The sequence below is a fragment of the Allobosea spartocytisi genome (genome assembly GCF_014764685.1).
Taxonomy (GTDB): Bacteria; Pseudomonadota; Alphaproteobacteria; order Rhizobiales; family Beijerinckiaceae; genus Allobosea; species Allobosea spartocytisi.
Window position 1 is genome coordinate 1 of sequence record NZ_JACXWY010000022.1, and the last position, 53,583, is coordinate 53,583.

The following is a 53,583-nucleotide window of genomic DNA, read 5'->3' on the forward strand; positions in this document are numbered from 1 at the left end:
GGCGGGGCGGGGTTGTCGGCCTTGGCCTCGCCGGCCTCCTTGCGCTCGACCACGTCGGACTGGCGCTCGGCGCGCGGGGTCGGCTTTTCCTCGACCTTCTGCGCGTTGCGCTCGCCGCGGGTGATCTGGTTCAGCGCGTTGGGGTCGACGAGCTCGACGGCGATCGCCTCCTGATGCTCCGGCAGCGGCGCAGGCGACGAGAACGCCAGCAGCCCGACGACGAGCGCCGTCGTGTGGCCAAGCGCCGACACCAGCATGCCAGGTTCGGAGGTCGAAAGCTTCACGCCCTGAGTACCCTTACTTCCATCGTCCTCAGCGGTTCGCCGGTTCCGTCACCAGAGCGACCCGCTTGAAGCCGGCGGCGGTGATGGTCGACATGACCGAAGCGACGCGGCCGTAATCGACCAGCTTGTCGGCGCGCACATAGATGCGCTCGTCGAAACCCTGCTTGGCGAGGCCCTGCAATTTGGTGACGAGGTCGGGCTCGAGCGTCGCCTCGTCCTGCAGGAAGATCTGGCCCTTGCCGTCGATGGCGATCGTGACCGGCTTCTGGTCGACATTGATCGGCTTCGCCCCGGTCTGCGGCAGGTCGAGCGGCACGCCGGTGGCGATCAGCGGCGCCGCGACCATGAAGATGATGAGCAACACCAGCATGACGTCGATGAACGGCGTCATGTTGATCTCGGCGATGGCGCGGTGACGGCGCGAGCGGCGGCCCCGACGGCCCCCGCCCTGTTGCGCTCCGGCTGCGGACATTCCCATCGTTCAGCCCCTCACGCGGCCATGCGCTCGTCGATCTGCCGCGACAGGATCGCGGAGAACTCGTCGGCGAAGGCTTCGAGGCGCCCCTGCGCCTTGGCGACCTCGGATTGCAGCTTGTTGTAGGCCATCAGCGCGGGAATGGCGGCGAAGAGGCCGATGGCGGTGGCGAAGAGCGCCTCCGCGATGCCGGGCGCCACCACGGCGAGCGAGGAGTTCTTGGAGACGGCGATGGCGGTGAAGGAGGTCATGATGCCCCAGACCGTGCCGAACAGGCCGATGAAGGGAGCGGCCGAGGCGATGGTCGAAAGCACGAGCAGCCCCGATTCCAGCCGCTCCGTTTCGCGCTGGATGGTGACGTCGAGCACCTTGTCGATGCGCTGGGGGAGGCTGGCGACCGAGCGCCCGCCATTCTCGAAGGAGCGCTTCCACTCCCGCATCGCCGCGACGAAGACGGCCGCCATGTCGGCGACGGGCTTGCTGGCGAGGTCGCGATAGAGCTCCTCGAGCGAGCGGCCGGACCAGAACACCTCCTCGAAGGCGTCCATATCCTTGCGGGTGCGCCGGTAGAGCAGCGTCTTGTCGATGATGATCGACCAGCACCAGATCGAGGCGCCGAGCAGGCCCATCATGACGAGCTTGACGACGATATGAGCGTGCCAGAACAGCGTCCAGAACGACATGTCGATCTGCGGCGCGGCCTGCGCGACGTCGGCGGGGTTCATCCTGTCATCCTTCCAACCCAGGCGGTGCGACCAGAAGCTTGGCCTAGAGGCTCACGGTCCTGATCCAAACCCCGCCGTTCGCGTCGCGGAAGACCCACGCCGCCGCCCTTTTCACGATCCGGGGAAATGCCGTACCCTGTCTTTCGCGCGCGAATCCGGCGAAAGATGGGCCGAACCGGGGTTTCCCACGAAACGCATGCTCCGGTTCGAGTTAAGCCCCCGGCAAGGTTAATGTCCGGTATACGGACGATGCAGGCTGACGGCCCGCGAGGGACAAGGCAGCAGAAAGCCCGCCCTGGTTGATCAGGGCGGGCTCGTTTCGCGTTCCGATGGTGGTCGTGCCGGGCCTCAGGCCGCGTCGGGCTGGGCCGGGGGATTGGCCGGCGGGTTGTTGCGGCGGTCGTTCATGAACTGATCGAACTCGGCCTTGTCGCGGGCCATGCGCAGGCGGCCCAGGAAATCGTGGAACTCGCGCTGCTCGTCCTCGAGCCGGCGCAGCGTCTCGGCCTTATACTCGTCGAAGGCACGGTTGCCGCTCGAGGGCTCGCGGCCCCAGCCGCCGAAGCCGCCGCCGAAACCGCGGCCCTCACGGCCCGCCATGCGCTCGCGCATCCGGTCCATCTTGCCCTGCAGGCGGCTCATCCGATGTTCGTAACGGTCTCCGGCATATCCGCAACCCATGCGTCCACTCCCAAACAGAAAGGCCAGGGTCGCCAGACCCAGCGGCCACCACACGATGAAGCCGAGCACCGCGAAGGCGATCCAGGCTCCTCTTCCGTATTCGTCAAGCTTCGTGACGATCGGCATCTTTCTCCTCCGCTCATCGACGTGAATGTAAATCACATTCACATAGATGCTTGCGAGGGTCCGGCTTGTCAAGAATGGCCGGCGAAAAATCGTCAGACGGCGGGTGGGGGTGCGGTTTCCGGGCCGATTCCCAGGCCCTGGAGATAGATCAGCATGCCCGCCTCGAGCAGCTCGGCGGCCGACATGGGCAGCGGCCGCCGGCCGCCATCGGCGCGGCCGAACAGGGCGGCGATGCCATGCGACATCGCCCAGATGTGCAGCGCCATCATCAGCGCGGGCGGGCGCTTGTTCTGCGGCAGCCGGGCGATCAAGGCCTCGGCCGCCTGCCGCAGATTGGCGAAGGCGCGGTCGGCGGCGGCCCGCAATTCCGGGCTTGCATCGAGCGACACGCCGGCCTCGAACATGGCGGAATAATAGGCCGGCTCGTCATGGGCGAAAGCCAGATAGGCACGGCCGAGCCGGTGGAAGGCAGATTCGGGGTCGGGACGCCCCTGGTCCCAGGCACGCGACAGCGACGCCTCGAAGGCCTGGAAGCCACGTGCCGCCACATCGGCCAGCAACTCGTCGCGGTCACGGAAATGCCGATAGGGCGCGGCGGGGCTGACGCCGGCCATGCGCGCGGCCTCGGCGAAGGTGAAACCGTTCGGGCCTTTCTCCCCGATCAGCCCCAGCGCGGCCCGCACCAGCTCCTCCTTGAGGTTGCCGTGGTGATAGCCGCGGGGCGTTTCGGGTCTGTCGCGCTTCCAGCTCATGTTAAGAGCGCTAACATGCGGGTGGGCCTTACGTCGATGGTCATGCGCGGCAGCGTCAGTCGTCGAGCATCAGCCGCTTGCGCAAGCCGTCGGGAATGCGCCGTGCCCGGCCGCCGCCGATGCAGGCGACCATGACCTGCGCCGCGATCAGCACCTCCTCGCCGCGCAGCACGCGCTGCTCGAGATCCATGGTGGCGCCACGCGCGGCGGTGCAATGCGTCTCGACCGTCAGCAGGTCGTCCATCACGGCGGGGCGCAGGAAGTCGATCGTCATCTTGCGGACGGCGAAGCCCAGCGCCGTCTCGCCGTCGAAGAGCTCGCGCTGCTCGATGCCGAGCGCGCGGATGAGCTCGGTGCGGCCACGCTCCATGAAGCGCAGATAGGAGGCGTGATAGACCACGCCGGAGAAGTCGGTGTCCTCATAGTAGACGCGGATGTCGAGGCGATGGACCCTGCTCATGGTGCTCCGGAGGGGTATCGAACGGTTGCCGCTGCCATAGACCAATCGATACGGCTTCGGAAAGGCTGGAACTGCTCAGCCGGAGCGGCGTTACCCGTTGCGTGACCCATGGGAGGACAAGTGATGGCGCAATCCAGCAAGGCGACCGCGCGGCTGCTCGACAAGACCGAGCTCGATCTCGTCGCACGCACCCAGCGCGGTGCGATCGGTGCTCTTCCGGACGATGAATTGCGCGATCTCGCCGCCAAGCTGCGCGAGCGCCGCGACAAGGCGCGCGACGGTGCCCGCCGGCAGAAGCGCGAGATGCGCGGCAAGGCCGAGCCCAAAGGCGCGAAGCCGGCGAGCGACAATAGCGGCACCAAGGCCAAGGCCGACGCGCTGACCGCGGCGCTGAAGCGCGTCGGAGCCGAGCGTACGCGCCGGGCCGAGAAGGAAAAGGCTCCGAGCCAGCGCAGCCTCGCCCGCAAGGCGCTGGCACTGAAACAACGCCAGAGCGCGGCGCAACGTCCCGCCAGCCGCACGGCCGGCAAGGGCATGCGGCCGGTCGAAAACCCCAAGGCGGTCAAGTCCGGCGCGCTGAACGATGCCGGCGCCCGCCCGGCGATGATGCGCTCGAAGATCGCGCGTCAGTCGTAGCGGGGTGCCGATTTCCGACGGAGACGTGGCGTCATCCCGGACAAGCTGCGTAGCAGCGCAGATTCGGGATCCATCGTAATCGAGCCCTGCAGACGCTCAGCGCTTGCAGGGCTTGTTCATGAAGGAGCCGCAGTCATAGGGCTGCGAGAGCTGCTCGCGGATCGAATAGTCCTTGCCTTCGAAGTGGTTGACGATGTCGTCGATGCGCCAGCCGCCGTCCTCCCTGATCATCTGGAATTGGACGGTCACGGGCTTGCCGAAGCTGCGGAAATTGGCCAGCACCGTGGCCTTTCCGGCCGCGACCGGGATCGTGTCGAAGTTCAGCTTCTTGATCTCGCCGTCCTGGCCGTTGAGGAACGGGTCGGCGCCGATCTGACCCATATCGCCGCTCTCGTCCTGATAAAGGTCGTCGCGGGCGAAGAGCGCGGCGAGGCTCCTGCTCATCAGCCGGTCGCGATGTGGCGGGCGCCAGGCCGGCGGCCGGGCCTTGCCCTTGGCGGCGAGCATCTTGATCGTGATGGCGTAGCCTTCTTCCACCGGCCCGCGCGGCACGTCGTCACCGGCGCGAGCCGAAACCGCCAGGACGGCGAACAGGCCGGTCAGGGCGAGCGCCAGCGCGACATTCCGGAGGATCTGCCTCACGCCTCGTCCTCGTCGTTTCCAAACAAGCCGAACTGGGCCGTCTCGCGCGAGGGCTCAGGCATGCCGAGATGGCGGAAGGCGTGCGGCGTCAGCAGGCGCCCGCGCGGCGTGCGCTGGATGAAGCCCTGCTGGAGCAGGAAGGGCTCGATGATCTCCTCGATCGCGTCGCGCGGCTCGGAGAGCGAGGCGGCGATGGTCTCGATGCCGACCGGGCCGCCGCCGAAATTGATCGCGACGGTGGTGAGGTAGCGCCGGTCCATCTGGTCGAGGCCGATCGCGTCGACGTCGAGCAGGGAGAGCGCCTTGTCGGCGACCTTGCGGGTGACGATCGGGTCGCCGTCGACGATGGCGAAATCGCGCACACGGCGCAGCAGGCGCCCGGCGATGCGCGGCGTCCCGCGGGAGCGCTTCGCGATCTCGTTGGCGCCATCGTCGGACATCGGTACGCCGAGCACGCGGGCGCCGCGCGAGACGATGCCCTGCAATTCCTCGACCGTGTAGAACTGCAGGCGGATCGGGATGCCGAAGCGGTCGCGCAGCGGCGTGGTCAGCAGGCCGGCGCGGGTGGTGGCGCCGACGAGGGTGAATTTGGGCAGGTCGATCTTGACCGAACGCGCGGCCGGGCCTTCGCCGATGATCAGATCGAGCTGATAGTCCTCCATCGCCGGATAGAGGATTTCCTCGACCGCCGGGTTGAGGCGGTGGATCTCGTCGATGAAGAGCACGTCGCGCTCTTCGAGATTGGTGAGCTGGGCCGCGAGATCGCCGGCCTTGGCGATGACGGGGCCGGAGGTCGAGCGGAAATTGACGCCGAGCTCGCGCGCCACGATCTGCGCCAGCGTCGTCTTGCCGAGGCCGGGCGGGCCGACGAAGAGGACATGGTCGAGCGCGTCGCCACGCGTGCGGGCGGCGTTGATGAAGACCTGGAGATTGGCGCGCGCCGCTGCCTGGCCGGTGAAATCGGACAGCGAAAGCGGCCGCAGCGAGGTCTCGCTGTCGTCCTCGCGGCGTTCGGCCGTCATCAGCCCGGAGCGCTTGGGTTCGCTCACAGTGCGATCTCCAGCTCGATGGCGTCGTGGATCGGAATGTCCTTGTATCCTGTCTTGATGATGGTCGGCACGACGGAGCGATAGGCGTCGATCGCGTCGAGATAAAGCCCGGACAGCCGAAAGCCGCGCCGCTGATAGAAGACGAGGCCCGGCATGTTGTCGTTGGTCAGCATGGCCTTGAGCCGTTTCGCCCCCGCCGCTCTCGCGGCCGCGATCACCGCATCGAGCATCTGGATGGCGACGCCTTCGCCGGGTCTCAGCGAATGCAGGGCGCAGAGATAGGCCGTCTCGCCCCGGATCGTCCAGCTCGCCAGCGCGGCGGTTCGCCCGTTCGGCTCGTAGAGGCCGAGGGCGTCGATCTCGGCCACGTCATAGACGTGGAGGTCGATCATCATGCGGTGCGAGCCCCAGGCCACCATCATGATCTTGAGCAGTTCGCCCTTGTCGGTGACGACGCGCAGTTCGAGATCGTCCGGCTCGCCGGCCGGGCTCACTTCGCCAGCTCCTTCAGGCCGAGCTTGATGAGCTGGGCGGTGCCGGCGCCGTCCCCGGCCTCCTTCGCCGCCGCGGCGATCGCGGCAATGGCCTGAGCCTGCGGGTAGCCGAGATTGGCCAGCGCCGAGACGGCATCGGCCACGGGCTGGGGCAGCTTCCTGTCCTCGAGCGCGCCGGAGAGCTGGGCGAGACTCGGATCGACATGGCCGAAGGCCGGCGCCTTGTCCTTCAGCTCGGCGCAGAGGCGCTGCGCCAGCTTGGGGCCGACGCCCGGCGCGCGGGCGATGGCCGCCTTGTCATTGGTGGCGATGGCGGTGGCGAGGCCGCCGGGGTCGAGCGTCGAGAGGATGGCGAGCGCGACCTTGGCACCGACGCCCTGCACCACCTGCATCAGCCGGAACCAGTCGCGCTCGGCATCGGACATGAAGCCGTAGAGGCGGATCGCATCCTCGCGGACATGGGTCTCGATCGAGAGCACCGCCGCCTCGCCGGGCTTGGGAAGCCGCTGGAGCGTGCGCGAGGAGCATTGCACGACATAGCCGACGCCCTGCACGTCGATGATGACGTGATCTTCGCCATAGGAGTCGATCAGGCCCTTGAGCTTGCCGATCATCGTGTGGATTCCCCGGCCGTCATTCAGCCCGCCGCGCGCATCTGCGCGACCAGGGCCCTCATGCCGCGATGCTGGGCATGGCAGATCGCGACGGCCAGCGCATCCGCCGCGTCGGCGGAGCTGGTCTCGGCCTTGGGCAGCAGCACGCGGATCATCGCCTGGACTTGCTTCTTGTCGGCATGGCCGACGCCGACCACGGTCTTCTTGACGAGATTGGCGGCATATTCCGCCACGCTCAGCCCCGCCAGCGATGGCACCACCAGCGCGATGCCGCGGGCCTGTCCGAGCTTCAGCGCCGATTGCGGGTCGCGGTTGACGAAGGTCTCCTCCACCGCCGCCTCATGCGGCTTGTGGGTCGCGATCACCTTGCCGATGCCTTCGTGAAGCTGCCGCAGCCGGTCGCCGAGCGGCAGCGCGCCATCGCTCTCGATACAGCCGCAGGCGACGAAGGAGAGCTTGCTGCCCTCCGAGATGACGATCCCCCAGCCGGTCTTCCGGAGGCCGGGATCGATGCCGAGGATGCGAATCGGAGGTGCCATGGTGCCTCAAACTAGCGGGTGTTTCGGATTTGTCCCATGTGATGCGCCGGCATGGATGAATTCTCCTCATCGGACACATCAGAAAGGACGATTTCCTTTTCCAGCCGGGGAGGGACATGGTGCAGTTCGTTTCCCTCCTCGCATTTCTCCCGTGATGTCCGGCCTGCAAAACCTGTTCTTTCCGGCTCTCGCTGGCGACGGCGTCGTCGTTCTCCTCGCCGCTACATTGCTGGGGGGGCTGGTGCGCGGCTTCACCGGATTCGGCTTCGCGATGGTGTTCATGCCGCTCGCCTCGGTGGTGTTGGGGCCGGTCGCGGCGCTGGGGCTGATCTGGTTCATCGACCTGCCCGTGGCCCTGCCGGTCGCTGCCCGGAGCGCGAGACATGCCGAATGGCGGGAGATCGTGCCGCTGCTCGTTACCGCGACGCTCGCCTTGCCGGCCGGCGTCTGGCTGCTCACCTGGCTCGATCGCGAAACGATGCGCTGGGTGCTGGCGCTGCTGGTGCTGGCGGCCGTCGGCCTGATGGCCTCGGGCTGGCGCTATCACGGGCGGCCGAGCGTCTCGCTCTCGCTCGGCGTCGGCGCGCTCTCCGGCTTGTGCAACGGCATGGCCTCGATCGGCGGGATGCCGCTCGCCGTGTTCTGGCTTGGCGCGCAGCGCAACGACCGCCACAAGACGCGCGCCAACCTGCAGACCTTTTTCGGGATCTCGACCTTCATCAGCGGCGCGGTGCTGTGGTGGAAGGGCATCCTCACCCTGCAGGCGCTGCTGACGGCGGTGCCGCTTTTCGCCGTCTACGCGATCGGCTTCTGGGGCGGCGTGCATGGCTTCCGCCTCGCCTCGGAGGCGAGCTTCCGGCGCGGCGCCTATCTGGTGATCTTCCTCAGCGCCCTGGTCAGCCTGCCGCTCTGGGATGCGATGATCGGGCGTTGAAGGGCGTCATGCTCGGGCTCGCCCCGAGCATCTCATCGAAAGGGAGGCTCCAGAGCCTCCTTCGGCCCGGGATTCTCGGGTCTGCGCTCCGCTTCGCCCGAGAATGACGCCGTGAAGCGAGCCGGCTCCCCTCAGGCGCTGAGCTTGGCCATGATGTCGTCGGCGATCTCGAAATTGGCGAAGACGTTCTGGACGTCGTCGTCATTGTCGAGCGCTTCCATCAATCGCATCATCGAGGCGGCCTTCTCCTCGTCGAGCGGGGCCGAGGTCGTCGGCCGCCAGACGGGCTTCGCGGAGGCAGGCGCGCCGAGCGCGGCTTCGAGGGCCTTCGAGACCTCGTTCAGGGCGTCGAAGGCGCAGAGAATGGTGTGGCCGTTCTCGTCGGAGATCACGTCGTCGGCGCCGGCCTCGATCGCCGCTTCCATCACTGTGTCGGCGTCGCCGGCCTCCGGCGGATAGCTGATCTCGCCGACGCGGTTGAACATGAAGGAGACGGAGTTGCTTTCGCCGAGCGCGCCGCCCGACTTGGTGAAGTAGGAGCGCACGGCGGAAGCCGTGCGGTTGCGGTTGTCGGTCAGCGCCTCGACGATGACGGCTGCGCCGCCCGGGCCGTAGCCCTCGTAGCGGACCTCGTCATAATTGTCGCCTTCGCCGCCGGCCGCCTTGTTGATGGCGCGCTGGATGTTGTCCTTGGGCATGTTCTCGGCGCGCGCGGCGAGCACGGCCATGCGCAGGCGCGGGTTCATGTTGGGATCCGGCATGCCCATCTTGGCGGCGACGGTGATTTCGCGGGCCAGTTTCGAGAACAGCTTGGAACGCACCGCGTCCTGCTTGCCCTTGCGGTGCATGATGTTCTTGAACTGTGAATGGCCGGCCATGGGCTTCCGTTGCCTTCTGCGATTGATCCGTAACGCGCCTGGTCCGGGCGGCGTTCCAGCCCAGTGATCCAGCAAAGCGGCCTTATAGGCGGCGGATTTGCCCGCAGGCAAGCGGGATGCAGCCCTGTCCGGGCCTCCCATTAGATGAATCTTTACCGTGCAAGCGCAGCATTCAGGGCAGTACCGACCCGCGCCCCGCTACCGCTCCCGCCATCCCGAGTGACACCTTGACCACCAAAACGATCGCCGGGCAGGAGCACCGTTTTCGCGCCTTCCAGATCTCGGAGCGCGACCTGGCGCTGCTGGCGGCGCTGGCGGGTTTCGCGCGCGAGCGCCTGCCCTCGCTGCTGCCGCAACTGCACGAACAGTTCGCGCCCTGGCCGGAGATCGCCAAGGCTCTGAGCCAGCCGCAGGTTCACGAGCGACGGCTGGCACACTGGATCCGGTTGGCCTCGGGCGATTTCGGCGAAGGGTTCACGGAGTCGGCCCGCAGCCTGGCGACGGCTTTCCACGAGCATGGCGTCCCGATCTATGCGGTCGTCATCTGCCACGGCATCGTGGTCAACGCCCTGATCGCCGAACTCGGGCTCGATCAGCGCAGATTGACGAGCCTGAGCGGGCGCTGGCGCCGTGCGCGCCTCGATACCGGGATCGCCACGCGTGCGGCCCTGTCCAAGGCCGCCCAGTTCGACCTCGAGCTCCTCCTCGAGACCTATGCGCTGGTCGAGCAGGACCGCCGTGACGCCACGCGCCGGCAGATCGAAGCCTTCGAGGGCACGGTTCGCGACGTCGTGAGCGCCGTCGGCTCGGGCGCGGTGAAGGTCGAGAGCCTGGCCGCCACCATGGAGGCCGTCGTCGGCGAGACCAGCGCGCAGGCTTTCATGGCCGTGCGGACCGCGGATGACGCGTCGAGCAATGTCAGCAATGTCGCGGCGGCCACGAACGAGCTGTCGATCTCGCTCGACCATGTCGCGGCGGAGGTCGTCCGCGCCTCGGAACTGGCCCATGAGGCGGATGCGGCCGCGCAGCAGACGGATGCGATCGTCCAGAGCCTGTCGCGCTCGGCCAACACGATCGGATCGGTCGTCGAGCTGATCCAGATGATCGCGAGCCAGACCAATCTGCTCGCCCTCAACGCCACGATCGAGGCGGCGCGCGCCGGCGAGGCCGGGCGCGGCTTCGCCGTCGTCGCGACGGAGGTGAAGCAATTGTCGGCCCGGACGGCGCAGGCGACAGGCGAGATCGCCGCGCAGGTGCCGGCGATGCAGGCGGCGACGCGCGAGGCGGTCGCGGCGCTCGAACGCATCGTCGCCTTCGTCAGCCAGGTCAGCGGGATCGCCTCGGTCGTCGCCGCCAGCATCGACGAGCAGCGGGCTGCGACGCAGGAGATCGCCCGCAGCGCGCATCAGGCCGCGGTGGGCACGGAGGCGAATGCCGATGCGATCGGCAAGCTGAGCACGCGGGCGCAGGAGGCGGGCAATGCCGTCTCCGAGGTGCTGGGTGTCGCCGGCGCGCTCTCCCGGCACGCGGCCGGCATGAGCGAGGCCTTCGAGACCTTGATCCGGCAGTCCCGCGCCGTCGCTTCCGATCGGAAAGCGGAGCCGGCTTTCCGGAACCATAGGTTGCAATGACAAGCAGATAGATCGCCGCTCATGGGTCCGCTGGGACGCGCGGCGATCTAACCGAGCGGGCCTTGGCTCAGGCGGCCCAGCCGGGCAGGGCCTCGCTCAGATGCGGGCCGATGCGGACCGCCCAAGTGGCTTTGGCCAGCCCGGTCGCGTCGTCGATCTCGACGGCGATGCCCGAGAGCGTGCCTTCGCCGGTGGCCGGCTCCAGCCGCGCGCCCGGCACCTTCTGCAGGAAGCGGCGCACCGGCTCGTCCTTCTGCATGCCGAGCACGGAATCATAGTCGCCGCACATGCCGGCATCGGATTGATAGGCGGTTCCGGCCGGCAGGATGCGCGTGTCCGAGGTCGGAGCGTGGGTATGGGTACCCACCACGAGGCTGGCGCGGCCGTCGAGGAAATAGGCCATGGCCTGCTTCTCGCTCGTCGCCTCGGCATGGACATCGACGATGACGGCATCCGCGACCTCGCCGAGCGGGCAAGCGGCGAGCTCGCGCTCGACGGCGGCGAAGGGGTCGTCCAGCGGGTCCATGAAGAGCCGGCCCATGACGTTGACGACGAGCACCCGGGCGCCGTTGCGGGCTTCGACGACCGTGGCGCCACGGCCGGGCGTGCCGGGCGGATAATTGGCCGGGCGGATCAGCCTGTCCTGCCTGTTGATGAAGACGAGGGCCTCGCGCTGGTCCCAGGAATGGTTGCCCAGCGTGATCACATCGGCGCCGGCGGCGAGGATCTCGTCGCAGATCGCCTCGGTGATGCCGAAGCCGCCGGCGGAGTTCTCGCCGTTGATGACGACGCAGTCGAGCTTCCAGGCTTCGCGCAGGGCAGGCAGGCGCTCCTGCACCGCAATCCGGCCCGGGCGGCCGACGATGTCACCGAGGAAGAGAAGACGCATGAAACCGGTCCGCAGGCTGTGATGCTTCCTCCGTGGCCCGAAAGCCCGGCGGAATCAACCGCAGCGGATGGTTTCGCGCTCGGTCACGATCCAGTCGAGGCGCCGGTCGTGCGGTTGGTCGGGCACGGCTTCGATCTCCTGCGCCGCATAGGCGATGCCGATGCTGACGGTCGGGCCGAGCTCGGCCAGCGCGCGATCGTAATAGCCCCGGCCGTAGCCGATGCGGTAGCCGCGCCGGTCGAAGGCGGCCAGCGGCACGATCAGGATGCGCGGCGCGATCTCGGGCTGCTGCGGGGATGGAACGAGCGTGCCGAAACCGCCCGGAACGATCGGCTCATAGGGCGCCCATCGGCGGAAGATCATGCGCCCGGCGACGATCGCGGGCAGGCAGAGCGGCAGGCCGCGCCGGTGCAGCTCTTCCAGGATCGGGCGCGGATCGGCCTCCGAGCGCATCGGCCAATAGGCCGAAACCGGGCCGTCCGCATTCCAGAGCGGCAAAGCCAGCGTCCGTTCCGCGATGTCGGGGTCCCATTCGAGCCGGTCGTCGATCTCGAGCGCATCACGCCGGGCGAGCGCCGACGCGCGTAGTGCTGCCTTGACGGCGGAAGGCTGGGGAAGGGTCTCGGACGCCATGCTGGTCATAAAGGCTGCGGAGCCACCTCGGCCGTGGAGTTTTGAATCCCGGGACACCTACAGAAGTAGGTGGGCGCCGTGTGTCCGGATCCAGGGACCCGGTCAGGGACAGCTCCCTAGGGAGTCGTATGGGCCCGGGGAATGCTGTCTCGCACGCACCAGGCAGCCCCGCCCAACCAATGTAGGCAACGCGCCGGCAAAGCGCCAGAGGCGTTTTGCCGGCGCCAGCCGAATTTCGCAGGCGGCTCATGAAGTTGTTCATATTTTGGCCGTGGTGCGTGGGTGATATAAGAGATGCGCGACAGTTTCAGTTAAGGAACCGGTTTTTCAGATGCCTGGCTTTTCCCTTGCCCGCCTCCTCGCCCGTCCGGCATTGCCGGCGCTCGCGCTCGCTGCGGGGCTTTTCGGAGCGGCCCTGCCGGCTTCGGCGCAGGATGCCGCCGATCTGCTGGTGCGCACCACCCGGCTCGAAAACCAGCTCCGCCAGATGGCCGGACAGATCGAGCAGCTCCAGTTCGAGAACAAGCGCCTGAGCGACCAGCTCAGCCGTTTCCAGCAGGATGTCGATTTCCGCCTGAACGAAAAGGGCGGCGCGCGTCCCTCCGCCACGCCTCCCGCCGGCGGGACGCCGCAGCGCCAGCGCCGCGGCGATGCCTTCGACCCCACGACCCAGCAGGGCGCGGCCGGGGCCCCCCAACAGCTTGGCGGTGGCATCGCCGGCATCATCGAGGACGAGTATTCCGGAGGCCCGGCGACGGGCCAGCCGCTCGATCTGCAAGGCGTCGGGCGCCCGGTCCAGCAGGGCGGGGCGGCTCCGGGCGTCCCGCGCGGCCAGAGCGTCGCCGCCGCGAGCGGTCCGGCCACGGCCAAGGAAGCCTATGACGGCGCCTATGCGGCGTTCCAGCGCCGGGAATACGAGCAGGCCGAAATGGGCTTTCGCCAGTTCCTGCAGAGCTATCCGCGTGACCGGCTCGCCACCGACGCGACCTTCTGGCTCGGCGAGAGCTACATGCAGCGCCAGCGTTATCGCGAGGCGGCGGAGCAGTTCCTGAAGATTTCCAAGGAATCGCCGCGCGCTGGCAAGGCGCCCGACAGCCTGCTCAGGCTCGGCATGGCGCTGAACGGGCTCGGCGCCAAGGAGCAGGCCTGCGCCACCTATGCCAAGGTCGGCGTGGATTATCCGCAGGCTTCCAGTGCCGTGCGGCAGGCGGTCGAGCGCGAGCGCCGCCGTTCCGGCTGCGCTTGAGCGCGGTTCCCCCTCTCGATCCTTCGGCGACGCCGGTCTCGGCTGCCGAGGCCAGTGCCTTGTTCGAGCCTCTGGCAGATGAGCCGGGGCTGCTCGTCGCCGTCTCGGGCGGGCCCGATTCCGTTGCTGTGCTGGCGCTGCTGGCGGATTGGGCGAAGCTGCCGGGGCGTCCCTCCCTCCAGGCCGCGACGGTCGATCACGGTTTGCGGCCGGAGGCCGCCGGCGAGGCCGAGGCGGTCGCGAGGCTTTGCGGGCGGCTGGGCGTCGCACACAGAATCCTGCGCTGGGCCGGGCCGAAGCCCGCTAACGGCCTGCAGGCCGCCGCGCGGCAGGCTCGCTACGACCTCCTCGCGGAGGAAGCGTTGCGGCGCGGCAACGCGGCCATCGTCACGGCGCATACGCTCGACGACCAGGCCGAGACGCTGCTGATGCGGATCGCCCATGGTTCGGGGCCGGCGGGGCTCGTCGGCATGCGCCCGCGCAGCTTGCGAGGCGCGGTCGCGATCGTCCGGCCGCTGCTGGGCCTCGCGAAATCGCGGTTGATCGCCACCGCCGAGGCACGGGGCCTGCCCTTCGTCCGCGATCCCAGCAATGCCGATTCGCGTTTCGAGCGGGTGCGCTGGCGCGAATTGGCGCCGTCGCTCGCGGAACACGGCCTCGATGCGGCGCGGCTCGGATTGCTTGCGGAGCGCATGGCCCGGCAGGAGGATGCCCTGGCACGCCGGGCGGCGGATGTGCTGGCGCAGCGGCGGCTCCCGGTCACCGTGGGGGAGGAGCGGCGGCTCGGCTTCCGGCAGCTTGCCGAAGAGCCGGAGGAGATCGTCCTGCGCGTTCTGGCGCTCGCGCTGGCGGAAATGACGCAGGGCGTCGAGAGCTATGGGCGGCTGGAGCGGCTGGAGGCCTGCGCAGCGGCGCTGCTCGCCGCATCGCGTGCGGGGTCCGCCACAAAGCGGACGTTCTCCGGATGCATCCTGTCGCTCGACCGGAACGGCGTGCTGAGCTTGCGGCGGGAGGGGCCGCGCAGACGCGGTGTTCACCCTGCGACATCATAGTAGCGCGGCGTCGTGCGTTTTGCGTGCGTTTCCCTTGGCAAGGACGCATGTCGCACCTAGATTGCCTGTTAAGTGAAACCAGGCCTCATCCGGTTGGTCCCGGCAGGCCCGATCGGACTGGTGATGAATCCGAATTTTCGCAATTTCGCCCTCTGGGTGGTGATCTTCCTGCTGGTCCTGGCGTTGGTGACGCTGTTCCAGAGTCCGAGCCAACGCTCGAACACCAACGAGATTCCCTACAGTCAACTGATCAACGAGTCCGATTCCGGGCGCATCTCGAGCGTCGTGGTCGCGGGCCAGGAAATCTCCGGCACCTTCTCGGATGGTCGCAACTTCGTGACCTATGCGCCCTATGGCGACCCGAACCTGCTGAAGACGCTGGCCCAGAAGGGCGTGACGGTTTCGGCCCGCGCTCCTTCCGAGGGCACGCCCTGGTTCATGGCGCTGCTGGTCAACTCGCTGCCCTTCGTCATCTTCATCGGCCTGTGGATCTTCATGTCCCGCCAGATGCAGAACGGCGCCGGCCGGGCGATGGGCTTCGGCAAGTCCAAGGCGAAGCTCCTGACCGAGGCGCATGGCCGCGTCACCTTCGAGGACGTCGCCGGCATCGACGAGGCCAAGGAAGACCTCCAGGAGATCGTCGAGTTCCTGCGCGATCCGCAGAAATTCCAGCGGCTGGGCGGGCGCATTCCGCGCGGCGTGCTGCTCGTCGGCCCTCCCGGTACGGGTAAGACCCTCACGGCGCGTGCCGTCGCGGGCGAGGCCAATGTGCCGTTCTTCACGATCTCGGGCTCCGACTTCGTCGAGATGTTCGTCGGTGTCGGCGCGAGCCGTGTGCGCGACATGTTCGAGCAGGCCAAGAAGAACGCCCCCTGCATCATCTTCATCGACGAAATCGACGCGGTCGGCCGCCATCGCGGTGCCGGCCTCGGCGGCGGCAATGACGAGCGCGAGCAGACGCTGAACCAGCTCCTTGTCGAGATGGACGGCTTCGAGCCGAACGAGGGCGTCATCATCATCGCCGCGACCAACCGTCCCGACGTGCTCGATCCCGCCCTGCTGCGTCCGGGCCGTTTCGACCGCCAGATCGTCGTGCCGAACCCCGATGTCGCCGGCCGCGAGAAGATCCTGCGCGTCCATGTCCGCAAGGTGCCGATGGCGCCGGATGTCGACCTCAAGATCCTCGCGCGCGGCACCCCCGGCTTCTCCGGCGCGGATCTGATGAACCTCGTCAACGAGGCGGCGCTGCTGGCGGCCCGTCGCGGCAAGCGCATGGTTACCCATGCCGAGTTCGAGGACGCCAAGGACAAGGTCATGATGGGCGCCGAGCGCAAATCCATGGCCATGTCCGAGGAGGAGAAGAAGCTGACCGCCTATCACGAGGCCGGCCATGCCATCGTCGGCCTCTACGTCCCGGCCGGCATCCCCGTGCACAAGGCGACGATCATCCCGCGCGGACGTGCGCTCGGCATGGTCAAGTTCCTGCCGGAGGGTGATCGCTACTCGATGAAGTTCAAGGAGTTCACCTCGCAGCTCGCGGTCGCCATGGGCGGGCGCGTGGCGGAGGAGATGACCTTCGGACGCGAGAACGTCACCTCGGGCGCCACCGGCGACATCCAGCAGGCGACCAAGATGGCCAAGGCCATGGTCACCCAGATGGGCTATTCCGACGAGCTCGGCATGGTCGCCTATGGCGACAATCAGGAAGAGGTCTTCCTCGGCATGTCGATGGGCCGTAGCCAGGCGGTCTCCGAGGCGACTGCCCAGAAGATCGACGCCGAGGTCAAGCGTCTCGTCGACAACGGCTACCAGGACGCCAAGGCCATCCTCACCGAGCACCATGACGAGTTCGTCTCGGTGGCCGAGGCGCTGCTCGAATTCGAGACGTTGACGGGCGAGGAAATTCGCGACCTGATCGCCGGTAAGCGCCCGGTGCGCGACGCTGACGACACGCCGCACGCCCCGCGCGGTTCGGCCGTGCCGAGCGCCGGCAAGGGCCGCAAGCGCGGCGAACCCGATGCCGGGCTGGAGCCGCAACCGCAGGCGTGAGGCGGTTCGACTGAAATGAAAAAGGCGGCCTTCGGGCCGCCTTTTTCATGTGTGGTGGGAGATCGCCTCCATTCCGCTTCCGCGCCGTCATCCCGGACAAGCCGCCCATGGCGGCGCCGATCCGGGATCCATGCCAGAGCGCATTTCGGAAACATGCCGGCACGGATCCCGGGTCTCCGCTTCGCTGCGCCCGGGAGGACAGGGCCTGAATGATGAGAGCGGGGCTATGCGGGGCCGCGTCCCTGTCACGCTCCGTCATATTTTGTGAGAAGGCGGAAAGGTTTTTTGGCTATAGAAGAACGCAAATTCAGGGTGCTGGCGCCCTCTCGGAAGCGATTGGCAATGACGCGCAAATATTTCGGAACGGACGGCATTCGTGGGCGGGCGAACGGCGTCATCACGCCCGACCTCGCCCTGAGGGTCGGGCAGGCCACCGGCCTCGCCTTCCGCCGCGGCGAGCACCGCCACCGGGTAGTGATCGGCAAGGATACCCGTCTGTCGGGCTATATGATCGAATATGCCATGGTGGCCGGCTTCACCGCGGTCGGCATGGACGTCATGCTGCTCGGCCCGATGCCGACGCCGGCCGTCGCCATGCTGACGCGCTCGATGCGTGCCGATCTCGGCGTGATGATCTCGGCCTCGCACAACGCCTATGAGGATAACGGCATCAAGCTGTTCGGACCCGACGGCTACAAGCTCAACGACGATGTCGAACGCGAGATCGAGGCGCTGATCGACGCCGATCTCGGCCCGCGCCTGGCGACTTCGCCGATGCTCGGCCGGGCCAAGCGCATCGACAGCGCCGATGCGCGCTATGTCGAATTCGCCAAGCGGACGCTGCCGCGCAATCTGAGCCTGGAAGGCCTGCGCATCGTGCTCGATTGCGCCAATGGCGCCGCCTACAAGGTGGCGCCGCAGGCGCTCTGGGAGCTGGGTGCGGAGGTCATCACCATCGGTGTCGAACCCGACGGCTTCAATATCAACCGGGAGATCGGCTCGACCCATCCGTCCACCCTGGTCAGCAAGGTCAAGGAGATGCGCGCCGATGTCGGCATCGCGCTCGACGGCGATGCCGACCGCGTGCTGGTGGTGGACGAGCATGGCCAGGTCGTCGACGGCGACCAGCTCATGGCGGTGATCGCGCGCTCCTGGCTGGAGGATGGCCGGCTCTCGGCACCGGGCATCGTCGCGACGGTGATGTCCAATCTCGGCCTGGAGCGCTATCTGGCGGGCTTAGGCCTGTCGCTGGCGCGTACCGCGGTCGGCGACCGCTATGTGCTGGAGCATATGCGCAATCACGGCTTCAACCTCGGCGGCGAGCAGTCCGGCCATATCATCCTCTCGGATTTCGGCACGACCGGGGACGGGCTGGTCGCAGCGCTGCAACTGCTCGCGGTGGTGAAGCGGATGGACAAGCCGGTCTCAGAGGTCTGCCACTGCTTCGAGCCGCTGCCGCAGATCCTCAAAAACGTGCGCTACAAGACCGGGAAGCCGCTGGAGCAGCAGGCGGTGATGAGCGCCATCGAGGCGGCGAAGCAGTTGCTTGGCGAAAGCGGCCGCCTGGTGATCCGGCCCTCCGGCACCGAGCCGGTGATCCGTGTCATGGCCGAGGGCGACGACCGCGATCTGGTCGAGCGCGCGGTCGACGATGTCGTCGATGCGGTGACGAAGGCCGCGGCCTGAGAAGAGCGCGCGTCATGCTCGGGCTTGATCCGAGCATCTCCTGCCGAAGGAGGCTCCGACGGTTATTCCGGCACGAGATTCTCGGGTCTGCGCTTCGCTTCGCCCGAGAATGACAGCGGCGGTGTCCTTACACTACAGCGGTCAGTCCGCCATCGACCATCAGCAGGTGGCCGTTGACGTAGTCGGAAGCCGCCGAGGACAGGAAGATCGCGGCGCCGACCAGCTCCTTCGTCTCGCCCCAGCGCCCGGCCGGCGTGCGGCTGCAGACCCAGCTGGTGAAGGCTTCGTCGGCGAGCAGCGCCTGGTTGATCTCGGTGGTGAAATAGCCGGGGCCGATGGCATTGGCCTGGATGTTGTGCTTGCCGAGCTCGGCGGCGAGCCCCCGCGTCATCATCTTCACCGCGCCCTTCGAGGCGGTGTAGGGGATGATGGTGGCGCGGCCGAGCTCGCTCATCACCGAACCGATGCTGATGATCTTGCCGCGTTTACGGGGCAGCATCCGCTTCGCCACGGCCTGGGTGACGTAGAACACCGAATGCAGATTGGTGTTCATCACCTCATGCCAGCCCTCGACCGGGAATTCGGTGATCGGCGCCCGCTTCTGCATGCCGGCATTGTTGATGAGGATATCGATCGGGCCGATCTCGGCCTCGATCATGGCGATTCCGGCCTCGACGGCCTTCTGGTCGGTGACATCGAAGGGCGCGATGGAAGCCTTGCGGCCGGCCGCGGTCAGCGTCTGCTGCGCCCGCTCGAGCTTCGTCTTGTCGCGGCCGTTCAGCACGACATGGGCGCCGGCTTCCGAGAGGCCCTCTGCCAGGGCGAGTCCGATGCCCTGGCCCGAGCCGGTGACCAGCGCGACCTTGCCTTCCAGGCTGAACAGCGACAGCGACATGGCGTATCCTCGCAAATTGCCGGAGCCCGGCGTCGGTTTCGTTTGCGCCGGTGGCGCGTCGTTGGGTAAGCAGTTTTCAAACGATTAGACAACGGCGCGGCTAAGCTTGTCTCGCGCCATTTGAGGAGAAGCCGCCATGCGTGCCGTCGTCATCCATGCCGAGAAGGATCTGCGCGTCGAGCAGACGACCGCGCCGGAGCTGGGGCCGCGCGACGTGCGCGTGCGGATGGAAGCCGGCGGCATCTGCGGCTCGGACCTGCATTACTATCTGCATGGCGGCTTCGGCACGATCCGGGTGCGCGAGCCTCTGATCCTTGGCCACGAGATCGCCGGCCGGGTCGAGGCCGTCGGCGACGAGGTCTCGCGGGTGAAGCCGGGCGACCGTGTCGCGGTCAATCCGAGCCGCGCGTGCGGCCATTGCCGCTATTGCCAGATGGGGCTGCAGCAGCACTGCACCGACATGCTGTTCTACGGTTCGGCGATGCGCTTCCCGCATGTGCAGGGCGGTTTTCGCGACGTGCTCGTGGTCGAGGAGCGGCAGGCGGTGAAGGTGGCGCCGGGCGTCACCGCGGCGCAGGCCGCTTTCGCCGAGCCGCTTTCGGTCTGCCTCCACGCCGCCAAGCGCGCCGGACCGCTGCTCGGCAAGCGCGTGCTGGTGACGGGGGCGGGGCCGATCGGCGCGCTCACCATCGTCGCGGCGAAGGCTGCGGGCGCTTCCGAGATCGTCGCGACCGACGTGGTCGATGGCCCGCTGCCGGTGGCGCGTAAGATGGGCGCGACGGCGGCGATCAACGTCATGGCCGAGCCTGACCGGCTGAAGGAGGAATACGGGGCGGAAAAGGGCGCCTTCGACGTGATGTTCGAAGCGTCGGGAAACCAGCATGCGCTGACCGGGGCTTTCGACGCGGTGCGCTCGGGTGGCACCATCGTGCAGATCGGCGTCGGCGGTCAGTTCACCCTGCCGATGAACGTGGTCGTCGCCAAGGAGTTCGACCTGCGCGGCTCCTTCCGCTTCCATGAGGAGTTCGACTGGGCGGTGGCGATGATCGGTTCGGGCAATATCGACCTCTCGCCGCTTCTGACCGCGACGATCCCTGTCGACCGCGCCGTCGAGGCCTTCGACCTCGCCGCCGACAAGGCGAAGGCGATCAAGGTGCAGCTCGACTTCGCTTGAGTTGTAGCTGGCTCGTCATTCTCGGGCCGCCTCAGCGGACCCGAGAATCTCCGGACGAGATAATGCCAGAGCCTTCTTCGGCGAGAGATGCTCGGGGCAAGCCCGAGCATGACGGCTGGAAGCGCTCCTAGAACAACCCCTCGATATGCCCCTGCGCGTCGATGTGGATGCGTTCGGCGGCGGGTTCGCGCGGCAGGCCGGGCATGGTCATGATGTCCCCGCAGATCGCGACGACGAAGCCGGCGCCGGCCGAGAGCCTGAGTTCCCGCAAGGGGACGATGTGGCCGGAGGGCGCGCCGCGGAGCGTTGGGTCGGCCGAGAAGGAATACTGGGTCTTGGCGACGCAGATCGGCAGCTCGCCGAAGCCGGCGGCTTCGAGATCGGCGAAGCGCGCCGCGAGCTTGGCATCGAGGCTGATGCCGGCCGCGCCGTAGATCTCGCGCGCCACCGTCTCCAGCTTCTCGCGCAGCGGCATGGCGTCCGGGTAGAGCGGGGCGAAATCGGCCTCGCCCTCATCCGCGAGCGCGGCGACCTTGTGGGCGAGTTCCTCCGCGCCGGCGCCGCCTTGCGCCCAGTGGCGGCAGATCACCGCCTCGACGCCGAGATGGTTGCGGCAGTAATTGCGGATGAGTTCGTGCTCGGCGGCGGTATCGGTCGCGAAGTGGTTGATCGCGACGATCGGCGGCACGCCGAACTTGCGGATGTTGCCGACATGGCGGGTGAGATTGGAAAGTCCGGCTTCGAGCGCCTTGAGGTTCTCCTGCCCGAGCGCGTCCTTCGCCACGCCGCCATGCATCTTGAGGGCGCGGACGGTGGCGACGACGACGGCCACGGCCGGTTTCAGCCCGGCCTCGCGGCATTTGATGTCGAAGAATTTTTCCGCGCCGAGATCGGCGCCGAAGCCGGCCTCGGTGACGACGTAATCGCCCAGCTTCAACGCCGCGCGGGTCGCGATCACCGAATTGCAGCCATGGGCGATGTTGGCGAAGGGGCCGCCATGGACGAAGGCCGGGGTGCCTTCCAGCGTCTGCACGAGGTTCGGCATCAGCGCGTCCTTGAGCAGCACGCTCATCGCGCCGGTCGCCTTGAGATCGGCGGCGGTGATCAGGCGCTTGTCGCGGGTGCGGCCCACGACGATGCGGCCCAGGCGCTCCTCCAGATCGGCGGAATCACGGGCCAGACAGAAGATCGCCATCACCTCCGAGGCGACGGTGATGTCGAAGCCGTCCTCGCGCGGGAAGCCGTTGCCATTGCCGCCGAGCGAGGAGACGATCGAACGCAAGGCGCGGTCGTTCATGTCGAGCACGCGGCGCCAGGTGATCGTGCGGGTATCGAAGCCGAGCCCGTTGCCCCAATAGACATGGTTGTCGACCATCGCGGCGAGCAGGTTGTGGGCGCTGGTGATGGCGTGGAAATCGCCGGTGAAATGCAGGTTGATCTGCTCCATCGGCACGACCTGGGCATAGCCGCCGCCGGCGGCGCCGCCCTTCATGCCGAAGCTGGGGCCCAGCGAGGGCTCGCGCAGCGCGATCATCGTCTTCTTGCCGATGCGCGTCAGCCCGTCGCCGAGGCCGACCGTGGTGGTGGTCTTGCCTTCTCCCGCCGGCGTCGGGCTGATCGCGGTGACGAGGATCAGCTTGCCGTCCGGCTTGTCATGGAAGCCGGGAATCGCATCGGTGTCGATCTTGGCGATGAACTTGCCGTAGGGGTGGAGCGCTTCCGCGGGGATGCCGGCTTGCTCGGCAATGGCGCCAACAGGTTGAAGCGTCGCGGCGCGCGCGATCTCGATATCGGTGGGCATCCGTCCTCTCGGAGACTGTGCTGGCCCGCGCGCCTCCCGGGCGGGGCGTCGCGACACTGGCCGGAAATGCTGGGCGCTGCCAGCGTTTTCAAAGGGTGATGCACAGCGGAGGCGCTGTGTCCTGCGTCATGCTCGGGCGGCGGCGTGCGCCGACCCGAGATCTCGGGATTGGCTAGCTGGCTTTAGAGCGGGTCGGGTCAAGCCCAACCATGAAGAACAAGCTCACCCCGCCAGACGCGCGTTCTGCGGGAAGAGGAATTTGCGGGCGTCCGCATCGACCTCGGTCTTGAAGGCGAACTGGTCCTTCAGCGCCATGGCGCGCTGGGCGGCCGGCCGTGCCGAGATCTCGTCGGTGTGGCGCTTCACGTTCGGGAACATCGTCGCCCAATCCTCCCCGACGGCGAAGGAAAGCCGCGTCGCCCAGCCCCAGACCGACATGTCGATCAGCGTGTAGTCCTCGCCGAGCATATAGCGCCGGGTCTTCAGCCGCTCGTCGATGATGCCCCAGTGACGCTCGGCCTCGCGGGCGTAGCGGTTGATCGCATAGGTGATCTTCTCGGGGGCGAAGCGGCTGAAATGCACGGCCTGACCGCAATAGGGCCCGATGCCGGTGGCGACGAACATCAGCCAGGACAGCATCTCGCCACGCGCCTTCGGCGTATCCTGCGGCAGGAACTTTCCGGTCTTCTCGGCGAGATAGAGCAGGATCGCGTTGGAATCGAAGACGGTGACGTCGCCATCGGTCAGCGCCGGCGTCTTGGCGTTGGGGTTGATGACGAGGAAGTCCGGCTTGAACTGATCACCCTTGCGGGTGTCGACCGGGACCATCTCGTAGGGCAGGCCGGCTTCCTCGAGGAAGAGCGCGATCTTCGCCGGGTTCGGCGAGGGGTGGTAGTAAAGCTTGATCATGGCAGGCTCCCGCTTGGTCCGGGCAGGTTACGGATCGCGGCATAGGAGACGAGATCGGTCAGCGCGGCAATCGTCACATCCGCATGGAAGCCAAGCTGTTCCGGCTGCAGACGCAGCGCCTTGAACATCAGCTTCGGGTCGATCGTGCCGGTTGCCTCGATCTCGATCCGCAAGGCCGCGGCCGGCACGCGCTCGATGCGCGCGACCGTGAAGCCATGGGCCTTGGCGCCGGCGATGTCGAAGCCGTTGGAGGAGACGAAGAGGATCTCGTCGCGCGAGAGGCCGAGACGCTTCTCGACATGGGCATAGCCGCGCGGATCGGGCTTGTAGACGCCGATCTCGTCGACGCTGATGACGGTCTCCAGGAACTCGCCGATGCCGGCATGGGCGACGAGCCGCTTCAGCATGGCCGGGCTGCCGTTCGAGAAGATGGCGAGCCGGTAGGAGGCGAGCCCTTGCAGCGCGGCACGCGCCTCGGGATAGAGCGCAAGCCCGTCATAGGCGCCGGCGATCTCCGCCAGGAATGCGGGCGTCGCGGTGAGGCCCAGTGTTTTCAAGGTGAAGTCAAGGGATTCGGTCGTGACCGTCCAGAAATCCTCGTAGCGACCCATCAGCGCGCGCAGCCAGGTGTATTCGAGCTGCTTCAATCGCCAGATCTGGGTGATGGTCGCGCCATGGCCGGGGAAAGCGGCCTCGGTGGCGGCGGCGACGGACTGGACGTCGAACAGCGTTCCATAAGCGTCGAAAACCAGGGCCTTGATCGGCATGGACATCCTCCGTCCGGGGCTAGGTCTCTGATCGTTTGCCTTCTTAGCACTCGCATCGGCGGCGCAGCACATGGTATCCGCACCAGCACCTTTTCCTGAATGCCGAAGGTCAAGCCGATGCCGCCTCGTCCCGTGATGCTGATGATCCTCGATGGCTGGGGCTGGCGCGAGGATGCCGAGAACAACGCGATCAAGCTGGCGAAGACGCCGAATTTCGATCGCTTCTGGGCGAGCAGTCCGCATACCTTCCTGCGGACCTCGGGGCTCGATGTCGGTCTCCCTCCCGGGCAGATGGGCAATTCCGAGGTCGGCCATCTCAATCTCGGTGCCGGGCGCGTGGTGATGCAGGATCTGCCGCGCATCAACCAGGCGATTGCCGATGGCTCGATCGCGAAGGCCGTGGAGGAGAGCGGGCTCGTCGCTGCGCTGAAGGCGAGCGGCGGCGCCTGCCACTTGCTCGGCCTCGTCTCGCCGGGCGGCGTCCATGCGCATCAGGACCATGCCGTCGCGCTGGCGAAGATCGTCGCGGCGCAGGGCGTGCCGGTGAAGCTGCATGTCTTCACCGATGGGCGCGATACCCCGCCGCAATCGGCCGCCGATTATGTGAAGAGCTTCGCGGCGGCGCTGCCGGCCGGCGCGACCATCGCCAGCGTATCCGGGCGCTACTACGCGATGGATCGTGACAACCGCTGGGAGCGCGTCGAGAAGGCCTGGAGCGCGATGGTGCTGGGGCAGGGGAATGCCTTCCCCGATGCGCAGGCGGCCATCGCCGACGCCTATGCCGGCAAGGTCACCGACGAGTTCATCGTGCCGGCCGTGATCGGCGGCTATGCGGGGATGCGGGACGGCGACGGGCTGCTCAGCTTCAACTTCCGCTCCGATCGCATCCGCGAAATCCTGAACGCGGTGCTGGAGCCGGATTTCGCGGGCTTCGCCCGGCCGCGCGTGCCGAAGCTGGTCAAGGCGGTCAGCATGACCTCCTACAGCGCCGAGCTCGACAAAGTGATGCCGGCGCTGTTCCTGCCGCAGACGCTGGCCAATGGGCTGGGCGAGACGGTCGCCAAGGCCGGGCTGAAGCAGGTGCGTATGGCGGAAACGGAAAAATATCCGCACGTCACCTATTTCTTCAATGGCGGCGAAGAGACGCCTTATCCCGGCGAGGACCGGGTGATGGTGCCGTCGCCCAAGGTCGCGACCTATGATTTGCAGCCGGAAATGTCGGCGCAGGAGCTGACCGCCAAGGCGGTCGAGGCGATCGATTCAGGCCGCTACGACCTCGTCATCCTGAACTTCGCCAATACCGACATGGTCGGCCATACCGGCGTGCTCGCCGCGGCGATCAGGGCGGCCGAGACGGTCGATGCGGGGCTCGGCGCCATCGCGGAGGCCGTGCAGCGGCAGGGCGGGGCGCTGCTCGTCACCGCCGATCACGGCAATGCCGAATTGATGGTCGATCCGGTCACCGGTAAGCCGCATACCGCCCACACCACCAATCCGGTGCCGCTGATGCTGATCGGCGGGCAGGGCAGGGCATTGGCAGAGGGCCGGCTCGCCGATATCGCGCCGACGCTGCTGGCGCTGATGGGGCTCGCCCAGCCGGCCGAGATGACCGGGCAGTCGCTGCTGCGCTGACGGGGAGTTTTTCCAGCACAGCCCGCGCGGGATGACCGCGCGAGCAGATGTCTCGAAGAGACGCAAAAGCAGAACGGCGCGGAGATAATCCGCGCCGTTCGCTTGTCGGAAGGCCGTGAGCCTCAGTATTTGCGCACCGTCGGCGGCGGCATGTAGGCGACCGGCGCGGGCTCGGGTGTGCCGCAGCAATTCGGGTCGCCGAAGTTCCAGCGCATGCCGATGCGGAAATCGTGGCTGTCGATGTCCTTGGCCTTGAGCGGGCCCTGGATCTGGCCCGTGAAGGCGTTGATGAGGCGGCCCGACTGGGCGTCGCCGAGATTGAGGTAGCGATAGCCCAGTTCGAGGGTGAGGTTCTTGTTCACCTCGTAGCCGACGCCGGCCATGAGCGCCCAGGCGACATTGGTCTTGGTGCCGGTGTTGGCATAGCCCAGCGTCGGACCGACGAAGTTGCCGAACAACGCGCCCTGATCGGTCAGTCCCGCAATGCGGTTCTGCGTGAAGCCGATACCGGCGCCGATATAGGGTGTCAGGCAATTCCAGGTGCCGAGATCGAAGTAGCCGTTGAACAGCGTGACCAGGGAGGTCAGGTTGCCCTTGTAGGTGTTGGTCTGGTTGCCGTTGTTGAAGGGGTTGAAGACGATGTCGTTCACCCCGATCTGGCCGGCGCCGCGATACTCGCCGGTGACGTCGAAGCGCAGCCAGTTGTTGAAGCGGTAGCCGATGCCGAGGCCGGCGAAGAAGGTGGAGTTGTCGCTCTTGCCGAAGAAGCTGCCGCCGAACTCGGCGACATCGTCCTGATGGTACTTGCTGACGCTCTGAACGCCGACGCCGACATCGCCGCGCAGATAGATGCCGCTTGAGATCGTGCCCTTGAGCACCGGCGGCTCCATCGGGGGCGGGGGAGGCAGGAAATCGGCGGCATGGGCTGCCGCAGCGGCGCTGAGGGCCAGGGCGCCCCCAAGCGCAATGGATTTCAGGCTGCCCATGGCAGGATCCTTCGCGTTGCGCGCAAGGACAAGGACGCAGTCCCGCGCAGTTACCGTTGCGCAGGACCATGCCAGCGATTTCTTAAACGAGACTTAACCCTAACGGCTAACCTTACTTTTTGGTTGAAGGGGGCGCTTTGTCCTCGGTCGCGACCTTTTGCAGGGTTTGGCGTGCCTTTGCCGCCATCGCCTCGAATTCCGAGCGGAAGTGTTCGATCTTCTCCTCGTCGAGCTCTTCGAGATCGAGCAGCTCCTCGCGCGCGCCCTCCAGCTTCAGGATCAGCTCGTCGAGCTTGATCTGCATGGCGGCGGTGTCGCGGTTCTGGCTGTTCTGGATGATGAAGACCATCAGGAAGGTGACGATGGTCGTCGAGGTGTTGATGACCAGCTGCCAGGTGTCGTTGTAGCCGAAGAACGGCCCCGACAGGGCCCAGATCACGATGATGATCGCCGCGCCGAAGAACGTCTGCGGCTTGCCGGACCAGTGGGCGACGCGCTGAGAGAGGCGCGTGAAGAACGAGCGGTCGCTCTGCGGCAGGCGGCGCTTGGATCTCTTTGCCATGATGGCCCCCCGAGCCGTGTTGAGGCTGTGACAGCTTCAACGCGATGCGGGGACGGCCGTTCCCTCAGGCCGTTCAGGCGAAGAGGCGCTCGGCGTGCCAGGCGATGTGCTGGGCCATGAAGGTGGAGACGAAGTTGTAGGAGTGATCGTAACCCTCCCGCAGCGTGAGCTGCAGCGGGATGCCGGCGGTGGCGCAGGCGATCTCGAGCAATTGCGGGCGCAGGCCCTCCTCGAGGAAGCCGTCGGCGCCGCCCTGATCGACGAGCAGTTCCTTGAGGCGATGCCCGTCCGCGATCAGCAGGGTCGAGTCGTAGGCGCGCCAGCCGGCCTCGTCGGGGCCGAGATATTTCTCGAGGGCCGGGCGCGACCAGCCGGCGGTCGAGGGCTGCGAGATCGGGGCGAAGGCGGAGACGGAGCGGTAGCGCTCCGGGTTCTTGAGGGCGAGCGTGATCGCGCCATGGCCGCCCATGGAATGGCCGAAAATGCCCTGACGGGACATGTCGAGCGGGAAGTTCCGGGCGACCAGCTCCGGCAGCTCGTCGCGGATATAGCTCTCCATGCGGTAGTTCGCGGCATAGGGGGCCTGGGTGGCGTCGAGGTAGAAGCCCGCGCCCGAGCCGAACTGCCAGTTGCCCGGCTCGTCCGGCACGTCCTCGCCGCGCGGGCTGGTGTCCGGGCAGATGACGGCGATGCCGTTGGCGGCAGCCGCCGCGCGGTATTCGCCCTTGTCCATGACGTTCTGGTGGGTGCAGGTCAGGCCGGAAAGATACCACAGCACCGGCACCGGCCCTTCCTCCGCCTGATGCGGCAGGTAGATCGCGAAGGTCATCGGGCAGGCGCAGGCCGTGCTCTCATGCCGATAGACGCGCTGCGAGCCGCCGAAGGCCTTGGAGGCGGAGAGGAGTTCCATGCGGGGTCCTTTCTTGCGGCGCGCGCTTTTGTCGTTCCGGGGCGATCCGTCAGGATCGAATCCGGACCGACGACCGGGCGAGCCCTTGCCCAGTCGGCTTGTTCAAGCGTCATGCCCCGTCGCGGGTTCCGGGTTCAGCGCTTCGCGCTGCCCCGGAATGACTGAGGATGCTTCACTGCCTCACAGATGAGGCGGCAAAACGACGCCTCAATAGACCACAACGCTGCGGATCGACTTGCCTTCATGCATCAGGTCGAAGCCGTGGTTGATCTCCTCGAGCTTCAGCTTGTGGGTGATCAGGTCGTCGATGTTGATCTTGCCCTCCATGTACCAGTCGACGATCTTGGGCACATCGGTGCGCCCGCGCGCGCCGCCGAAGGCCGTGCCCTTCCAGACGCGGCCGGTGACGAGCTGGAAGGGGCGCGTCGCGATCTCCTTGCCGGCCTCGGCCACGCCGATGACGATCGACTCGCCCCAGCCGCGATGGCAGCATTCCAGCGCCTGGCGCATCACATTGGTGTTGCCGGTGGCGTCGAAGGAGAAATCGGCGCCGCCGCCGGTGAGATCGACGATCGCCTGCACGACCTTGTCGTTGCCGATCTCCTTCGGGTTGATGAAGTCGGTCATGCCGAACTTGCGCGCCATCTCCTGCTTGGCCGGATTGATGTCGACGCCGATGATCTTGTCGGCGCCGACCATGCGGGCGCCCTGGATGACGTTGAGGCCGATACCGCCCAGCCCGAAGACGACGACGTTGGCGCCCGGCCAGACCTTGGCCGTGTAGATCACCGCGCCGATGCCGGTCGTCACGCCGCAGCCGATATAGCAAATCTTGTCGAAGGGGGCGTCCTCGCGGACCTTGGCGAGCGCGATCTCGGGCAGGACCGTGAAGTTCGCGAAGGTCGAGCAGCCCATGTAGTGGAAGATCTCGCCGCTATCGCAGGAAAAGCGCGAGGTGCCGTCCGGCATGACGCCTTGCCCCTGGGTGGAGCGGATCGAGGTGCAGAGATTGGTGCGCCGCGACAGGCAGGACTTACAATTGCGGCATTCCGGCGTGTAGAGCGGGATGACGTGGTCGCCGACCTTGAGCGTGGTGACGCCGGCGCCGACCTCGCGCACGATGCCGGCACCCTCATGGCCGAGGATCGCCGGGAACTTGCCCTCCGAATCCAGGCCCGAGAGCGTATAGGCGTCGGTGTGGCAGATGCCGGTCGCCATCACCTCGACGAGAACCTCGCCAGCCTTGGGGCCGCCGATCTCGATGGTCTCGATGGTGAGGGGCTTGCCGGCTTCCCAGGCGACGGCGGCGCGGGTCTTCATCGGGCGGTTCCTTCTTTCAGGCTGTTCATTTCAGATAGGGGCGGATCACGCGCATGATGGCGGCGATCTCGTCTTCGTTCGCGTCATCGGCGGAGCCGATGGCCGGGCCGGCGCCGGCTTGCATGGTTTCGCGCAGATGGCTTTCGAGCACCTCCGCCATCAGCCCGGTCGCCGCGCCGCGGAGCGCTGCGAGCTGCTGCAACAGCGCACCGCATTCCTCGCCGCGCTCGACGGCCGCGATCAGGGCATCGGTCTGCCCCCTGATCCGGCGCAGCCGCGTGACGGCGCGCTTTTTCTCTTCAGGCGTATGAGGCATGGGCACCGCGGCTCCGGTTGCCGCGACGCTATGGTACTGAGGGGGAGTATGTCAACGCGCGAAGCGGGCCGAAACGAAAAGAGCGGCAGCGTTGCCGCTACCGCTCTTCGCTTTGCGCAAAATCATGACCCAGCCTTCATCCTTCGAGACGCCGCATTCGCGGCTCCTCAGGATGAGGGCTGAGGCCTCGATTGGATCGTCAGAAGCTGTAGCCCAGCTTCACCTTGACGAGATGCTGGCTGAAATTGGTCAGGTCGAGATCGCCGGGCTGGCCCTTGGCCTTGCCGGCGACCTGGATGTTGTAGGCTGCCGAAAGGGCGAGCTGCTTCGTCGCCTGCCAGAACACGCCGGGGCCGACATAGGTGGCGTAACCGGCCTCCTTGTCGAAGCCGAGCTCGTTGTGCTTGCGCATGTGGCGGACCTCGCCGCTGAGATAAAGCCCGTCTTGCACCTGCCAGGCGAGCGAGCCGGCGAGCGTCAGCGTCGAGGAGCGGCCATACGGCGAGGGGCCGGTCCAGGTCAGGTCCTGCGAAACGTTCACCGCCGCATAGAGCGTGTTCGGGATCAGCGTCTTATCGGCGAAGAGGCGGATGCCGGTATTGTAGGTGGTGAAGTTGCGGGCGATGCCGTCGGGATCGGTGCGGGTAACGCTCGGGTCGATCACCAGCGTCAGGCCGATGCCGTGCATGTCGCGGCCGAGCAAGCGGTACTTCATCTCGACGCCGGCGCCGTAGCCGCGCGAATCGGCGCTGATGCCGCCAGCCGAAGCATCGGTGAAATTGCCGAGGACATAGGGGCCGACCTCGGCGCAGGGGAACAGGCCGTAGGAGCCCTGCAGCGTCAAGCCGTGGCTGTTGGAGGTGCCGACCCGGGTGCCGAAGCCGCCATTATAGGTCAGGCTGGGGCCGAAGGAGCCGACATCGGCCACGTCGGAGCCGGTGGTGAAGCCGAAGGCGTCGGTCGGAATGCCCTCGCTCTCGGTGCAGCGGGAGACGACCGGCGCAGGTGCCGCGGGCGCGCCCTTGCGGGAGGGCAGGTCGGCGGCAGCGCCTGCGGTGGCGACGCAGGCCCCGAGGAACGCGAAGGCGAGGCGGGAGGAGAGGAGGGCTGAGGCCAGCTTCATCGCGGACATTCCAGTTGAGGAGGGGCGGGGCACCGTGCGTGCAAAGTGTGCTCAGTCACTCGGATCGGTGTGATGATGCATTCGCGGCCCGCTTTCCGCGATAAAAGAGCCATAGGTATTTCGGCAATCCGTTCGGCTGTTGCGGCGTTGCAACAGAAGAAGAAGGGCTGTCGGCATGGCGGCTCCGGCGGGGTGAGCAATGACCTTATGCTATTGCGATTGATTCGCAATAGCATAATCGCTTTCGACCAAACTATGGCGCGCCGATGACGGGGAAGCGAGAGAGGGGAGGCTCTCTTTTCGTAATAATATTACATGTTGCGCCGCCGCAACAATCAACCGGGCAGGGCCAGCATCGCGATCCGGGCCAGCGCGCGCGGCGCGATCGCCGCCAGCTCCTCCACCGGCTTCCAGGCGGCGGCATGCACCTCCTCGACCTGAGCGACGAGCGGCCGGGCCGGGTCGGCGAGGAAGAGATATTGCAGGTCGTGATGGACATGGTCCGGCTCGCCGCGAGCGGGCTTGCCCGGCACGTCATGGCTGTCGATGGCGAAGGGGACATCCGCCTCGCGATGCCAGGGGTGGAGCTGCAAATCCTGCACGCCGGTCTCCTCGACCGCCTCGCGCGCCGCCGATTGGTGGAAGTGCTCGGCCTCCTCCCAATGCCCGCCGGGCTGGAGCCAGCGGCCGATGACGACATGGTCGATCAGCAGGATGCGGGCGTGGTCGGGAGAGAGCACGAAGGCGCTGGTGGTGACGTGGCCGGGAAAGGTCTCGCGCCGGTCGAGGGCATGGCCTTGCTCGATCTGCCAGCGCAGCAGCGAGAGATGCTCGCGGGAGCCCGCGACCTCGCTGCGATAGCGTGCGACGGCTTCGGTCAGGCAGGGCATGAAATCCATGGCTTCGCTTCAATCTCTCAGGGCAGTTGCAGGTGGTAGGATTCGAAATGGCCGTTGCGCGGGCCGTCATAGCCGATGAGGACATCGAGCTTGCGGCCCTGCTGCGCGAGCACCGTCAGGGATTCGGCCTTCGCGTTGCGCCGCTCCGGCAACTCGCCGAGATCGGCGGCTGCATCGGGCCGGGCGGGGTCGACCAGCAGCAGGGCATAAGGCCGTTGCTGCTCCTGCGCCGGCCCGATCAGCGCGAGCAGCCGCCCGCCGGGAAGGGGGGCGAGATCGCGGATGCCGCGATCCGGCCCGGCCGGCAGCGCAACCACGCGCGGTGCCTCTGTTGCCGGCGCATGGCCCGGCGCGAACAGCTCCTTGAGCGAGGCTCCGACCAGGAAGACACGCCCGCCGAGCGAGGGTGCGCGAAGCCCGACCCAGAGCGTGTCGCCCTGCGCCGCGAGGCCTTCGACATTGAGGCCGTTATCGTCCATCAGGCTCTTGCCGAAAAAGGCGCCGGCCTCGCCCGCGCGGCGCAGGACATCGCTCAGGCGATAGGTCAGCTCGACCTGCCCGGCCGGCGCACCGGTTGCGTCGACGCGAAGACGCGCGAGATGGAAGGCCGAGAGCCGGAACTCGCCACTCTTGCGCGAGCAGCCATGCGAGCCCGCGATGTAGAAGGCGCCATCGGCATAGGTGACGGCCTCGCCGTCGAGCTCGCCGAAGCGGCCGGGCTTCTTGCAGATGCCCTGCGGGGCTGTGCCCAGCACGGCCGGCGAGGCTTCGTCGCCGATAATCGGCAAGGTGGCGCCCGGCGTGATCCGGTTCTCGGCGATCTCCGCGAACTGGGCGAAGGCGCCTTCGTCATTGATCAGCAGGCAGCGCTGGGCGCCGTTGGCGACAGGCATGCAGGCGAGGCCGCTGACGTCATGCGCGGCCTTTCCGGGCTTCTTCCCGGCAAAATCGCTGACGGTCTTGAAGCGCTGCTCCGGTGCGAGCGTCGCAGCCTGAGCGAATGAGGCAGCCAGCAAGGCAGCCGTGGCGAGAGACAAGAAGCGATACCGCATGCGGCGAATCCGGCGAACAGGGGGCGGGATTGAGCGCGCCGAGGGGGGCGATGTCAAAGCGCGTCGGCCGTCGTCCCTTCCGCCGGAACGAGCATGGACAGCTTCAGCTCCGGCTGGCTCGCGACCGTGAAGCTGACCTGATGATAGGCCAGCCGGCCCTGCGCCGGATGGTTGAAGGTGCGTTCGCCGCCTTCGCGCTCCAGCACGACGCGTTCGCGCCAGTAGCGCGCAAAGGCCTCGCTGCGCTCGCTCAACTCCTCGATCCGCTTGCGGATCGAGGGCTCGTTCAGATGGGCGCTGACATCGGCGCGAAATTCCGCGACGACGCGGCGCGCCCGATTTTCGAAGTCGCAGATAAGGGCCGGCGCGGCCGGGGCGAGGAAGATGAAGTTCAGCAGGTTCCGATCGGCGTCGTCGTCCAGCCAGCCACGAAAGAGGCGGCTGGCCGGCTCGTTCCAGGCAAGCGCCGTCCAGCCGCGATCGAGGACATAGGCGGGGGCGGCGATCAGGCCGACGCAGGCGAGGACATCGGGCGGCACGGCATGGCTTTCGCTGTCGCCCTGTTCGGGGTCGCGCCGGCCGGCAAGCTCGAAGAGATAGGCTCGCTCGGCCCGGCCGAGACGCAGCGCCCCGGCGAAACGGGCCAGCGCCAGCGGCGAGAGCGCCATCTCCCGCCCCTGTTCGAGCCAGGTGTACCAGGTCACGCTCAGCCCGCAGAGCTGCGCCACCTCCTCGCGGCGCAGGCCGGGGGTGCGCCGCCGCCCGCCATCCGGCAGGCCGATGCCGGACGGCTTCAGCCGCTCGCGCAGGGTGCGCACGAAATCGCCGAGCTCGCGGCGCTGCTCGGGTGAGGGGCCGGATATCATGACGCAGCTATCATGGTGCAATTTATACCAGTTAAAACTTCTCTCTGAAGCTAGTTATAAGTGCGTGCTAAGCCGGCTGCCATCATCGATCGAACGGAGATCACACGATGTCGGAAGGCAGCCACGAAGCCCTGGTGGGCGCGCAGTTCGGATCGCGCGCCGAGGCTTATCTGCACAGCGCGGTGCATGCGCAGAGCGCGGATCTCGATGCGCTGGCGGCGCTGGCGAAGGGGCGGGACGGCGCGCGCGTGCTCGATCTCGGCTGCGGCGGGGGGCATGCCTCGTTCAACATCGCGCCCTTCGTCGGCGAGGTCGTGGCCTATGACCTGTCGTCCGAGATGTTGCAGGTGGTGGCCGACGCGGCCGGCAAGCGGGGCTTGCGCAATATCGTGACGCAGCAGGGGCCGGCGGAAAAGCTGCCCTTCGCGGACGGCTCCTTCGACATGGTGGTAAGCCGTTTCAGCGCCCATCACTGGCGCGATGTCGATGCTGGCCTGCGCGAGGCGGCGCGCGTCCTGAAGAGCGGTGGCGAGTTGGTGATGTCGGACACGGTCGCGCCGTCGAACCCGCTTGCCGACAGCTATTTCCAGGCGATCGAGATCCTGCGCGACTGCTCGCATGGCCGCAACTACACCCGCGCCGAATGGGAGGCGGCGGTCGCCCGCGCCGGCTTCCAGGCCGAAGTCGCCACGCGCTTCCGGATGCGGCTGGAGTTCAAGTCCTGGGTCGAGCGGATGAACACGCCGAAGCTGCAGGTCGAGGCGATCCGGGCGCTGCAGACCTCCGTCTCCTCGGCGATCACCGACTATTTCGACACCGAGCCCGATGGCAGTTTCAAGATCGAGGTGCTGCTGCTCCAGGCGAAGAAGGCGGGCTGAACGGCCGCCGGAGCGCCCTGTGAGGCGCTCCGGCGAAATCCTATGCGATCTTGATGTTCCGGGACCGGAGTCCGTCTCGAACGGCTATGGCTGCGACCCTATCCTTTTCCGTGCGGTCCCAAAGGCCGTTCGGAAACCAGGATTATGAACCAGATCCATCACAGGCGTTTCGCCGATCCTCCCGCCTTCCTCATCGGCCGCGATGCCGAAGGGCATTGGCTCGCCATCGAGACGCATGGCCGCGGCGGCGGCATTTTCGCCGATCGGAGCGCTGCCTTGCGCTATGCCGCGGCCGAGACGGCCCATCGGCCACGCGCCGTCCGGATGACGGCGAGACGGCTGCGTCTCCTCTGAGGCATGCCATGAACCACTGGCTTCACGGCATGTTCACGGCGCTGGTCACGCCGTTCGACGGCGGGGCGATCGATTACGGCGCGCTGGAGCGCCTGATCGCCTGGCAGATCGCACAGGGCGCAGACGGCATCGTGGTCGGTACCGCGACCGGTGAAATCTCCGCGCTGACCGACCGCGAGCAACAGTCGCTGCTGACCGCAGCGCGCAGCATCGCGGGCCGGCACTTTCCCGTCATCGCGGCCGCCGGAACTTACGGCACGGCCGATACGGTCGCGGCGGTCGTCGCGGCGGAGAAGGCTGGCGCCTCGGCCCTGCTGCTGCGCATGCCCTATTACAGCCGGCCGACCCGGGCCGGGCTTGCCGCCCATGCGCTGGCCGTCGCGCAGGCGACCGGGCTCGAGATCATCCTCGACAACGATCCGGATCGCTGCGGCGTCGAGATCGCGCTCGAGACGCTGGAGCGGCTCGAAGGGGCGGCGAACATCGTCGGCATCCTGGAGCGGCGTGGCGATCTTATTCGCTGCGACCGGATCGCCAGGATCCGCGACCGCCGTTTCATGCGCCTGACCGGCGCGGCCGAAACACTTCCGGCCTATCTGCTCGCCGGAGGCTGCGGCGCCATCACCAGCATCGGCAATCTCGCTCCGCATTGGCTGGCGCGGCTGGAGAACGCGGCGCGCTCCGAGTTCTACGGCCAGGCGCAGATCCTGCAACGGCGGCTCATCCCGCTGCTCGACCTGCTGGCGAAAGAACCCGATCCGATCCTCGTCAAGCTCGCGCTCTCGCTGCTCCATCCGGGCATCGAAGCCGCTTACCGGGCGCCGTTGACACCCGCACGGCCGGAGCTGGTTCCACTCGTCCGCGAGGCGATCGAGGACCTGCCGCGCCCGCTCCCGGAAACCATGACGGCGCAGTCTCTCGGCCGCACCGCCGCAGGGGTGGCCGGGCGGCGCTGACACCGCGCCAACGGCTCCCCGCTCTCGAAGGAGGCTCTCATGTCCGTGATCGGCAGTTACCGTCGCCGCCGCGAGGCGGTCTATCAAAGCACAAGGCGCGTCTCCGCCGGCGGCTGGAAGGCCGATGTGCTGCATCTTTGCGTTTCGATCGCCCTGATGGCGGCGGTCATCGGCATCCGCGTCCTCTGGTCCCTGCACCATGGCTGAGGTACTCAAACGACAAGGGCGCCGTCCTAAGACGGCGCCCTCTTTGCGATCATCCGAGTCTGGCCGTCAGGCGAGCTTGGCGTAGGCCGGCACGGTGAGGAAGTCCTCGAAGTTCGGCGCCAGCGACAGCGTCTCGAAGAGCGCAATCGCCTCGGGGAAGCGGCCCTTGGCATAGTTCTCAGGCCCGAGCTCGCCCTTCACGCGTTCCATCTCCTCGGGCAGGCAGCGCTTGAATAGCGCCGCATCGGCCTTGATCCCGCCTTCGAGTTCGACGCCGTACTGGACGAACTGCCAGATCTGGGCGCGGCTGATCTCGGCGGTCGCAGCGTCCTCCATCATGTTGTAGATCGGCACCGCGCCGCGGCCGCGCAGCCAGGCCTCGATATACTGCACGCCGACGCGGATGTTCTCGCGGAAGCCTTCCTCGGTACGCGTGCCCTGATGGACTTCGAGCAGGTCCTTGGCGCCGATCGAGACGTCGTCGCGCTTCTTGCCGAGTTGGTTCGCCTGCGGCATCAGCCGGTCGAACATCTCCATGGCGACCGGGACGAGATCGGGGTGGGCGACCCAGGTGCCGTCATGGCCGTCGCCGGCCTCGCGCTCCTTGTCGGCCTTGACCTTGGCGAAGGCGGCGGCATTGGCCTCCGGGTTGTTCTTGACCGGGATCTGGGCAGCCATGCCGCCCATCGCGAAGGCGCCGCGCCTGTGGCAGGTCTTGATCAGCAGCAGCGAATAGGCGCGCAGGAAGGCCTTGGACATCACGACCTGCGAACGATCCGGCAGGACATAGGCCTTGTTGCGGGCGAGCTTCTTGATGAAGGAGAAGATGTAGTCCCAGCGGCCGCAATTGAGGCCGGCCATGTGCTCGCGCAATTCGTAGAGGATCTCGTCCATCTCGAAGGCGGCGGGCAGGGTCTCGATCAGGACGGTCGCCTTGATCGTGCCGTTCTTTAGGCCGAGCGCCGATTGGGCGGCGACGAAGACGTCGTTCCAGAGCCGGGCTTCGAGGTGGCTCTCCAGCTTCGGCAGGTAGAAATAGGGGCCGGAGCCGGCGGCCAGCGCCACCTTGGCGTTGTGGAAGACATAGAGCCCGAAATCGACCAGGGAGCCCGAGGCTTCCTCGCCATCGATCTCGATATGGCGCTCCGGCAGGTGCCAGCCGCGCGGGCGGATGATCAGGACGGCCGGCTTGTCCTTGAGCTTGTAGTCCTTGCCGTTCGTCGGATCGGTAAAGTCGATCCTGTTCGCCCAGCGGTCCCGCAGATTGATCTGGCCTTCGATCATATTGGCCCAGACCGGCGAGGAGGCATCCTCGAAATCGGCCATGAAGACCTTGGCGCCGGAATTCAGCGCGTTGACAATCATCTTGCGATCGACCGGGCCGGTGATCTCGACGCGGCGATCGAGGAGGTCGGCCGGGATCGGCGCGACGGTCCAGTCGCCTTCGCGGATATGCTTGGTTTCGGCCAGGAAGTCCGGCGTCTCGCCGGCGTCGAAGCGCTTCTGGCGCTCGGCCCGGAGCGCGAGCAGGCGCTTGCGCGTCTCGTTGAAGCGCCGGTGCAGCTCCGCGACGAAAGTGAGGGCATCGCGGGTCAGAATTTCATCGAAGCGGTGCGCGAGCGCACCCTTGACGACGATGCCGGCCGGCAGATCGAGCGAGGGGATGTCGGACATCAGCATTCCTCCTGAAACATTGGGTCGATGCTGGCTCGAAACGGGTCATTTCGAAATCCAGAAAAAATGACGATCACTTTTTCCTACAGGGAAATAATATCATATACCGGGAGAGGTGAGGGTCATACACGTCAGGGTTGCTTTTTGTGGGCGAGCTAGCGCCGTATGACACAGCGGCATCGGCTTTTCCTTCAAAATGCGCAGATAGGTCCGACTTCCTCAAATCGGTTTTAGTAATTTGTAAGTTCCGGCGCCCAAGGCTCGCCCCGTCGAATATGCCAATTCGGCCGGGGGTGAGAGGATAATGAGCAAGTTCGGTTCCCTGCGTGACATGATAGGCCGGTTCCGCAAGGACCAGAGCGGCAACATCCTGATGCTGTTCGGGCTTGCCCTGGTGCCGCTGATGGGTGTCGTCGGCGTGGCCGTCGATTATTCGCGCGCCAGCAATGCCCGGCAGTCGCTGAACGCCGCGATCGACTCCGCCGCCCTGATGGCGGCGCGCGACGCGCAGAAGCTCACCGATGCGCAGCTAACCGCACGGGTCAATGCCTGGCTCAAGGACAACCTGCCTGCAGACGTGAAAAGCGAGTTCACCGATGCCCAGGTGAGCATCGACCGCACGGCGCGCACCGTCAAAATCGTGGCCAATGCGCAGGTGCCGACGACCATTGCGCGGGTCCTCGGGACAGACAACCTCGCCGTGTCCAGCTCGAGCCAGTCGACCTGGGGGTTGAACACCATCGAGCTTGCCCTCGTGCTCGACAACACCGGCTCGATGTCCGCGAACGGCAAGATGGCGGCGCTGAAGCAGGCGTCGCTCGATTTGATCCAGATCATGAAGGACGCCACCCAGGAAACGGACCAGATCAGGATCTCGATCGTCCCGTTCTCGACGCGCGTCGTTCTCGACACCAGCCTGAAGACCGCGCCGTGGCTGCGCTGGGACCAGACGCAGACGACGTGCAGCAGCTACTGGCCCTATACCTGCACGACGACGACGATCACCAAGGCGGCTTGGCAGGGCTGCGTGACGGATCGCGACAAGAGCTACGATGTCACCGATGGTGACGGCTCCCCGAACAATTCCATGATGTATCCGGCCGATTTCTGCGACACCTATTCACCTTCGACACAGGCGAAGATCTTGCCGCTGACCAGCGATTGGTCGGCGTTGACGGCGCGTGTGAACACGATGCAGCCGACCGGCGCGACCAACATCACGATCGGCGCGATCTGGGGCATGGCAACATTGAGCCCGAGCGATCCGTTCACGGAGGCCAAACCGGCTTCGACGCCGCGCCTCAAGAAGTACATGATCCTGCTGACCGACGGCGACAACACGAAGAATCGCTGGGACGGCAACGGCTCCGCTTCCAGTTCCGCCGTCGATGCGCGGACGACACTTGCCTGCAACAATATCAAGGCGACCGGGGTCACCGTCTACACGATCCGCGTCATGGACGGGAACGCGACGCTGCTGCGCAACTGCGCCTCGGACCCGGCCATGTACTATGAAGTGACGGCCGCCTCCCAGCTCAGTCCGATCTTCAAGTCGATCGCAGGCGAGATCAGCCAGGTCCGCCTGACGCAGTAAGCTCGCCGAAGCGCGCCAGGAAACGCGCCTGCGCCGTCTCGGTGTCGAGCGGTTCGAGCCAGGCGAGAACCGCGGGCGGCAGCGCCTGCGGCCGGCCGAAGAACTTGAGCGCCTCCTGCCGGCCGAAGCCGGCGAGCTGCGTCGCCTCGAAGAAGGCCGCGATGGTATCGGCCTCCTTGGTCCTGCGCTTCTGCAAAGCGGGCGTCGCGGCGGGCAATCCGAAGCGCAGATGGATCGCCGTCAGAAGACGCAGTTCCACGCTCTTATAGGCGTCGCCCATCACCACCTTGAAGGGCGAGATCATGTCGCCGATGACGTATTCTGGCGCATCGTGCAGCAGCGCCATCATTCGCCATGCGTCGCTCCAGTCGGGATTGAGATGGCCGGCGATCGCCTCGACCAGCAGGCAATGCTGCGCGACCGAGAAGGAATGGGCGCCGCGCGTCTGGCCGTTCCAGCGGGCGACGCGGGCGAGGCCATGGGCGATGTCCTCGATCTCGACATCGAGCGGCGAGGGGTCGAGCAGGTCGAGCCTCCGGCCCGAGAGCATGCGCTGCCAGGCGCGCGGCTGTTCGGGGGCGCGGGGCATCAGGCGGCGGGGCGGCTGTCGCGCGCGAGCGCCGCGCATTCGCTCCAGCGGAAGCAGCCGGTCAGGTGGTCGTTGACCAGCCCGCAGGCCTCCATGAAGGCGTAGACGATGGTCGGGCCGCAGAAGGTGAAGCCGGCTTTCTTCAGCTCCTTCGAGATCGCCTCGGAGAGTTTCGTCTGCGTCGGCACCTCGTTCTGGGTGCGGAAGCTGTTCTGGAGGACGCGGCCGTCGAGATGCTTCCAGAGAAAGTCGGCGAAGGGCTCGCGCTCGCTCAGCCTGAGATAGGCCTGCGCGCTCTTGATCGTGCCCTCGATCTTGCCGCGATGGCGGATGATGCCGGGGTTGGCGAGCAGGCGCTGGACATCGGCCTCGGTGAAGCGAGCGACCGCCTCCGGCTCGAAACCGGCGAAGCCGGCGCGGAAGGCGTCGCGCTTCCTGAGGATCGTGATCCAGGACAGCCCGGCCTGGAAGCCGTCGAGGATCAGCTTCTCCCAGAGCGCGCGGGAATCATACTCCGGCACGCCCCATTCGGTGTCGTGATAGGCGAGGTAGAGCGGATCGGTGCCCGGCCAGCGGCAGCGGAATTTGCCGTCCGGCCCCTCGATCGCGATGCGTTCCTCGCTGGAGACACTTGCCTCGCTCAGGAGAGCTGTCTGGCTCATAGGACGGCTCCTGCGGCGGCTCCGAAGCCCGGCTCGCCGGGGAAGGGGAAGCCGATGAAGCCCGGCTTTTCCGCCAGATGGAAGGCGAGGCCGCCGCCGAGCGGCGTCTGCCCGGCTGCGAGCGCATCGGCCAGCCGGTCGAGCCGGAGCAGGGCGAGCGCCTTGCCGTTCGCGCCCGAGCCGATGGTGCCGAGCGTCTTGCCGCCGGCTGTCGCCTCGGCGCCGGTTTCGGTGGCGATGCCGTCGTCGAAGACGATGGGCACGACGCGGGTGCGGGCGGTGCCGCGATGCTGCATGCGGGAGACGACCTCCTGGCCGATATAGCAGCCCTTCTTGAAAGAGACGCCGCCGAGCTGGTCGAGCAGGGCCTCGTGCGGGAAGGTGTCGCCATAGGGGAAGTCGCGCCCGCCTGCGGGCATGCCGAGCGCGACGCGGCGGGCATGATAAGCCTCCGGCTCGGCATCGACGAGGCTGTCGATCCCGGCAGCATCCGCGATGGCGCGCTGGCCGAGCGCCGGCAGGCGCGGGTCGTCATAGACGAAGCCGGCATCGGCCGGCAGCGGCGCACCATCGGCGGAAGCGAGGACGGCGCTGGACTCGGTCAGGTCGTCGAGCGCCACCTTGGCGCGCAGCTTGTAGAGCTTCAGGCGTTTCATCAGATCGGTGGTCTGGAGCAGGGGCGTATCGAGCAGGAAGCCGCCGCCATCTTCCGCCGGCAGCGCGACGACGAAGAAATCGCAGAGGATCTTGCCCTGCGGTGTCAGCAGCGCGCCATAGCCGGCCCGCTCCGGCGTCACCTCGTCCATCTCGTTGGTCACGATGTTCTGGAGGAAGTCGCGGGCATCCTCGCCGCTGACGCGGATGACGCCGCGATCGATCAATCTTGTGGCGGACATGGGCAGCCGGTCCAGTTCTGATGTCGGGTCGAGGTTCGTCAGCCGAATGGGGATGATGTCGCCACCCGAAAACTGTTTGGGCTTCCGGGACGGCGCGTTGGCCGATAGGTAGGCTGCATCCCGTCTTTGCTCAACCTCCCGGAGACCCGCCATGCCCCAGACCTACGACGTGATCCTCAAGGGCGGCACGGTGGTCAATCAGGATGGCCGCGTGACGCGCGACATCGGCATCACCGGCGGCAAGATCATGGCGCTGGGCGATCTCAGCCAGGCCTCGGCCGGCGAGGTCGTGAACTGCTACGGCCTGCACATCCTGCCGGGCGTGATCGACAGCCAGGTGCATTTCCGCGAGCCCGGGCTCGAGCACAAGGAAGATCTCGAGGCCGGCTCGCGCGCAGCTGCGCTTGGCGGCGTGACCTGCGTCTTCGAGATGCCGAACACGATTCCCCAGACGACGACGCCGGAGGCGCTGGCCGACAAGGTGAGGCGCGGCAGGCATCGCATGCATTGCGATTTCGCCTTCTGGGTCGGCGGCACGCATGAGAACGCGGCCGATGTGCCCGATCTCGAAAGGCTGCCGGGCGCGGCCGGCATCAAGGTGTTCATGGGCTCCTCGACCGGCGACCTGTTGGTCGAGGACGACCAGGGCGTCGCCGAGATCCTGAAGCGCACGCGCCGCCGCGCGGCCTTCCACTCCGAGGACGAGACGATGCTGCGCGAGCGCATGCCGCTGCGCATCACCGGCGACCCGTCGAGCCACCCGGTCTGGCGCTCGCCCGAAGTGGCGCTGACCTGCACCAGGCGGCTGGTGCGCATCGCGCGGCAGACCGGCGCCCGAGTCCACATCCTGCATATCTCGACGGCGGAGGAGATGGTCTTCCTCAAGGACCACAAGGATGTCGCGACCGTCGAGGTGCTGCCGAACCACCTGACCCTCGTCGCGCCTGACTGCTACGAGCGGCTCGGCAACTATGCCCAGATGAATCCGCCGATCCGCGACGACTATCACCGCCAGGGAATCTGGTGGGGCGTCGAGCAGGGTATCGTCGACGTGCTCGGCTCGGACCATGCGCCGCATACGCATGAGGAAAAGCACCACCCCTATCCGGAGAGCCATTCCGGCATGCCGGGCGTGCAGACGCTGGTGCCGATCATGCTCGACCATGTGAATGCCGGAAGGCTTTCGCTGGAGCGCTTCGTCGACCTCAGCAGCGCCGGGCCCCAGCGCATCTTCGGGCTGGAAGGGAAGGGCCGTATCGCGGTGGGCTACGACGCCGATTTCACCATCGTCGACCTCAAGCGCAAGCACACCATCACCAATGACTGGATCGCCTCGAAATGCGGTTGGACGCCCTATGACGGCGTCACCGTCACCGGCTGGCCCGTCGGCACCTATGTGCGTGGCCTGAAAGTGATGTGGGAGGGCGAATTGACGACGCCGTCGCAAGGCGAGCCGGCCCGCTTCCTGGAGGCGCTGCCGCGCGGCGCCTGAAACGGATCGGCGCCGCCCGCGTTCGGCTCTGCACGAGCACGCGGGCGGCGCCGCAAAAAAAAATCAAAAAAGATTCCCGGCGCTGTCGATTTGAGCCGCGCCCGTTCGACGTGCAGTCAGAGAACGGGTTTCGGCGGTCCGCGCCGGAGCCGCCCGGTTCTCCCAAACCCAAGGAGAAGACCGATGCGTGTGATGGTTCTGGTCAAGGCAAGCAAGGACAGCGAAGCCGGCGTGATGCCGGACCCGGACGTCTTCGCGAAGATGGGCGCCTACAACGAGGAACTGATCAAGGCCGGCATCCTGCTCGCCGCGGAAGGCCTGCAGCCGACCTCCAAGGGGCTGCGCATGCGCTTCTCGGGCAGCGAGCGGGCGATCACCGACGGCCCCTTCGCGGAGACCAAGGAGCTGCTGGCCGGCTTCTGGCTCTGGCAGGTGAAGTCGTTCGACGAGGCCGTCGAGTGGCTGAAGCGCGCGCCCTTCGACGGTGGCACCGAAATCGAGCTCAGGCCCGTCTTCGAGATGGAGGATTTCGGCGAGTTGGTGACGCCGGAACGGCGCGAACGGAAGGATAACCTGCGCGCCGAATTCGAGAAGCGCCCCGGCTGAGCCGGCCCGGTATCCCAGATCCAACTCAATGGACGGTGCAGGCGATGCCTCCGTCCCTCCAAAGGAGAAAACCGATGCGTTTCATGGTGATGGTCAAGGCGACGAAGGACAGCGAAGCCGGCGCTCCGCCGAGCCAGGAGCTGCTCGAGGCGATGATGGCCTATAACGAAGAGCTGGTGAAAGCCGGCATCATGAAGGGCGGCGACGGCCTGCAGCCCAGCTCGAAGGGCGCGCGCGTCCAGTTCGACGGCGCCAAGCGCTCCGTCGTCGACGGGCCCTTCGCCGAGACCAAGGAGCTCGTCGCCGGCTACTGGCTCTGGGAATGCGCCTCGCTGGAGGAGGCGATCGCCTGGGTCAAGCGCTGCCCCAACCCGATGCCCGGCCCGTCCGAAATCGAGATCCGGCCCTTGTTCGAGCTGGCCGATTTCGGCGAGATCGTCACGCCGGAGACCGCCGCGCAGTGGGATCGCCTCAAGGGCGAAGTCGAAGGTAAGGGCTGAACGGCACGCGAAGCGCGCCGCTTGCCATCGCAGGCTGCTGATGGTGTGTATCGCTTCCCATGTCGGCAAGCGATACACACCGCACCGTCGAGACGGTCTGGCGCATGGAGGCGCCCCGGCTGATCGCAGGCCTGGTGCGGCTGACGCGCGATATCGGCCGCGCCGAGGAGCTGGCGCAGGACGCGCTGGTCGCGGCGCTGAAGCAATGGCCGGAAGAGGGCGTTCCCCGCAATCCCGCCGCCTGGCTGATGCAGGTCGGCAAGCATCGCGCGCTCGATGCAGCCCGTCGCGAGGCGATGGCGCGGCGCAAGCAGGAAGAGCTCGGCCGCGATCTCGAAGACGACGGCCCGTCCATGCCCGATCTCGATGCGGCGCTGGATGACGAGGTCGGCGACGATCTGCTCCGGCTGATTTTCACAGCCTGCCATCCGGTGCTGTCGCAGGAGTCGCGGGTGGCGCTGACGCTTCGGCTCATCGGCGGCCTGACGACCGAGGAGATCGCGCGCGCCTTCCTCGTGCCGGAGCCGACGATGGCGCAGCGCATCGTGCGGGCCAAGAAGACGTTGAGCGATGCGAGAGTGCCGTATGAGGTGCCGGCCGGGGCGGAGCTCGGCGAGCGCCTCGCCTCGGTGCTGGAGGTCGTCTACCTGATCTTCAACGAGGGCTATGCCGCGACGTCCGGCGACGACTGGGTGCGCCCGGCATTGTGCGAGGAAGCGCTCAGGCTCGGGCGCATCATCGCGGCGCGGGCGCCGCAGGAGCCGGAGGTTCACGGGCTGGTGGCGCTGATGGAGCTGCAGGCCTCGCGGCTGCGGGCGCGGACCGGCCCGAACGGCGAGCCGATCCTGCTGCTCGACCAGAACCGCGCCCGCTGGGACCGGCTTCTGATCGGGCGCGGCCTTGCTGCGCTGGAGCAGGCACAGCGGCTCGCGGGAGCTTCGCCCGGCCCCTATCTGCTGCAGGCCGCGCTCGCCGCCTGCCATGCCCGCGCCCGTACGGCCGAGGAGACCGACTGGGCGCGAATCGCGGCGCTCTATGCGGTGCTCTCCCGTGTGGCGCCGTCGCCGATCGTGGAATTGAACCGGGCTGTCGCGGTCGCCATGGCGGAGGGGCCGGCGGCGGGGCTGGAGTTGGTCGAGGCGCTGGCGGCGGAGCCCGCGCTCAAGCGCTATCACCTGCTGCCGAGCGTGCGCGGCGATCTTCTGTCCAAGCTCGGCCGGCATCGGGAGGCGGCGGAGGCCTTCGAGCAGGCGGTCGCGCTGACTGGTAACGTCAAGGAGCAGGCGCTGATGGCGGAGCGGGCCGTGAAGGCGCGGGCGGCGGCTGGTTAGTGCCGCGTGCCGCTGGTGAAGGCGCCGCAGCGGACCTTCTCGGGCAGAGCCTCGGTGAAGACGGCGGTTGCCTCCTCGCCATAGGTCTCGACCAGGGTGCGCAGGGCCGCGAAGAGCGCGGCGTGGGCCATGGCGTCGGAATCCAGCCCATCCTGCTGGCCTTCGGCAAAGGCGTCCTCGACATAACCGTAGGCAACACGGCGAGCGTCGCCATGGTCCTCGGGGAGGTTCGGGTCGAGCATCGGGTCGTCTGAAAGGATCGACATCGAGACGGGACTCTGCTGCCTCTGGCTGGAGCGAATCGCGGCGGTTCTGCCCCGGATCGCGACGTTTGATGACGTTCCCGTCATAGGCCGTGCCAGAGCGGCACGCCAGCGTGGTGTTTAGGAAAGGTTAACGCGACCGCAAGAATTCCACCGAACATCGCATTCGTGCAACATCTGTTGCCTATCCGCCATAGCGCCCCGCGAGCATCCGCGAGAGCTGCTGGCCCTGGTCGGCGAGGCGGGAAGAGGCCTCCTGGCTGGCGTCGGTGCAGGTCCGGTGCGTCAGCGAATAGGCCTTGAAGCCGCGGTTGAAGGCGGCCGTCAAGCGGTCCCGCCGCTGCGGCGTGCGGCCTTCGGCGTCGATCAGGGCCGCCATGCGATCGCGCCAGTCCTGAGCCTCCTTGCCGCCGCAGAGCGTGCGCAGATAGGCGAGCGAGCCCATGATCTCGGCAAGCTGGAGGAGCTGCGGCTCGTAGGGCGGACCATCCGGCTCCGGCGGCACGGGCTCGGCCGGTTTCGCGCCCTGTGCGGGTTTTGCTGCCGGAGCGGCGGGGCGCTGCTGGGCGAGAGCCGCCACGGGCGCGACGGCGAGCAGCATGGCGAGCGCGGCGGCGAGCGCTCTCACACCGAGGCTCCCCCGGTGAACAGCTTGTGGGCGCGGCGCAGCACCTCGCCAAGCTCGCGCGTGGTGGCGAGACCGCCGAGGCTCAGCGGATCGGCCCACATCACCGCGCCGGCCTCCGGCCCCGGACGCGGCTCGCCGGAGAGCCATTCGCCGATGAAGGAGGCGACGACGAAATGATGCGTGACGTCGCCCCTGGCATCGCGGCCGAAGATCTCGACATGGCGGTTGAAGCCGAGGATGCGGGCGGTGACACCGACCTCTTCCTCGAGCTCCCGCAAAGCTGCTTCCTCGAGCGTCTCTCCGGCCTCGACCTTGCCGCCGGGCAGGGACCAGAGCCGGTCGGCCGGAGGCTTGGTGCGGGTCGCCAGCAGCACCTTGCCGTCGCGGAAGACCGCGACGGAGGCGGCCAGAACCGGTCGCGCCGGCGCCTTGCCGACCGCCGGGAAGCGGATGACCTGGCCGTCCCCCGCCGTCATCGGGCGCGGCTCCAGCTCAAACGTGCTGCCCGCCATTGATGTGCAACTCCGAGCCGGTGACGTAGCTCGATGCATCCGTGCAGAGGAAGTAGATCGCCTTGGCGACCTCTTCTGTCTTGCCGAGCCGTTTCATCGGCAAGGTCGCGACGATCTTTTCCGTGCCCGGCGAGAGGATGGCGGTGTCGATCTCGCCCGGCGAGATCGAGTTCACCCGGATCCCGAACGGCCCGAAATCGGCGGCCATCTCGCGGGTCAGGCTGGCGAGCGCGGCCTTGGAGGTGGCGTAGGCAGCGCCGGCGAAGGGGTGGACGCGCGATCCGGCGATCGAGGTGACGTTCACGATCGCCCCCTTCGCGGCAGTCAATTCGTCCAGGAGCCCGCGCGCCAGCATGATCGGCGCGAAGAAATTGACCTGGAAGACCTGGTGCCAGTCGTTGAAGGAGGTGGTGGCGGCGCCCAGCCGCTCGCCCTTCGCCCCCTTCGGCGAGATGCCGGCATTGTTGACGAGCGCGTTGAGCTTGCCGCCCTCGGCGGCGAGGCGCTTCTTGATCTCGGCGATGCCGCGCATCGTGTCCTCGGGATCGCCGAGATCGATCTGGATGTGGTCGTCGGCCCCCGACGGCCAGGGGCATTTCTCGGAAAAGGCCTGACGCGAGCAGGACAGGATGCGCCAGCCCGCCATGGCGAACTGCATCACGGTGGCATGGCCGATGCCCCGGCTCGCGCCGGTCAGCAGCATGACCGGGCGCTTGCCCGCTTCAGTCTGGGGAAAGTCGAATTTCGGCATCGCCATGGGTCTTGAGTCCTCAAGTGCAGAGGCGTGTCTTCAGGGGTAGAAGCGCGTCTTGGTCCAGGGCTCGGATGGCGAGGCCCGGCGGAAGATGATGCGGTCGTGCAAGCGGAAGGCCCCGTCGCGCCAGAACTCGATATAGACCGGGGTGATGCGAAAGCCACGCCAATAAGGCGGGCGCGGAATCTCGCCGACGCCGAATTTGAGCGCATAGCTCGCGACGGCCTTCTCCAGTGCGAAGCGGCTCTCCAGCGGGCGCGACTGCTGCGAGGCCCAGGCTCCGATTCGGCTGTCGCGCGGGCGGGACCGGAAATAGGCGTCCGATTCGGCATCGGTGACGAGCGCGACCGTGCCGCGGATGCGGATCTGCCGGCGCAGGCTCTTCCAATGGAAGAGAGCCGCGGCCTTGGGCTGGCCGAGTAGTTCCTCGCCCTTCTGGCTCTCGGTATTGGTGTAGAACACGAAGCCGTCCGGCCCATGCCCCTTGAGCAGAACCATGCGGCTGTTGGGCATTCCATCGCTGTCCACGGTGGAGAGCGCCATGCCGGTCGGATCATTGGGCTCGGACTTCACCGCCTCGTCCAACCAGCTCTGAAACAGCGCGAAAGGCTCGTTTTCCTCGGTGAAGTCACCGCTCGTTAACGGTTGCACAGTCTAATCCTCAGCAATTGGAAGTGGGCGTTGGGCGAGCGCAAAGTGATCCGGTTTCGGGCGGCTGATTTATATAGGGCAGGGGCGGAGGCGTTCCAAAGCCTTCCTCGCTGCGTGGCGCCCATGCGCTCATGCGTCGCTGCCGTCGCGTTGGGGCTGCTGGCCGCCGGCTGCTCGGTGTCCTTCCCGATCCTGGGCCTGTCGAGCAAGAGCGAGGACGAGGTCGCGACGACCTCCGCCATCCTGCCGAGCCGGGGGCCGGACAAGGCCGCCGGGCTGGGCACCCTCGCCAGCGAGCTCGGCCCCGAGGATCTGCGCCGGGCGGATGGCGCCATGTCGGTCGCGCTCGACCCGCAGGGCAATGGCGCCGCCGTCTCCTGGGACAATCCGCAAACCGGCATCAAGGGCTCCTTCGTGCCCGTCGGCGGCCCGTTCCTGCGCGCCGACGAAATCTGCCGGGCCTTCATCGCCAGCGTCCAGACGCAGACCCGGCCGCTCAAGCTGCAAGGCACCGCCTGCCGCCCCTCGGGCGGAGATTGGGCGGTCAAGGACATGGAGCCCTGGAAGGGGCTGGGCTAGAGCATCCGCCCGGGCCATTCGCCTCGGCCGGTAAGGCGGGAGCGGAAGCGTATCCCGCACGATGTTGCGTACGGGCCACACCATCCCCAGATAAGGCGTAGCGGACGGCTTGCCGGCAGACGGGGCCGTCCTAGTCTTGCGTGGAAACGAGGTTTTTGGATGCGCGATCCGTATCAGGTTCTGGGCGTCGCCCGCGGCGCGAGCGATGCGGAGATCAAGAAGGCTTTCCGTCGCCGCGCCAAGGAGCTGCACCCGGACGCGAACCGGGACGATCCGAAGGCGCAGGACAGGTTCGCCGAGCTGAACACGGCCTATGAGGTGCTGGGCGACGAGACCAAGCGCAAGCAGTTCGACCGCGGCGAGATCGACGGCGAGGGCAAGCCGAAATTCCAGGGCTTCGAGGGGATGGGCGCTGGCCGTGGCGGCCGGGCCGGCGGCTTCGAGTTCAATTTCGGCCAGGGCGCGCCTTTCGGCCGTGGTGGCGACGCCGGATTCGATGCCTCCGACATCTTCTCCTCGCTCTTCGGCGAGGCCGGCCGGCGCGCGCGCGGCAAGGCCGAGCCGCAGAAGCCGCCGGAGCAGAGCTTCACGCTCGAGGTGACGCTGGCTCAGGCGGTCAGCGGCGCCACGCGCCGGGTCAAGCTGCCGGGCGGGCGCGAGGTCGAGATCACCATTCCCGAAGGAGTGAGCGACGGCAAGGTCATGCGCCTGCGCGGGCTCGGCCAGACCGATCCCTATTCCGGCGAGACCGGCGACGTACTGATGACCATCAAGGTCAAGCCCGATCCGCGCTTCACCATCGACGGCCAGGATCTGCGCACGCGCGTCGCCGTGCCGCTGGCCCAGGCCGTGCTAGGCGGGCCGCTGCACGTGCCGACCCTGACCGGCGCTGTGGAAATGACCATTCCGCCGATGACCGGCACGACCAAGCAGTTCCGGCTGCGCGGCAAGGGCCTGAAGGGCGAGAAAGGCGCCGCCGGCGACCTCTTCGTCGCCATCGACATCGAGATGCCGGCGAGCGATGCGGAGCTCTCCGCATTGATGAAGGCGCGCGCCGAGTAACGAGCCGCCAGCCGAAGAAACGGGCCGGGGCGAGGCCCGGTTCGGCCTCGCGGGGCTGCAATCCAGGCGTGGGGACAGCGTTCAAAAGCGGTTTCCACTTCCCCGCGACTGTTCTAAGAGACCTGCTCCTCGTTCATCTGCGGGTCCCCCATGCCTGATTCCAACGCCGTTTCGCCGACCGCCAATCTCCTCAAGGGCAAGCGCGGCCTCGTGATGGGCGTCGCGAACAACCGGTCCATCGCCTGGGGCATCGCCAAGGCAGCGGCGGACGCGGGCGCGGAACTCGCCTTCACCTATCAGGGCGATGCGCTGAAGAAGCGGGTCGAGCCGCTCGCCAAGGAGCTCGGTGGCCATGTCGTCGGCCATTGCGACGTCACCGACGGCGCCACGATCGACGCGGTCTTCGCCGAGGTCGAGAAGCTCTGGGGCAAGCTCGATTTCGTCGTCCACTGCATCGCCTTCTCGGACAAGGACGAGTTGACCGGCCGCTATGTCGAGACCACCGAGGCGAATTTCTCCAAGTCGCTGCTGATCTCCTGCTATTCCTTCACGGCGATCACCCAGCGCGCCGAGAAGCTGATGCCGGATGGCGGCTCGCTGCTGACGCTGACCTATTACGGCGCCGAGAAGTGGATGCCGCATTACAACGTCATGGGCATCGCGAAGGCAGCGCTGGAATCGAGCGTGCAGTATCTCGCCGCCGATCTCGGCCCCTCGAAGATCCGCGTCAACGCGATCTCGGCCGGGCCGATCAAGACGCTGGCTGCCTCCGGCATTGGCGATTTCCGCTACATCCTGCGCTGGAACGAATACAACTCCCCGCTGCGCCGCACGGTGACCATCGAGGAGGTCGGCGAGACCGCGGTGTTCCTCGTCTCGGACATGTCGCGCGGCATCACCGGCGAGATCATGCATGTCGACGCCGGCTACCATGTCGTCGGCATGAAGGTGCCGACCGCGCCGGACATCTCGCTCGACAAGGGCGAGTGAACCGGAAGGCCGCCGGCCTCTATTGCGCCAGCAATCTCTTCAACCGATCCGTCGCGGCATCGTCGCGGCGGATCGTTTCGTCTGCGATCGCCTCCAGCAAAGCCGCGACCGTTCGCCCGCCGATCAGCTTGGCCGGCAGGATCTGCGCCAGCGGCGCCAGCACGAAGGCACGCTCGGCGATGCGCGGATGGGGGATCTGGAGGCCGGGCCGGTCGATTGCCGTCTCGCCATAGGTCAGGATGTCGATGTCGAGCGTGCGGGGCCCCCAGCGCTCACGGCGCTCGCGGCCGCCGGCGCGTTCCAGCTCGAGGCACAGCGCGAGCAGGTCGTCGGCGGTCAGCGTCGTCTCGATCCGCGCCGCCATGTTGAGGAACTCCGGCTGGTCGATCTTGCCCCAGGGCGGGGTGCGATAGACGGCAGAGAGCTGCCCGAGCCTGACGGCCGGATGCCGGCGCAAGGCGATCAGCGCCGCGGCGAAGGCTGCGACGGGATCGCCGAGATTGCCGCCGAAGGCGAGCGAGGACTCAGTCGCCACGCCGGAAGCTCAGCTTGACGCCGACCGCGCCCAGCGTCGCCGGGATGGGCGGGGCGGGCTTGCGCAGGGTGACCTCGACGCCCGCGACGGGGGCGAAGGCCTCGAACAGGGCGAGCGCGACGGCGCGCGCGGCGCCCTCCAGCAGATGATAGCGCCGGGCCGTGAAGGCCTCGCTGACGATGGCGACGGCGCGGCCGTAATCGACCGTATCGGCAAGGCGGTCGCTCAGCGCGGCGGCGCGCAGGTCGACATCGAGCACGAGGTCGAGGACGAAGCGCTGGCCGAGCCGCTCCTCTTCCGAGAAGAAGCCGTGATAGGCGTAGATATCGAGCTGCTCGATCAGGATGCGGCCGGTCTCGCTCACGGGATCACCTTCGTTTCGTCCGCGATGGCGGCCCAGACCTTGAGCGCGTCGACATGCGGCGCGACGTCATGGACGCGCAGGATGGCGGCGCCGCGGCTGGCGCCGTAGAGATGGGCGGAGAGCGTGGCGGCCAGCCGCTCGGCCGGGACCTTGCGGCCGGTGACGAGGCCCAGCGTCGATTTGCGCGAAGCACCGAGCAGAATCGGGCAGCCGAGCACGTTGAGCCGGTCGAGCTCGCGGATCAGGTCGAGGTTCTGGCGCGGCGTCTTGCCGAAGCCGATGCCGGGATCGACGACGATCTGGCTGCGCGGCACGCCGGCGGCGGTGGCGATGGCGATGGAGCCTTCGAGGAAGCCGATCACCTCGTCGAAGATATCGAGGGATCCATCGACCGTGTCGCGGTTGTGCATCAGCACCATCGGGGCTGCGGCCCGTGCCGCGACCTCGGCGATGCGCGGATCGCGCCGGCAACCCCAGACGTCGTTGACGATGGAGGCGCCGGCGGCGAGCGCGGCCTCGGCGACCTCCGCCTTGTAGCTGTCGATCGAGAGCGGCACGGCGCTACGGGCCTTCAGCCCGGCGATGACGGGGAGCACGCGGGCAAGCTCCGTCGCGGCATCGACGGTTTCGTGGCCGGGCCTGGTCGATTCGCCGCCGATATCGACGATCGCCGCGCCTTCTTCGGCCAGCCGCAGACCGTGCGCCACCCCCGCCTCGGCGCTGCCGAGCAAGCCGCCATCCGAGAAGGAATCCGGCGTGACGTTGACGATGCCCATCAGCAGGGGCCCCGCGTCGAGCGCGAGGCGGCGGCCATCGGGGAGAGTGAGGGCAGGAGGCATGGCGGTCCGCGAATTCGGAGCCATGAGGCTCACCTGCCGCCTATACACAGCCTGTTGCCGATCGGCCACCCAAAGCGACGGATCGTCGCGATCGGCCCTGCGCATGGCCGATGGGCGCATTAGGCTTTTGACCTCCCCCGGCGAGGCGTGCAGAAGCCGGGCATGATCCCGCTCTCGCTTCCGCACCGGCTCATTCTCGTCCGCCATGGCGAGACCGACTGGAATCGCGAGGGGCGGCTGCAGGGCGGGCAGGACATCCCGCTCAACGCGCTCGGGCGCGAGCAGGCGGCGGAGGCGGCCGGGCGGCTCAAGGCGCTGGAGCCGGGCTTCGCGACGCTCGACTATATCTGCTCGCCGATGGAGCGGGCGCGGGAGACGATGGACATCCTGCGCCGCGATCTCGGCCTGCCGGCGGGAGAATACCGCGTCGATCCGCGATTGAAGGAACTCACCTTCGGGGCGTGGGAAGGTTTCACCTGGCGCGATATCCGCAAGGCCGAGCGCGAGCAGGCGCATCTGCGCGAGCGCGACAAATGGAGCTTCGTGCCGCCGGGCGGGGAGAGCTACCGGATGCTGGCGGAGCGGGTGCGGCCTGTGCTGGAGGAGTTGCAGCGCGAGACGGTGATCGTCAGCCACGGCGGGGTGGCGCGGGCGGTGCTGGCTCTCGTCGGCGCGGTCTCGCCGCTGAAGGCGTCCATGGTCGAGATCTGGCAGGGCAAGCTGCTCGTCGTCGAGGGCAGCAAGGCCGAGTGGCTCTGAGCCTCGGCTTTACCGCGCCGGCATTCATCACCGGTTCACGGATGATCTGGCACGAGGAATGTGCTAGCAGGGCGCGCGGAGCGGCGGCTTGCCCGGCCGGGGGGCTCGACCGGATAGCGCGGTCATCGGAGCGTCGATTCCGGGTTTGTTTAAAGGTGCGTGGCAAGGTGCGAATGAAGGATGCGGGAGCCGCGCTTCCCGCCCTCCATCCGGGCTTTGAG

60 protein-coding genes, 1 other RNA gene and 1 pseudogene are annotated in these 53,583 nt (G+C 67.2%); 22 read left to right on the forward strand and 40 right to left on the reverse strand.

Annotated elements, in window-relative coordinates; translation table 11 throughout:
* The 6 genes and pseudogenes from IED13_RS23680 to ybgC form a co-directional block, all read right to left on the reverse strand.
* Positions 1–284, reverse strand: a pseudogene (locus IED13_RS23680) (cell envelope integrity protein TolA); the annotation flags it as partial.
* 28 nt (positions 285–312) lie between these two features.
* Positions 313–762 carry an ExbD/TolR family protein gene (locus IED13_RS23685; protein WP_038359644.1) on the reverse strand — a complete coding sequence of 150 codons (450 nt, stop codon included), beginning with the start codon at positions 760–762 and terminating at the stop codon, positions 313–315.
* An 11-nt stretch (positions 763–773) separates the two neighbouring features.
* Positions 774–1,484, reverse strand: coding sequence for a protein TolQ (gene tolQ, locus IED13_RS23690; RefSeq protein WP_038359641.1), 711 nt, complete (start codon positions 1,482–1,484; stop codon positions 774–776).
* Positions 1,485–1,832: 348 nt separating this feature from the next.
* Positions 1,833–2,291, reverse strand: a complete 459-nt coding sequence (locus IED13_RS23695; RefSeq protein ID WP_038359637.1) for a DUF2852 domain-containing protein — start codon at positions 2,289–2,291, stop codon at positions 1,833–1,835.
* A gap of 92 nt (positions 2,292–2,383) precedes the next feature.
* Positions 2,384–3,043 carry a TetR/AcrR family transcriptional regulator gene (locus tag IED13_RS23700; protein ID WP_038359635.1) on the reverse strand — a complete coding sequence of 220 codons (660 nt, stop codon included), beginning with the start codon at positions 3,041–3,043 and terminating at the stop codon, positions 2,384–2,386.
* Positions 3,044–3,098: 55 nt separating this feature from the next.
* Entirely contained in the window at positions 3,099–3,503 is a 405-nt protein-coding gene (gene ybgC / locus IED13_RS23705; protein ID WP_038359633.1) for a tol-pal system-associated acyl-CoA thioesterase, read from the reverse strand.
* A gap of 123 nt (positions 3,504–3,626) precedes the next feature.
* On the opposite strand from ybgC, the gene IED13_RS23710 reads away from it, so the two are divergent.
* Positions 3,627–4,139 (forward strand): hypothetical protein, encoded by a 513-nt coding sequence (locus IED13_RS23710; protein WP_038359630.1) that lies wholly within the window; start codon positions 3,627–3,629, stop codon positions 4,137–4,139.
* A 96-nt stretch (positions 4,140–4,235) separates the two neighbouring features.
* On the opposite strand, the gene IED13_RS28970 is transcribed toward IED13_RS23710, so the two are convergent.
* The 5 genes from IED13_RS28970 to ruvC are packed head-to-tail and all read right to left on the reverse strand — an operon-like array spanning position 4,236 to position 7,477.
* Positions 4,236–4,781, reverse strand: coding sequence for a DUF3828 domain-containing protein (locus tag IED13_RS28970; protein ID WP_191125659.1), 546 nt, complete (start codon positions 4,779–4,781; stop codon positions 4,236–4,238).
* Complete coding sequence (ruvB, locus tag IED13_RS23720) at positions 4,778–5,803, reverse strand: Holliday junction branch migration DNA helicase RuvB (RefSeq protein WP_051987631.1); 1,026 nt, start codon at positions 5,801–5,803, stop codon at positions 4,778–4,780. Before ruvB ends, IED13_RS28970 begins: the two co-directional genes overlap by 4 nt.
* A gap of 23 nt (positions 5,804–5,826) precedes the next feature.
* The gene (locus IED13_RS23725; protein WP_191125660.1) at positions 5,827–6,324 is read right to left on the reverse strand and encodes a hypothetical protein; all 498 of its coding nucleotides are present in this window, start codon (positions 6,322–6,324) and stop codon (positions 5,827–5,829) included.
* Positions 6,321–6,938: a Holliday junction branch migration protein RuvA gene (ruvA, locus tag IED13_RS23730; protein ID WP_112764482.1), complete on the reverse strand. Its 618-nt coding sequence runs from the start codon at positions 6,936–6,938 to the stop codon at positions 6,321–6,323. The genes IED13_RS23725 and ruvA overlap by 4 nt, the downstream gene beginning before the upstream one ends.
* Before the next feature lie 23 nt (positions 6,939–6,961).
* The gene (gene ruvC, locus IED13_RS23735) at positions 6,962–7,477 is read right to left on the reverse strand and encodes a crossover junction endodeoxyribonuclease RuvC (protein WP_191125661.1); all 516 of its coding nucleotides are present in this window, start codon (positions 7,475–7,477) and stop codon (positions 6,962–6,964) included.
* Positions 7,478–7,631: 154 nt separating this feature from the next.
* On the opposite strand from ruvC, the gene IED13_RS23740 reads away from it, so the two are divergent.
* Entirely contained in the window at positions 7,632–8,411 is a 780-nt protein-coding gene (locus tag IED13_RS23740) for a sulfite exporter TauE/SafE family protein (RefSeq protein WP_191125662.1), read from the forward strand.
* Between the two features lie 131 nt (positions 8,412–8,542).
* On the opposite strand, the gene IED13_RS23745 is transcribed toward IED13_RS23740, so the two are convergent.
* Positions 8,543–9,289 carry a YebC/PmpR family DNA-binding transcriptional regulator gene (locus tag IED13_RS23745; protein ID WP_038359618.1) on the reverse strand — a complete coding sequence of 249 codons (747 nt, stop codon included), beginning with the start codon at positions 9,287–9,289 and terminating at the stop codon, positions 8,543–8,545.
* Between the two features lie 227 nt (positions 9,290–9,516).
* On the opposite strand from IED13_RS23745, the gene IED13_RS23750 reads away from it, so the two are divergent.
* A complete protein-coding gene (locus IED13_RS23750) occupies positions 9,517–10,920 on the forward strand; it encodes a globin-coupled sensor protein (RefSeq protein WP_166653041.1) in 1,404 nt (467 codons plus the stop codon).
* Between the two features lie 67 nt (positions 10,921–10,987).
* On the opposite strand, the gene IED13_RS23755 is transcribed toward IED13_RS23750, so the two are convergent.
* From IED13_RS23755 to ssrS, 3 genes are all read right to left on the reverse strand, one after another.
* Complete coding sequence (locus IED13_RS23755) at positions 10,988–11,809, reverse strand: TIGR00282 family metallophosphoesterase (protein WP_038359615.1); 822 nt, start codon at positions 11,807–11,809, stop codon at positions 10,988–10,990.
* Between the two features lie 54 nt (positions 11,810–11,863).
* Positions 11,864–12,451, reverse strand: a complete 588-nt coding sequence (locus IED13_RS23760) for a 5-formyltetrahydrofolate cyclo-ligase (RefSeq protein ID WP_248312743.1) — start codon at positions 12,449–12,451, stop codon at positions 11,864–11,866.
* 6 nt (positions 12,452–12,457) lie between these two features.
* Positions 12,458–12,614: non-coding RNA, 6S RNA (gene ssrS, locus IED13_RS23765), on the reverse strand.
* Positions 12,615–12,773: 159 nt separating this feature from the next.
* On the opposite strand from ssrS, the gene ybgF reads away from it, so the two are divergent.
* From ybgF to glmM, 4 genes are all read left to right on the forward strand, one after another.
* Positions 12,774–13,688, forward strand: a complete 915-nt coding sequence (ybgF, locus tag IED13_RS23770) for a tol-pal system protein YbgF (protein WP_051987575.1) — start codon at positions 12,774–12,776, stop codon at positions 13,686–13,688.
* Positions 13,689–13,747: 59 nt separating this feature from the next.
* On the forward strand, positions 13,748–14,740 hold the full coding sequence (tilS, locus tag IED13_RS23775; protein WP_248312744.1) for a tRNA lysidine(34) synthetase TilS: 993 nt from the start codon (positions 13,748–13,750) through the stop codon (positions 14,738–14,740).
* A 123-nt stretch (positions 14,741–14,863) separates the two neighbouring features.
* Complete coding sequence (gene ftsH / locus IED13_RS23780; protein WP_038360327.1) at positions 14,864–16,789, forward strand: ATP-dependent zinc metalloprotease FtsH; 1,926 nt, start codon at positions 14,864–14,866, stop codon at positions 16,787–16,789.
* A gap of 342 nt (positions 16,790–17,131) precedes the next feature.
* On the forward strand, positions 17,132–18,475 hold the full coding sequence (gene glmM, locus IED13_RS23785) for a phosphoglucosamine mutase (protein ID WP_038359611.1): 1,344 nt from the start codon (positions 17,132–17,134) through the stop codon (positions 18,473–18,475).
* A gap of 127 nt (positions 18,476–18,602) precedes the next feature.
* On the opposite strand, the gene IED13_RS23790 is transcribed toward glmM, so the two are convergent.
* Positions 18,603–19,370, reverse strand: a complete 768-nt coding sequence (locus IED13_RS23790) for an SDR family NAD(P)-dependent oxidoreductase (RefSeq protein WP_133564517.1) — start codon at positions 19,368–19,370, stop codon at positions 18,603–18,605.
* A 136-nt stretch (positions 19,371–19,506) separates the two neighbouring features.
* On the opposite strand from IED13_RS23790, the gene IED13_RS23795 reads away from it, so the two are divergent.
* Complete coding sequence (locus tag IED13_RS23795; protein WP_191125663.1) at positions 19,507–20,544, forward strand: L-idonate 5-dehydrogenase; 1,038 nt, start codon at positions 19,507–19,509, stop codon at positions 20,542–20,544.
* Between the two features lie 127 nt (positions 20,545–20,671).
* On the opposite strand, the gene IED13_RS23800 is transcribed toward IED13_RS23795, so the two are convergent.
* The 3 genes from IED13_RS23800 to IED13_RS23810 form a co-directional block, all read right to left on the reverse strand.
* The gene (locus IED13_RS23800) at positions 20,672–22,345 is read right to left on the reverse strand and encodes a formate--tetrahydrofolate ligase (RefSeq protein ID WP_191125664.1); all 1,674 of its coding nucleotides are present in this window, start codon (positions 22,343–22,345) and stop codon (positions 20,672–20,674) included.
* 222 nt (positions 22,346–22,567) lie between these two features.
* Entirely contained in the window at positions 22,568–23,254 is a 687-nt protein-coding gene (locus IED13_RS23805) for a glutathione S-transferase family protein (RefSeq protein ID WP_191125665.1), read from the reverse strand.
* Complete coding sequence (locus IED13_RS23810; RefSeq protein WP_191125666.1) at positions 23,251–24,021, reverse strand: haloacid dehalogenase type II; 771 nt, start codon at positions 24,019–24,021, stop codon at positions 23,251–23,253. The genes IED13_RS23805 and IED13_RS23810 overlap by 4 nt, the downstream gene beginning before the upstream one ends.
* A 117-nt stretch (positions 24,022–24,138) precedes the next feature.
* Here IED13_RS23810 and gpmI point away from each other — a divergent pair, with 117 nt between their 5' ends.
* Positions 24,139–25,653 (forward strand): 2,3-bisphosphoglycerate-independent phosphoglycerate mutase, encoded by a 1,515-nt coding sequence (gene gpmI / locus IED13_RS23815; protein ID WP_210323736.1) that lies wholly within the window; start codon positions 24,139–24,141, stop codon positions 25,651–25,653.
* Positions 25,654–25,775: 122 nt separating this feature from the next.
* On the opposite strand, the gene IED13_RS23820 is transcribed toward gpmI, so the two are convergent.
* The 9 genes from IED13_RS23820 to IED13_RS23860 form a co-directional block, all read right to left on the reverse strand.
* On the reverse strand, positions 25,776–26,639 hold the full coding sequence (locus tag IED13_RS23820) for an outer membrane protein (RefSeq protein ID WP_038359600.1): 864 nt from the start codon (positions 26,637–26,639) through the stop codon (positions 25,776–25,778).
* 112 nt (positions 26,640–26,751) lie between these two features.
* Positions 26,752–27,201 carry a low affinity iron permease family protein gene (locus IED13_RS23825; RefSeq protein WP_191125667.1) on the reverse strand — a complete coding sequence of 150 codons (450 nt, stop codon included), beginning with the start codon at positions 27,199–27,201 and terminating at the stop codon, positions 26,752–26,754.
* 73 nt (positions 27,202–27,274) lie between these two features.
* Positions 27,275–28,111, reverse strand: a complete 837-nt coding sequence (gene fghA, locus IED13_RS23830) for an S-formylglutathione hydrolase (protein WP_191125668.1) — start codon at positions 28,109–28,111, stop codon at positions 27,275–27,277.
* A gap of 207 nt (positions 28,112–28,318) precedes the next feature.
* Positions 28,319–29,431 (reverse strand): S-(hydroxymethyl)glutathione dehydrogenase/class III alcohol dehydrogenase, encoded by a 1,113-nt coding sequence (locus tag IED13_RS23835; protein WP_038359596.1) that lies wholly within the window; start codon positions 29,429–29,431, stop codon positions 28,319–28,321.
* Between the two features lie 25 nt (positions 29,432–29,456).
* Positions 29,457–29,747 (reverse strand): metal-sensing transcriptional repressor, encoded by a 291-nt coding sequence (locus IED13_RS23840; RefSeq protein ID WP_038359595.1) that lies wholly within the window; start codon positions 29,745–29,747, stop codon positions 29,457–29,459.
* 199 nt (positions 29,748–29,946) lie between these two features.
* Positions 29,947–30,870, reverse strand: a complete 924-nt coding sequence (locus IED13_RS23845) for a hypothetical protein (protein WP_191125669.1) — start codon at positions 30,868–30,870, stop codon at positions 29,947–29,949.
* A gap of 335 nt (positions 30,871–31,205) precedes the next feature.
* Positions 31,206–31,769 carry an NUDIX hydrolase gene (locus tag IED13_RS23850; protein ID WP_051987573.1) on the reverse strand — a complete coding sequence of 188 codons (564 nt, stop codon included), beginning with the start codon at positions 31,767–31,769 and terminating at the stop codon, positions 31,206–31,208.
* A gap of 17 nt (positions 31,770–31,786) precedes the next feature.
* Positions 31,787–32,821 carry a DUF3616 domain-containing protein gene (locus IED13_RS23855; RefSeq protein ID WP_191125670.1) on the reverse strand — a complete coding sequence of 345 codons (1,035 nt, stop codon included), beginning with the start codon at positions 32,819–32,821 and terminating at the stop codon, positions 31,787–31,789.
* Positions 32,822–32,874: 53 nt separating this feature from the next.
* The gene (locus IED13_RS23860; protein WP_191125671.1) at positions 32,875–33,687 is read right to left on the reverse strand and encodes a helix-turn-helix transcriptional regulator; all 813 of its coding nucleotides are present in this window, start codon (positions 33,685–33,687) and stop codon (positions 32,875–32,877) included.
* Positions 33,688–33,794: 107 nt separating this feature from the next.
* Between IED13_RS23860 and IED13_RS23865 the strand changes: the two genes are divergently transcribed.
* The 4 genes from IED13_RS23865 to IED13_RS23880 all read left to right on the forward strand — a co-directional run bounded on the left by IED13_RS23865 (position 33,795) and on the right by IED13_RS23880 (position 36,082).
* Positions 33,795–34,565 (forward strand): class I SAM-dependent methyltransferase, encoded by a 771-nt coding sequence (locus IED13_RS23865; RefSeq protein WP_191125672.1) that lies wholly within the window; start codon positions 33,795–33,797, stop codon positions 34,563–34,565.
* A 144-nt stretch (positions 34,566–34,709) separates the two neighbouring features.
* Positions 34,710–34,919, forward strand: coding sequence for a hypothetical protein (locus IED13_RS23870; protein WP_112764464.1), 210 nt, complete (start codon positions 34,710–34,712; stop codon positions 34,917–34,919).
* 8 nt (positions 34,920–34,927) lie between these two features.
* On the forward strand, positions 34,928–35,875 hold the full coding sequence (locus IED13_RS23875) for a dihydrodipicolinate synthase family protein (protein ID WP_191125673.1): 948 nt from the start codon (positions 34,928–34,930) through the stop codon (positions 35,873–35,875).
* Positions 35,876–35,914: 39 nt separating this feature from the next.
* Entirely contained in the window at positions 35,915–36,082 is a 168-nt protein-coding gene (locus IED13_RS23880; protein WP_156115885.1) for a hypothetical protein, read from the forward strand.
* Between the two features lie 66 nt (positions 36,083–36,148).
* Here the strand turns inward: IED13_RS23880 and aceB are convergent, their stop codons facing one another.
* Positions 36,149–37,756 (reverse strand): malate synthase A, encoded by a 1,608-nt coding sequence (gene aceB / locus IED13_RS23885; protein ID WP_191125674.1) that lies wholly within the window; start codon positions 37,754–37,756, stop codon positions 36,149–36,151.
* A 304-nt stretch (positions 37,757–38,060) separates the two neighbouring features.
* Here aceB and IED13_RS23890 point away from each other — a divergent pair, with 304 nt between their 5' ends.
* The gene (locus IED13_RS23890; protein ID WP_191125675.1) at positions 38,061–39,350 is read left to right on the forward strand and encodes a vWA domain-containing protein; all 1,290 of its coding nucleotides are present in this window, start codon (positions 38,061–38,063) and stop codon (positions 39,348–39,350) included.
* On the opposite strand, the gene IED13_RS23895 is transcribed toward IED13_RS23890, so the two are convergent.
* The 3 genes from IED13_RS23895 to ygfZ are packed head-to-tail and all read right to left on the reverse strand — an operon-like array spanning position 39,325 to position 41,497.
* The gene (locus IED13_RS23895) at positions 39,325–39,939 is read right to left on the reverse strand and encodes a YfbR-like 5'-deoxynucleotidase (protein WP_191125676.1); all 615 of its coding nucleotides are present in this window, start codon (positions 39,937–39,939) and stop codon (positions 39,325–39,327) included. The two genes, IED13_RS23890 and IED13_RS23895, sit on opposite strands and share 26 nt — an antisense overlap.
* Complete coding sequence (locus tag IED13_RS23900; protein ID WP_191125677.1) at positions 39,939–40,601, reverse strand: DNA-3-methyladenine glycosylase I; 663 nt, start codon at positions 40,599–40,601, stop codon at positions 39,939–39,941. Before IED13_RS23900 ends, IED13_RS23895 begins: the two co-directional genes overlap by 1 nt.
* Complete coding sequence (gene ygfZ, locus IED13_RS23905; protein WP_191125678.1) at positions 40,598–41,497, reverse strand: CAF17-like 4Fe-4S cluster assembly/insertion protein YgfZ; 900 nt, start codon at positions 41,495–41,497, stop codon at positions 40,598–40,600. The genes IED13_RS23900 and ygfZ overlap by 4 nt, the downstream gene beginning before the upstream one ends.
* Before the next feature lie 151 nt (positions 41,498–41,648).
* On the opposite strand from ygfZ, the gene IED13_RS23910 reads away from it, so the two are divergent.
* From IED13_RS23910 to IED13_RS23925, 4 genes are all read left to right on the forward strand, one after another.
* The gene (locus IED13_RS23910; protein ID WP_191125679.1) at positions 41,649–42,989 is read left to right on the forward strand and encodes a dihydroorotase; all 1,341 of its coding nucleotides are present in this window, start codon (positions 41,649–41,651) and stop codon (positions 42,987–42,989) included.
* A 183-nt stretch (positions 42,990–43,172) separates the two neighbouring features.
* Complete coding sequence (locus IED13_RS23915) at positions 43,173–43,595, forward strand: YciI family protein (protein WP_191125680.1); 423 nt, start codon at positions 43,173–43,175, stop codon at positions 43,593–43,595.
* A gap of 74 nt (positions 43,596–43,669) precedes the next feature.
* Positions 43,670–44,095 (forward strand): YciI family protein, encoded by a 426-nt coding sequence (locus IED13_RS23920; RefSeq protein ID WP_038359572.1) that lies wholly within the window; start codon positions 43,670–43,672, stop codon positions 44,093–44,095.
* A gap of 59 nt (positions 44,096–44,154) precedes the next feature.
* Positions 44,155–45,426, forward strand: coding sequence for an RNA polymerase sigma factor (locus IED13_RS23925; protein WP_191125681.1), 1,272 nt, complete (start codon positions 44,155–44,157; stop codon positions 45,424–45,426).
* Here the strand turns inward: IED13_RS23925 and IED13_RS23930 are convergent.
* The 5 genes from IED13_RS23930 to pdxH form a co-directional block, all read right to left on the reverse strand.
* The gene (locus IED13_RS23930) at positions 45,423–45,692 is read right to left on the reverse strand and encodes a hypothetical protein (RefSeq protein ID WP_370954497.1); all 270 of its coding nucleotides are present in this window, start codon (positions 45,690–45,692) and stop codon (positions 45,423–45,425) included. The genes IED13_RS23925 and IED13_RS23930 overlap by 4 nt on opposite strands.
* 181 nt (positions 45,693–45,873) lie before the next feature.
* Positions 45,874–46,317 (reverse strand): TIGR02301 family protein, encoded by a 444-nt coding sequence (locus IED13_RS23935; RefSeq protein WP_260368426.1) that lies wholly within the window; start codon positions 46,315–46,317, stop codon positions 45,874–45,876.
* Entirely contained in the window at positions 46,314–46,793 is a 480-nt protein-coding gene (locus IED13_RS23940) for an NUDIX hydrolase (RefSeq protein ID WP_191125682.1), read from the reverse strand. Before IED13_RS23940 ends, IED13_RS23935 begins: the two co-directional genes overlap by 4 nt.
* A 16-nt stretch (positions 46,794–46,809) precedes the next feature.
* On the reverse strand, positions 46,810–47,586 hold the full coding sequence (locus IED13_RS23945) for an SDR family NAD(P)-dependent oxidoreductase (RefSeq protein WP_248312745.1): 777 nt from the start codon (positions 47,584–47,586) through the stop codon (positions 46,810–46,812).
* A 33-nt stretch (positions 47,587–47,619) separates the two neighbouring features.
* The gene (gene pdxH, locus IED13_RS23950; protein WP_113253706.1) at positions 47,620–48,234 is read right to left on the reverse strand and encodes a pyridoxamine 5'-phosphate oxidase; all 615 of its coding nucleotides are present in this window, start codon (positions 48,232–48,234) and stop codon (positions 47,620–47,622) included.
* Positions 48,235–48,357: 123 nt separating this feature from the next.
* Between pdxH and IED13_RS23955 the strand changes: the two genes are divergently transcribed.
* The 3 genes from IED13_RS23955 to fabI all read left to right on the forward strand — a co-directional run bounded on the left by IED13_RS23955 (position 48,358) and on the right by fabI (position 50,865).
* Entirely contained in the window at positions 48,358–48,813 is a 456-nt protein-coding gene (locus IED13_RS23955) for an RT0821/Lpp0805 family surface protein (RefSeq protein WP_112764455.1), read from the forward strand.
* 159 nt (positions 48,814–48,972) lie between these two features.
* Positions 48,973–49,875, forward strand: coding sequence for a DnaJ C-terminal domain-containing protein (locus IED13_RS23960; protein WP_191125683.1), 903 nt, complete (start codon positions 48,973–48,975; stop codon positions 49,873–49,875).
* A gap of 150 nt (positions 49,876–50,025) precedes the next feature.
* On the forward strand, positions 50,026–50,865 hold the full coding sequence (gene fabI / locus IED13_RS23965) for an enoyl-ACP reductase FabI (RefSeq protein ID WP_038359560.1): 840 nt from the start codon (positions 50,026–50,028) through the stop codon (positions 50,863–50,865).
* Between the two features lie 19 nt (positions 50,866–50,884).
* Here fabI and folK read toward each other — a convergent pair whose 3' ends face one another.
* The 3 genes from folK to folP are packed head-to-tail and all read right to left on the reverse strand — an operon-like array spanning position 50,885 to position 52,603.
* Positions 50,885–51,400, reverse strand: a complete 516-nt coding sequence (gene folK / locus IED13_RS23970) for a 2-amino-4-hydroxy-6-hydroxymethyldihydropteridine diphosphokinase (RefSeq protein ID WP_191125684.1) — start codon at positions 51,398–51,400, stop codon at positions 50,885–50,887.
* Positions 51,390–51,764: a dihydroneopterin aldolase gene (folB, locus tag IED13_RS23975; protein ID WP_166653040.1), complete on the reverse strand. Its 375-nt coding sequence runs from the start codon at positions 51,762–51,764 to the stop codon at positions 51,390–51,392. The genes folK and folB overlap by 11 nt, the downstream gene beginning before the upstream one ends.
* On the reverse strand, positions 51,761–52,603 hold the full coding sequence (gene folP / locus IED13_RS23980) for a dihydropteroate synthase (protein WP_191125693.1): 843 nt from the start codon (positions 52,601–52,603) through the stop codon (positions 51,761–51,763). The genes folB and folP overlap by 4 nt, the downstream gene beginning before the upstream one ends.
* 162 nt (positions 52,604–52,765) lie before the next feature.
* On the opposite strand from folP, the gene IED13_RS23985 reads away from it, so the two are divergent.
* Positions 52,766–53,362 (forward strand): histidine phosphatase family protein, encoded by a 597-nt coding sequence (locus tag IED13_RS23985; RefSeq protein WP_133564470.1) that lies wholly within the window; start codon positions 52,766–52,768, stop codon positions 53,360–53,362.
* Positions 53,363–53,583: the final 221 nt, after the last annotated feature.

Bases quoted from the DNA above. Each gene is read 5' to 3' on its own strand.
- IED13_RS23685 (WP_038359644.1), bottom strand. From the start codon at position 762: ATGGGAATGTCCGCAGCCGGAGCGCAACAGGGCGGGGGCCGTCGGGGC.
- tolQ (WP_038359641.1), bottom strand. From the start codon at position 1,484: ATGAACCCCGCCGACGTCGCGCAGGCCGCGCCGCAGATCGACATGTCG.
- IED13_RS23695 (WP_038359637.1), bottom strand. From the start codon at position 2,291: ATGCCGATCGTCACGAAGCTTGACGAATACGGAAGAGGAGCCTGGATC.
- IED13_RS23700 (WP_038359635.1), bottom strand. From the start codon at position 3,043: ATGAGCTGGAAGCGCGACAGACCCGAAACGCCCCGCGGCTATCACCAC.
- ybgC (WP_038359633.1), bottom strand. From the start codon at position 3,503: ATGAGCAGGGTCCATCGCCTCGACATCCGCGTCTACTATGAGGACACC.
- IED13_RS23710 (WP_038359630.1), top strand. From the start codon at position 3,627: ATGGCGCAATCCAGCAAGGCGACCGCGCGGCTGCTCGACAAGACCGAG.
- ruvB (WP_051987631.1), bottom strand. From the start codon at position 5,803: ATGACGGCCGAACGCCGCGAGGACGACAGCGAGACCTCGCTGCGGCCG.
- ruvA (WP_112764482.1), bottom strand. From the start codon at position 6,938: ATGATCGGCAAGCTCAAGGGCCTGATCGACTCCTATGGCGAAGATCAC.
- ruvC (WP_191125661.1), bottom strand. From the start codon at position 7,477: ATGGCACCTCCGATTCGCATCCTCGGCATCGATCCCGGCCTCCGGAAG.
- IED13_RS23740 (WP_191125662.1), top strand. From the start codon at position 7,632: ATGTCCGGCCTGCAAAACCTGTTCTTTCCGGCTCTCGCTGGCGACGGC.
- IED13_RS23745 (WP_038359618.1), bottom strand. From the start codon at position 9,289: ATGGCCGGCCATTCACAGTTCAAGAACATCATGCACCGCAAGGGCAAG.
- IED13_RS23755 (WP_038359615.1), bottom strand. From the start codon at position 11,809: ATGCGTCTTCTCTTCCTCGGTGACATCGTCGGCCGCCCGGGCCGGATT.
- IED13_RS23760 (WP_248312743.1), bottom strand. From the start codon at position 12,451: ATGACCAGCATGGCGTCCGAGACCCTTCCCCAGCCTTCCGCCGTCAAG.
- ybgF (WP_051987575.1), top strand. From the start codon at position 12,774: ATGCCTGGCTTTTCCCTTGCCCGCCTCCTCGCCCGTCCGGCATTGCCG.
- ftsH (WP_038360327.1), top strand. From the start codon at position 14,864: ATGAATCCGAATTTTCGCAATTTCGCCCTCTGGGTGGTGATCTTCCTG.
- glmM (WP_038359611.1), top strand. From the start codon at position 17,132: ATGACGCGCAAATATTTCGGAACGGACGGCATTCGTGGGCGGGCGAAC.
- IED13_RS23790 (WP_133564517.1), bottom strand. From the start codon at position 19,370: ATGTCGCTGTCGCTGTTCAGCCTGGAAGGCAAGGTCGCGCTGGTCACC.
- IED13_RS23795 (WP_191125663.1), top strand. From the start codon at position 19,507: ATGCGTGCCGTCGTCATCCATGCCGAGAAGGATCTGCGCGTCGAGCAG.
- IED13_RS23800 (WP_191125664.1), bottom strand. From the start codon at position 22,345: ATGCCCACCGATATCGAGATCGCGCGCGCCGCGACGCTTCAACCTGTT.
- IED13_RS23805 (WP_191125665.1), bottom strand. From the start codon at position 23,254: ATGATCAAGCTTTACTACCACCCCTCGCCGAACCCGGCGAAGATCGCG.
- IED13_RS23810 (WP_191125666.1), bottom strand. From the start codon at position 24,021: ATGCCGATCAAGGCCCTGGTTTTCGACGCTTATGGAACGCTGTTCGAC.
- gpmI (WP_210323736.1), top strand. From the start codon at position 24,139: ATGCCGCCTCGTCCCGTGATGCTGATGATCCTCGATGGCTGGGGCTGG.
- IED13_RS23820 (WP_038359600.1), bottom strand. From the start codon at position 26,639: ATGGGCAGCCTGAAATCCATTGCGCTTGGGGGCGCCCTGGCCCTCAGC.
- IED13_RS23825 (WP_191125667.1), bottom strand. From the start codon at position 27,201: ATGGCAAAGAGATCCAAGCGCCGCCTGCCGCAGAGCGACCGCTCGTTC.
- fghA (WP_191125668.1), bottom strand. From the start codon at position 28,111: ATGGAACTCCTCTCCGCCTCCAAGGCCTTCGGCGGCTCGCAGCGCGTC.
- IED13_RS23835 (WP_038359596.1), bottom strand. From the start codon at position 29,431: ATGAAGACCCGCGCCGCCGTCGCCTGGGAAGCCGGCAAGCCCCTCACC.
- IED13_RS23840 (WP_038359595.1), bottom strand. From the start codon at position 29,747: ATGCCTCATACGCCTGAAGAGAAAAAGCGCGCCGTCACGCGGCTGCGC.
- IED13_RS23845 (WP_191125669.1), bottom strand. From the start codon at position 30,870: ATGAAGCTGGCCTCAGCCCTCCTCTCCTCCCGCCTCGCCTTCGCGTTC.
- IED13_RS23850 (WP_051987573.1), bottom strand. From the start codon at position 31,769: ATGGATTTCATGCCCTGCCTGACCGAAGCCGTCGCACGCTATCGCAGC.
- IED13_RS23855 (WP_191125670.1), bottom strand. From the start codon at position 32,821: ATGCGGTATCGCTTCTTGTCTCTCGCCACGGCTGCCTTGCTGGCTGCC.
- IED13_RS23860 (WP_191125671.1), bottom strand. From the start codon at position 33,687: ATGATATCCGGCCCCTCACCCGAGCAGCGCCGCGAGCTCGGCGATTTC.
- IED13_RS23865 (WP_191125672.1), top strand. From the start codon at position 33,795: ATGTCGGAAGGCAGCCACGAAGCCCTGGTGGGCGCGCAGTTCGGATCG.
- IED13_RS23870 (WP_112764464.1), top strand. From the start codon at position 34,710: ATGAACCAGATCCATCACAGGCGTTTCGCCGATCCTCCCGCCTTCCTC.
- IED13_RS23875 (WP_191125673.1), top strand. From the start codon at position 34,928: ATGAACCACTGGCTTCACGGCATGTTCACGGCGCTGGTCACGCCGTTC.
- IED13_RS23880 (WP_156115885.1), top strand. From the start codon at position 35,915: ATGTCCGTGATCGGCAGTTACCGTCGCCGCCGCGAGGCGGTCTATCAA.
- aceB (WP_191125674.1), bottom strand. From the start codon at position 37,756: ATGTCCGACATCCCCTCGCTCGATCTGCCGGCCGGCATCGTCGTCAAG.
- IED13_RS23890 (WP_191125675.1), top strand. From the start codon at position 38,061: ATGAGCAAGTTCGGTTCCCTGCGTGACATGATAGGCCGGTTCCGCAAG.
- IED13_RS23895 (WP_191125676.1), bottom strand. From the start codon at position 39,939: ATGCCCCGCGCCCCCGAACAGCCGCGCGCCTGGCAGCGCATGCTCTCG.
- IED13_RS23900 (WP_191125677.1), bottom strand. From the start codon at position 40,601: ATGAGCCAGACAGCTCTCCTGAGCGAGGCAAGTGTCTCCAGCGAGGAA.
- ygfZ (WP_191125678.1), bottom strand. From the start codon at position 41,497: ATGTCCGCCACAAGATTGATCGATCGCGGCGTCATCCGCGTCAGCGGC.
- IED13_RS23910 (WP_191125679.1), top strand. From the start codon at position 41,649: ATGCCCCAGACCTACGACGTGATCCTCAAGGGCGGCACGGTGGTCAAT.
- IED13_RS23915 (WP_191125680.1), top strand. From the start codon at position 43,173: ATGCGTGTGATGGTTCTGGTCAAGGCAAGCAAGGACAGCGAAGCCGGC.
- IED13_RS23920 (WP_038359572.1), top strand. From the start codon at position 43,670: ATGCGTTTCATGGTGATGGTCAAGGCGACGAAGGACAGCGAAGCCGGC.
- IED13_RS23925 (WP_191125681.1), top strand. From the start codon at position 44,155: ATGTCGGCAAGCGATACACACCGCACCGTCGAGACGGTCTGGCGCATG.
- IED13_RS23930 (WP_370954497.1), bottom strand. From the start codon at position 45,692: ATGTCGATCCTTTCAGACGACCCGATGCTCGACCCGAACCTCCCCGAG.
- IED13_RS23940 (WP_191125682.1), bottom strand. From the start codon at position 46,793: ATGACGGCGGGGGACGGCCAGGTCATCCGCTTCCCGGCGGTCGGCAAG.
- IED13_RS23945 (WP_248312745.1), bottom strand. From the start codon at position 47,586: ATGGCGATGCCGAAATTCGACTTTCCCCAGACTGAAGCGGGCAAGCGC.
- IED13_RS23955 (WP_112764455.1), top strand. From the start codon at position 48,358: ATGCGCTCATGCGTCGCTGCCGTCGCGTTGGGGCTGCTGGCCGCCGGC.
- IED13_RS23960 (WP_191125683.1), top strand. From the start codon at position 48,973: ATGCGCGATCCGTATCAGGTTCTGGGCGTCGCCCGCGGCGCGAGCGAT.
- fabI (WP_038359560.1), top strand. From the start codon at position 50,026: ATGCCTGATTCCAACGCCGTTTCGCCGACCGCCAATCTCCTCAAGGGC.
- folP (WP_191125693.1), bottom strand. From the start codon at position 52,603: ATGCCTCCTGCCCTCACTCTCCCCGATGGCCGCCGCCTCGCGCTCGAC.
- IED13_RS23985 (WP_133564470.1), top strand. From the start codon at position 52,766: ATGATCCCGCTCTCGCTTCCGCACCGGCTCATTCTCGTCCGCCATGGC.